The organism is Cupriavidus sp. SZY C1, assembly GCF_032190535.1.
Taxonomy (GTDB): Bacteria; Pseudomonadota; Gammaproteobacteria; order Burkholderiales; family Burkholderiaceae; genus Cupriavidus; species Cupriavidus pauculus_C.
Genome location: NZ_JAUANU010000009.1, coordinates 1 through 57,671, shown reverse-complemented (window position 1 = coordinate 57,671; position 57,671 = coordinate 1). Strand labels below are relative to the sequence as shown.

The 57,671-nt window shown below is 70.0% G+C and carries 37 protein-coding genes (1 of these 37 running past the window's edge); 17 read left to right on the top strand and 20 right to left on the bottom strand.

All coding sequences use genetic code 11. The features are described from left to right. From QTN24_RS15250 to QTN24_RS15225, 6 genes are all read left to right on the top strand, one after another. Positions 1 to 4,719 carry the 3' portion of a filamentous hemagglutinin N-terminal domain-containing protein gene (locus QTN24_RS15250; RefSeq protein ID WP_313837962.1) on the top strand. Its footprint begins 2,865 nt before the window's first position, so 4,719 of the gene's 7,584 nt are visible here — the last part of the coding sequence; the start codon falls outside the window, past its left edge; the stop codon is at positions 4,717 to 4,719. A gap of 924 nt (positions 4,720 to 5,643) precedes the next feature. Further along, entirely contained in the window at positions 5,644 to 5,943 is a 300-nt protein-coding gene (locus QTN24_RS15245) for a hypothetical protein (RefSeq protein WP_313837960.1), read from the top strand. A 138-nt stretch (positions 5,944 to 6,081) separates the two neighbouring features. Then, positions 6,082 to 6,513, top strand: a complete 432-nt coding sequence (locus QTN24_RS15240; protein WP_313837958.1) for a VENN motif pre-toxin domain-containing protein — start codon at positions 6,082 to 6,084, stop codon at positions 6,511 to 6,513. A gap of 166 nt (positions 6,514 to 6,679) precedes the next feature. Beyond that, positions 6,680 to 7,066 carry a hypothetical protein gene (locus QTN24_RS15235; RefSeq protein WP_313837956.1) on the top strand — a complete coding sequence of 129 codons (387 nt, stop codon included), beginning with the start codon at positions 6,680 to 6,682 and terminating at the stop codon, positions 7,064 to 7,066. A gap of 186 nt (positions 7,067 to 7,252) precedes the next feature. Further along, the gene (locus QTN24_RS15230) at positions 7,253 to 7,501 is read left to right on the top strand and encodes a hypothetical protein (protein WP_313837954.1); all 249 of its coding nucleotides are present in this window, start codon (positions 7,253 to 7,255) and stop codon (positions 7,499 to 7,501) included. A 97-nt stretch (positions 7,502 to 7,598) separates the two neighbouring features. After that, on the top strand, positions 7,599 to 7,994 hold the full coding sequence (locus QTN24_RS15225) for a hypothetical protein (protein WP_313837953.1): 396 nt from the start codon (positions 7,599 to 7,601) through the stop codon (positions 7,992 to 7,994). A gap of 188 nt (positions 7,995 to 8,182) precedes the next feature. Here the strand turns inward: QTN24_RS15225 and QTN24_RS15220 are convergent, their stop codons facing one another. After that, positions 8,183 to 8,395: a hypothetical protein gene (locus tag QTN24_RS15220; protein ID WP_124684615.1), complete on the bottom strand. Its 213-nt coding sequence runs from the start codon at positions 8,393 to 8,395 to the stop codon at positions 8,183 to 8,185. A 418-nt stretch (positions 8,396 to 8,813) separates the two neighbouring features. On the opposite strand from QTN24_RS15220, the gene QTN24_RS15215 reads away from it, so the two are divergent. Together QTN24_RS15215 and QTN24_RS15210 are read left to right on the top strand one after the other, a co-directional pair. Next, a complete protein-coding gene (locus QTN24_RS15215; RefSeq protein ID WP_313837950.1) occupies positions 8,814 to 9,482 on the top strand; it encodes a response regulator transcription factor in 669 nt (222 codons plus the stop codon). Continuing rightward, positions 9,469 to 10,887 carry a HAMP domain-containing sensor histidine kinase gene (locus tag QTN24_RS15210; protein WP_313837948.1) on the top strand — a complete coding sequence of 473 codons (1,419 nt, stop codon included), beginning with the start codon at positions 9,469 to 9,471 and terminating at the stop codon, positions 10,885 to 10,887. Before QTN24_RS15215 ends, QTN24_RS15210 begins: the two co-directional genes overlap by 14 nt. A 37-nt stretch (positions 10,888 to 10,924) precedes the next feature. Here the strand turns inward: QTN24_RS15210 and QTN24_RS15205 are convergent, their stop codons facing one another. The 8 genes from QTN24_RS15205 to QTN24_RS15170 form a co-directional block, all read right to left on the bottom strand. Continuing rightward, on the bottom strand, positions 10,925 to 11,419 hold the full coding sequence (locus QTN24_RS15205; RefSeq protein ID WP_313837946.1) for a hypothetical protein: 495 nt from the start codon (positions 11,417 to 11,419) through the stop codon (positions 10,925 to 10,927). A gap of 26 nt (positions 11,420 to 11,445) precedes the next feature. Beyond that, positions 11,446 to 12,240 carry a heme ABC transporter ATP-binding protein gene (locus tag QTN24_RS15200; RefSeq protein WP_313837944.1) on the bottom strand — a complete coding sequence of 265 codons (795 nt, stop codon included), beginning with the start codon at positions 12,238 to 12,240 and terminating at the stop codon, positions 11,446 to 11,448. After that, positions 12,240 to 13,229 (bottom strand): iron ABC transporter permease, encoded by a 990-nt coding sequence (locus tag QTN24_RS15195; protein ID WP_313837942.1) that lies wholly within the window; start codon positions 13,227 to 13,229, stop codon positions 12,240 to 12,242. Before QTN24_RS15195 ends, QTN24_RS15200 begins: the two co-directional genes overlap by 1 nt. After that, complete coding sequence (locus tag QTN24_RS15190) at positions 13,229 to 14,068, bottom strand: hemin ABC transporter substrate-binding protein (RefSeq protein WP_313837940.1); 840 nt, start codon at positions 14,066 to 14,068, stop codon at positions 13,229 to 13,231. Before QTN24_RS15190 ends, QTN24_RS15195 begins: the two co-directional genes overlap by 1 nt. A gap of 18 nt (positions 14,069 to 14,086) precedes the next feature. Beyond that, the gene (locus tag QTN24_RS15185; RefSeq protein WP_409559034.1) at positions 14,087 to 15,127 is read right to left on the bottom strand and encodes a hemin-degrading factor; all 1,041 of its coding nucleotides are present in this window, start codon (positions 15,125 to 15,127) and stop codon (positions 14,087 to 14,089) included. Positions 15,128 to 15,148: 21 nt separating this feature from the next. Beyond that, positions 15,149 to 16,495, bottom strand: coding sequence for an HmuY family protein (locus tag QTN24_RS15180; protein WP_313837936.1), 1,347 nt, complete (start codon positions 16,493 to 16,495; stop codon positions 15,149 to 15,151). A 27-nt stretch (positions 16,496 to 16,522) separates the two neighbouring features. Next, positions 16,523 to 18,508, bottom strand: coding sequence for a TonB-dependent receptor (locus tag QTN24_RS15175; protein ID WP_313837934.1), 1,986 nt, complete (start codon positions 18,506 to 18,508; stop codon positions 16,523 to 16,525). Positions 18,509 to 18,622: 114 nt separating this feature from the next. After that, the gene (locus tag QTN24_RS15170) at positions 18,623 to 19,552 is read right to left on the bottom strand and encodes a LysR family transcriptional regulator (RefSeq protein ID WP_313837932.1); all 930 of its coding nucleotides are present in this window, start codon (positions 19,550 to 19,552) and stop codon (positions 18,623 to 18,625) included. A 154-nt stretch (positions 19,553 to 19,706) separates the two neighbouring features. Here QTN24_RS15170 and QTN24_RS15165 point away from each other — a divergent pair, with 154 nt between their 5' ends. Genes QTN24_RS15165 through QTN24_RS15155 form a run of 3 tightly spaced genes read left to right on the top strand, consistent with a single transcriptional unit; the run spans position 19,707 to position 22,876 of the window. Next, positions 19,707 to 20,675, top strand: coding sequence for a hydroxymethylglutaryl-CoA lyase (locus QTN24_RS15165; RefSeq protein WP_313837930.1), 969 nt, complete (start codon positions 19,707 to 19,709; stop codon positions 20,673 to 20,675). Between the two features lie 19 nt (positions 20,676 to 20,694). Next, positions 20,695 to 21,837 (top strand): CaiB/BaiF CoA transferase family protein, encoded by a 1,143-nt coding sequence (locus tag QTN24_RS15160; protein ID WP_124684604.1) that lies wholly within the window; start codon positions 20,695 to 20,697, stop codon positions 21,835 to 21,837. 49 nt (positions 21,838 to 21,886) lie between these two features. Next, on the top strand, positions 21,887 to 22,876 hold the full coding sequence (locus QTN24_RS15155; RefSeq protein ID WP_313837927.1) for a tripartite tricarboxylate transporter substrate binding protein: 990 nt from the start codon (positions 21,887 to 21,889) through the stop codon (positions 22,874 to 22,876). A gap of 67 nt (positions 22,877 to 22,943) precedes the next feature. Here QTN24_RS15155 and QTN24_RS15150 read toward each other — a convergent pair whose 3' ends face one another. After that, a complete protein-coding gene (locus QTN24_RS15150) occupies positions 22,944 to 23,951 on the bottom strand; it encodes a CHAD domain-containing protein (RefSeq protein ID WP_313837925.1) in 1,008 nt (335 codons plus the stop codon). A 268-nt stretch (positions 23,952 to 24,219) separates the two neighbouring features. On the opposite strand from QTN24_RS15150, the gene QTN24_RS15145 reads away from it, so the two are divergent. After that, positions 24,220 to 26,304: a DNA/RNA non-specific endonuclease gene (locus tag QTN24_RS15145; protein ID WP_313837923.1), complete on the top strand. Its 2,085-nt coding sequence runs from the start codon at positions 24,220 to 24,222 to the stop codon at positions 26,302 to 26,304. Between the two features lie 168 nt (positions 26,305 to 26,472). Here QTN24_RS15145 and QTN24_RS15140 read toward each other — a convergent pair whose 3' ends face one another. Continuing rightward, positions 26,473 to 27,135, bottom strand: a complete 663-nt coding sequence (locus QTN24_RS15140; protein ID WP_124684600.1) for an ABC transporter ATP-binding protein — start codon at positions 27,133 to 27,135, stop codon at positions 26,473 to 26,475. A gap of 149 nt (positions 27,136 to 27,284) precedes the next feature. On the opposite strand from QTN24_RS15140, the gene QTN24_RS15135 reads away from it, so the two are divergent. The 3 genes from QTN24_RS15135 to QTN24_RS15125 are packed head-to-tail and all read left to right on the top strand — an operon-like array spanning position 27,285 to position 30,971. After that, positions 27,285 to 28,475 carry a glycosyltransferase family 1 protein gene (locus tag QTN24_RS15135; RefSeq protein ID WP_313837920.1) on the top strand — a complete coding sequence of 397 codons (1,191 nt, stop codon included), beginning with the start codon at positions 27,285 to 27,287 and terminating at the stop codon, positions 28,473 to 28,475. Positions 28,476 to 28,497: 22 nt separating this feature from the next. Continuing rightward, positions 28,498 to 29,799: a glycosyltransferase family 1 protein gene (locus QTN24_RS15130; protein WP_313837918.1), complete on the top strand. Its 1,302-nt coding sequence runs from the start codon at positions 28,498 to 28,500 to the stop codon at positions 29,797 to 29,799. After that, entirely contained in the window at positions 29,796 to 30,971 is a 1,176-nt protein-coding gene (locus tag QTN24_RS15125; protein WP_313837916.1) for a polysaccharide biosynthesis/export family protein, read from the top strand. Before QTN24_RS15130 ends, QTN24_RS15125 begins: the two co-directional genes overlap by 4 nt. A gap of 34 nt (positions 30,972 to 31,005) precedes the next feature. On the opposite strand, the gene QTN24_RS15120 is transcribed toward QTN24_RS15125, so the two are convergent. The 9 genes from QTN24_RS15120 to QTN24_RS15080 are packed head-to-tail and all read right to left on the bottom strand — an operon-like array spanning position 31,006 to position 43,740. Next, a complete protein-coding gene (locus tag QTN24_RS15120) occupies positions 31,006 to 31,656 on the bottom strand; it encodes a class I SAM-dependent methyltransferase (RefSeq protein WP_124684596.1) in 651 nt (216 codons plus the stop codon). Between the two features lie 41 nt (positions 31,657 to 31,697). After that, on the bottom strand, positions 31,698 to 33,398 hold the full coding sequence (locus QTN24_RS15115) for a glycosyltransferase (protein WP_313837913.1): 1,701 nt from the start codon (positions 33,396 to 33,398) through the stop codon (positions 31,698 to 31,700). Positions 33,399 to 33,400: 2 nt separating this feature from the next. Continuing rightward, complete coding sequence (locus tag QTN24_RS15110; protein ID WP_313837911.1) at positions 33,401 to 34,900, bottom strand: mannose-1-phosphate guanylyltransferase/mannose-6-phosphate isomerase; 1,500 nt, start codon at positions 34,898 to 34,900, stop codon at positions 33,401 to 33,403. Between the two features lie 9 nt (positions 34,901 to 34,909). Further along, positions 34,910 to 37,405 carry a glycosyltransferase gene (locus QTN24_RS15105; RefSeq protein WP_313837909.1) on the bottom strand — a complete coding sequence of 832 codons (2,496 nt, stop codon included), beginning with the start codon at positions 37,403 to 37,405 and terminating at the stop codon, positions 34,910 to 34,912. A gap of 14 nt (positions 37,406 to 37,419) precedes the next feature. After that, positions 37,420 to 38,595 carry a hypothetical protein gene (locus QTN24_RS15100; protein ID WP_313837907.1) on the bottom strand — a complete coding sequence of 392 codons (1,176 nt, stop codon included), beginning with the start codon at positions 38,593 to 38,595 and terminating at the stop codon, positions 37,420 to 37,422. Positions 38,596 to 38,608: 13 nt separating this feature from the next. Next, a complete protein-coding gene (locus QTN24_RS15095) occupies positions 38,609 to 39,403 on the bottom strand; it encodes an ABC transporter permease (RefSeq protein WP_124684591.1) in 795 nt (264 codons plus the stop codon). Next, a complete protein-coding gene (locus QTN24_RS15090; protein WP_313837904.1) occupies positions 39,393 to 40,637 on the bottom strand; it encodes a glycosyltransferase family 1 protein in 1,245 nt (414 codons plus the stop codon). Before QTN24_RS15090 ends, QTN24_RS15095 begins: the two co-directional genes overlap by 11 nt. After that, positions 40,634 to 41,902, bottom strand: a complete 1,269-nt coding sequence (locus QTN24_RS15085; protein WP_313837902.1) for a capsular biosynthesis protein — start codon at positions 41,900 to 41,902, stop codon at positions 40,634 to 40,636. The genes QTN24_RS15090 and QTN24_RS15085 overlap by 4 nt, the downstream gene beginning before the upstream one ends. Further along, complete coding sequence (locus QTN24_RS15080; RefSeq protein WP_313837900.1) at positions 41,893 to 43,740, bottom strand: hypothetical protein; 1,848 nt, start codon at positions 43,738 to 43,740, stop codon at positions 41,893 to 41,895. The genes QTN24_RS15085 and QTN24_RS15080 overlap by 10 nt, the downstream gene beginning before the upstream one ends. A 321-nt stretch (positions 43,741 to 44,061) precedes the next feature. On the opposite strand from QTN24_RS15080, the gene QTN24_RS15075 reads away from it, so the two are divergent. Both QTN24_RS15075 and QTN24_RS15070 read left to right on the top strand, forming a co-directional pair. Then, a complete protein-coding gene (locus tag QTN24_RS15075; protein ID WP_313837898.1) occupies positions 44,062 to 56,094 on the top strand; it encodes a filamentous haemagglutinin family protein in 12,033 nt (4,010 codons plus the stop codon). A 44-nt stretch (positions 56,095 to 56,138) separates the two neighbouring features. Beyond that, on the top strand, positions 56,139 to 57,581 hold the full coding sequence (locus QTN24_RS15070; protein ID WP_313837896.1) for a Hint domain-containing protein: 1,443 nt from the start codon (positions 56,139 to 56,141) through the stop codon (positions 57,579 to 57,581). Positions 57,582 to 57,671 lie beyond the last annotated feature (90 nt).

Below are 57,671 nucleotides of genomic sequence, written 5' to 3'. Positions count from 1 at the left end.
GTCGTGCTCGATGCAAGACAGGGCATCAGCAATAGCGGCACCATCCAGAAAGCCGGCGATCTGTCGCTGGCGACCGGCGGGGCGCTGACCAACACGGGGCAGATCGTGGGCGGGGGCAACGTGTCGCTGTCGGCGGGCAACCTGACCAACACCGGCACGCTGCACGCCAACGCCGACCTGGCGCTGGATGGCAATGTCACGAACCGCGGGGTTGCCGAGGCCCTGGGCAACATCGCGATCACCGGCAGCCACTACGACAACACCGGCGCCAAGACGCAGGCCAACGGCAGCCTGAAGATCGACATCGACGGCACCGTCACCAATACGGGCGGGGTGCTCGGCGCCATCGGTGACCTGCATATTGCCGCGGGCGCCGTGGTCAACGACCGCGCGGGGCCCGTGGATGCGGGAAGCACGACGGGCAAGGTGAACAACGACGCGCTGCTGGCCTCGACGGTCATCGGCAGCTATGCGCCGTGGGTGTTCGGCAACACCTTCTGGCCCAGGCCCGGGGTGCCGGTCAATCTCACGCTCGGCGAGATTCGCAAGACGGCCGACGGCAAGGGCATCGCGCCCGAACTGGGCTGGCAGCCGTACTCATCAGGTGGCGACGCCGGCATCACCTACCTGCAGATGTGGCAGCTCGTCGACGTGACCAGCCGGTACCCGGTGAACGGCGCAGGCACGACGCTGGCGCTGCCGACCGTGGACCGTACGGTGGTCAAGCAGACCGATGGGGCCGCCGGCCAGATCATCGCGGGCGGCAATCTCGACATCGCCGCGTCGACCCTGTCCAACAAGGGTGGCGTCATCGCGGCGGCGCGCGACGTCACGCTCGATGTCGGCAGCCTCGACAACGGCCGCTCGGCGACACTGGTGAATGGCGTGACAGACGCCGTCAACCAGGCGGAGTTTGCTGCGCTGCTGGCCAGCCTGAAGGACCTGGCCCAGAACGTGCCCAACAGTCAGCTCCGCAACGAGAACAACAAGCTGCTGTTCGGCACCATCCCGCCGCCCTGTATGGCCGACAGCTGCGGTGCGGCGCCGATCACCGCGGCACCGGTGAACGTCGGGCTGGACAGCAACAATGCGGCAGTGGCGGCGCCCACGCAGTCGTCGACCACTTACCAGCTCGGCAAGGCCGGGCAGATCACCTCGGGCGGCAACCTGGCGCTGAACGGCACCGGCGATCTGACCAACGCTGGCGATATCGCGGCGGCCGGCAATATCCGGATCACCACGCCGGGCACGTTCACCAACCAGGGCGTGCACGAGGTCAACGTCAGCACGGTGCAGGGCTGCGTGCCCGGTGCAGACTGTCCGGACGACAGCAGTCCCACGGTGCAGTCGGTGGTGTGGAAGCAGACGCCCAGCACGGTGGCTGCCGGCAACGCCCTCACGATCAACGCCGGCGGTGTGCAGAACCTCAGCGCGACGCTGGCGGCGCAGGGCAGGGTGGATATCACGGCGGGTGGCACGGTAACCAACCGGGCGGGCGCCATCCAGTCCGTCGCCGGGGACGTGGCGATCACGGCCGCGTCGCTCGTCAATACGTCGCTGGACCCGGTGCAACTGCACAAGAGCTACGGCGGCCAGAATCCGCCCTATGCCGGCGGCTGCAATCCGGGTGGCACCTATGGCAACAGCCAGTGCGCGGCCAAGGAGGATGCGGCGACGGGCCCAGCCGGCGTCATCAGCGGGGCGCGCGACGTCACCATCGAGACGGAATCGCTGGACAACCACGGCGCATTGATCAGCGGCGGCCGGGACGTCAGCGTCCGCGCCAGCGGCGGCGTGGACAATACGGCCATCACACTGAACGCCGACTGGATCGGCCGCTGGCAGGAAGACCGCAGCGGCGGCGACCGCTGGCACGACACCGGCGGCCGCGCGGCCATCGGCAACATCGCGTCGGGCATCCGGGCGGGCAACACGCTGTCGGTCAGCGCAGGCGGGCAGATCGTCAACACCGGCAACCTGATGGGGGCTGTTGTGGATCTGACCGGCGCCTCGATGGTCAACGGCATCATCAGCCCGGACCAGCCGACGCCTGGCAACGCCGCGCCACGCCAGGTGATTCCGCTCGGGCCCACGCCCGTGCCAGCTGGATCGCTGCCGGCCACGACCCCGGCCGCCGACCCGACCGAACCGTGGCAGTTCACCCCGGTGATCGTCGCCACGCCGGGCGCGCCGACGACCGGCTCCACCCCGACGGTGGACTGGCATTTCAGCGCCAGGCCGGACGGCACACCAATTTCGACGCCAACCGGCCAGGATGATCGCGCCCGGTACGTCAGCCCGAACCCGGCGACGGGCGTCCTGGCGGGCGTGACGCCGGACAGCCTGATCGGGCAGCTCCCGCCGGCACTGCGTCCGGGCAACGTGACGTTCTACTTCGACCCATACACCGAAGGCCAGAAGCTGCAGCAGGCTGCGCTGGCCCAGACCGGGCAGGACAGCTTCATCAATGGCCTGGCGTGGGACAGCCAGAACAACCTGTCGGTCGCGGACCAGGAAAAGCTGGCGCTCTACAAGAACGCGGCGGACTACGCGAAGGCGCACCACATCGCGCTGGGCACGGCCCTGAGCGATGACCAGGTGAAGGCGCTGGACGCGCCGATGCTCTGGTACGTGGAACAGGCCGTGCCGGATCCGCGGTGCACGGCGGCGAGCACGATCTGTCCGCCGGTCAAGGCGCTGGTACCGCAGGTGTACCTGCCGGAAGGCTACGCCCAGGCCCTGGCGGCACCCACGGGCGGCACCATCAGCGGCGAGACCATCAGGCTGACGGTCGACGGCCAGCTACGCAACAGCGGACAGGTCATTGCCACCGACACGCTGGCGGTCAAGGCCGGAAGCCTGGACCTGAGCCCGAACGTGGTGTCGATCGGCACCAATGCCTACAAGGCACAGGGCGGCTGGAACGTTGTTACCGGCACCGTGGTGCAACCGGGCGGCTTCCTGTCGGCGATGCATATGGAGATCGAGGCGGACAGCATCCGCGCGATCAACGACGCGTTCCGCATCACGCGCCCGGACGGGTCGGTGGACGAGGAAGCCAGCGCGGCACTGGTGGCCCAGCTCAAGGAAAGCCTGGGCCTGGACTACATCGAAGGCACGGTGGCCGACGACATCCACACGCGGTTCATCAAGGAAAAGAAGGGCTTCGGCGTCATCGGCCAGATCGTGGCGATGGTGGCGGCGGTGGCGATCTCGATTGTCACGGCGGGTGCGGGGGCTGCCCTGATGGGAGTGGCCGTGGCACAGATGACGGCGATGCAGGCAGCGGCCGTGGCCATGGTGTCGGGCACGTTGTCCAGCATGGTGAGCCAGGTAATTACCACCGGTTCGCTGAACATCGGCGCTGCGTTGAAGGCCGGTGCGATCTCCGGCCTGACGGCTGAACTGACGCATGGCGCGCTAGGCGCGCTGGGGCTCGACAAGGCTGGCATCGGCAGCATTGGCGACAACATCGCGCAGGGAAACTGGACCCAGGCGGCAGGGCAGCTGGGCAGCTATGCCCAGGCAAGCGTTGTCCGCTCGGCGATCAGCGCCGGGATTACGACGGTCGCATACGGCGGCAGCTTCGGGCAAGCATTTGCGGGCGGACTGGTGAGGGACGCCGCAGCGCTCGCGGCGAACGCGGCCGGGGTGAAGTTACCGGGGATCGGGTCGGAGGGGGCGACGACGAACAGCATCATCGCCAACGCGGCAGCCCACGCGTTGATCGGCTGCGCGGCGCAGGGGCTGACGGGTGGGGATTGTGCGGGTGGTGCGGTTGGTGGGGCGGCCAGTGCCATTGCGGCGCCGCTGATTCGCGATGGGCTGTATGACGGGAAGCAGACCATCATCGACAACGGTGATGGCACGCAGACGGTCAGGTATGGAAACATCGGCTACAACGCTACGACCATCGCGTTGGCGACACTCATCGGTGGCTCTGCTGGCGCGTTGCTCGGGACGAACGCCACTGCGGCGGCGCTGGCGGCGCAGAACGAGGCGCTGAATAACTCGCTGAGCGTGAAGATCGTGCCACGGCCGGTCCCGACCCCCTTTGGTGTGGTGATGATGCCGATGCCGGTGGTGACCGATGACCCCATCGGCACACCGAACAACGGGCCGCAGAAATCCGATCCGCTCACAAATCCGCTGGAAGAGCAGAACAGCAAGGGCAATGCAATTGCGACGCCGAACAATGGACCGCAGGGTTCGACGTTGACAGGCACGCCCGCAGGCGGTCCGCAGGGGCCAACGATTCTGGGCAATCCGGGGTGTATGCTGGCGCCGGCGCTCTGCGCGGGCCTGACGGCAATTGCGCAGATCCAGAATGGTGTAGGTCCCGGGGCGGGATCGGATAGCAACTCTCAGCCAGGGTTGGATTGGTCGATTGTCAGCAAGACTGGCGAATCGCGCCCCGATCACATCGTTGCTCAGCATGGCGACCTTAATTTGAACAAGCCAAACCAGGGCGTGTTCTATGGCGATCCGGTTTCGACAGTGAATGACGCATGGAATATTGCTCGGCAGGCTGGTATCCAACCGGTGACCAGCGGCAGCACCGACATTTATGTGGTGCCTCGCCAGAATTCCGGATACGCAGGTGGTTACACTGGGCAGCGCCAGAACTTAGACGCCGTCACCATTATCACGGTGCATGGAACGAACCAAATTATTACCGCATTCCCCGGAAACGGTCTTCCCCTGCCTAAATCAAAATAACTATGACCTATAGACACTATGCCGTTATCAACGAAACCTGCCCGATTTGTGGTCAGGGGCGAGTGCTTGTGGCATCCGAGGGAGACAAGGGCAGCCTCTTTGTTATGTGCGAGGACTGCGAGTCCGAATGGTGTGACCCGCAGGAATCGAACGATGCCGCCCTAGCTACAAGAAATATGCATCCCTTCTCTCGCTATCTTGAGCCCGGAGACTTGGTGGGACACGAGTGGTACGCCTCGGTACTCAATCGGTAGGCAAAAGCTACCGGTTTCGGCAGGTCTGAAGTTCGAAGGGTCTGCAGACGTGACCGAGTGAGGGACACTAAGAGCCTTCTTGCTGCGCAGCCAAATCGGATTGAACGGCCAAAAACCACGTCTGGGCAAATACTTGGGAAGCGCACCCGCGTTGGAGCATTCGATGCTCGCAAAGCCAAGCCGCGTCTAGGGTTGCGGGTCGTTGCCAACGTGGGCCGCGTCGGATGCTGGATATGGGGCGGTTGGTGGGGCGGCATCGGCTATTGCGGCGCCGTTGATTCGGGATGGGATCTACGCCGACAGTCCGGTGGTGAATTACAGCGATGACCCGGTGCGACAGGCGGTAACGGTGGGCCTGGCGACGCTGATCGGCGGGGCGACCGGCGCGCTGCTCGGCCGCGATGCCATTGAGACTGGAAATTCCAGTTCTGGTCTACAGCACATCCTAAAGCGACATGCCGGCGATTTTCGACAACAAGGGTATTGCAGCTGCAGATATTCCCTCTGTCGTGATGCAAGCTGTTACACAAGGGAAAATCGTTGGAACAAACGGTTCCGCCCCGGTCTACGAGATTGCATATCGCGGTAGGCCGCAGTACATTTCCGTCGGGATTGGTTCAAACGGGTACATCGTGCGAGCGAACCCTGTGAGTACGTGGAAGCCCATTAAATGAAGACTATTCGTTTCGGTGCCGTCTATGGTGCCCCTCCGATCTTCTGTGCTGACGTTGATCAAATGGGTTACGTGGAGCCGGAGTCGCTACCGTTGAGCGAATCGCTACTTGCCGATCTAGGAGTTTGGGACCATGAGTATCAGGTAACTTTCCGGGAGGACTATCCTCCTGACTCGCAATTTCCTTCGGATAAGGATCGGATTCACCATAATCAGCGCGGACTAGAGCTTAGCCGGCGGCTTGGAGAGGAACTGGGTCCAGATACCCTCGTCGAGTTCCGCCCGCTGAAGGATTAGGCTGAAACCTCTGCAGTGCATTGGTCGGCGCGGCGCGGATCTGCCAAGGGAGAAAACTGCGCTTAAGGGGCGATTGGTGGGGCAGCGAGTGCGATTGCGGCGCCGTTGATTCGGGACCAAGTCTATGCTGACAGTCCGGTGCTGAACTACCGCGATGAACGGATGCGTCAGGCGCTTACGGTCGGCCTTGCAACGCTGATCGGTACGTCGGCCGGTGCCCTGTTCGGTACGGACGCCGCTTCCGCTGCGCTTGCAGCGCAGAACGAGTCGCTGAACAATGCGACCAGTGGTACGAAGAAGCCGCCCATACCGGACGACGTGCGCAAGATGATGGAGGCTGAACGACGCGCGCTGGGTCAGGTTGGCAATAAGCCGGGGATGGCCAATGCCGTGCCGCCGGTGGTGGGGCCGAGTCCGTTGGTGCTTGGTGGGGCCAAAGCCGGAAGCGGCAATATCGATAGCATTCTGATGCCGGGGGACAGCCAACCGGGTACGTCAATCCTGGCGCGGGCCCCGGTATCAGAACGGTTACAACGGATTAATTCAATCAACTGCAGTTGCAATTGCTGAATGGAGCTACTCCGGTCAATACGCCAGCGGGATATGCTGGTTCTTGGTACCAGAGGCCTGATGACTCTGTCTTCGGCATTAGAACTAGTACCGGTAGTGGTACAACCATTGACGTGGTCAAGAGTACCGATCCTGCTCTGCCACCTGGATTTAAGGTTCACCCGAAATGACATTTGATCTTCAAGCCAGGGACAACTTCTCCGGTCTGACTGTCGCGGAGTACATAGAGACGGTTCCGGGTGAGTTGCCGATAGACGCTGTCGGGCTGTGGCAAATTGTTCAGACCGGACGATATGGCTATGAGCTGGTAGATGTTGATTTGACAGAATTTGTCAGAAGATGTGTGTTCTCCTTGTTGGTGAGCGGTGCAAAGCCAGTTGTGGGTGGCGGGGGAACCGAGTACGACTGGATTCTGGAACCCAAATATGGCGTTGATATCAAGGAGGTCGCAGATGCGGTGGTACAGGAATGGCTTTCTACTGGTGCAGGCGACACAGACCCAGGTGGCTTGTGGTTTGCCTCACCTTCACCGTATGTTGGAAAGCGCAAATAGTGCGTACGTCTTGAGGGCCCACGGGGGCGTGCACCAGCGCGTGACTCTCCCGTACCGAGGCACGGCGGGCCAGCACACCCCAAAACTGGTCGAGTTTTTTCGCAGTAAGCATCGGGAGCCATTGGCGGGGCGGCCAGTGCGATAGCGGCGCCGTTGATTCGGGATGGGATCTACGCCGATAGCCCGGTGCCGAACTACAGTGATGACCCGGTGCGTCAGGCGGTGACGGTTGGCCTGGCGACGCTCATTGGTGGGGCTACCGGGCAGTTGCTGGGGGCGAATGCCACTGCGGCGGCGCTGGCCGCGCAGAACGAGGCGCTAAATAATGCGACCTCGCGCGGTCCAGCGCGAGGCATTGCTGCACGGGAAAATGCGAGGTTGATGACCGAGTGCGGCACGGAGTGCACGCAGGAAGACTTCGTCAACATTGCGTGAATGTAGGAGGATGGGAGTTGAAGTTTGCCCTGCCGCGACAGCCCGGGCAAATGCCAGCCCTTATCCATGCACTTCCCACAGGAGAGTAGTACAAGCCATGGTTATCAATATTGAAAAGCCCTTGCGATTGTGCCTTGACGTTGTCGAGACGGATGAACATGTTCCGTCAATGAGGATGCAGATCGCTGTTGATGTGCAGCAGTTCGGACATAAGCTGGCGTATAGGGGTAATGCATGGTTCGACTGCGCAACGTGGGATACGTTTGTTCAGGGGCTAGCCGGACCTGATACAACGAAGGTCTCTCTTGTTGATATGGGTGATCACTTCACGTTGACGCTCGGCGTGGTGAGCGGGTGCTTGGAGCTAGCGTGGGAAATGAAGAAGCGTGATACCTCTGGAGCCATTACTACTGCCACGTTCCGTTCTCCGATTGATGCCGATACGTTTGCCCATGTAACGCTTCAGTTCAAAGAGTTCGAACGCTGGTGGTAGTTGTTATTAGTGGCGCGGACATGACGAACCCGGCTTCGGCCGGGTTCGTCGTTTCTGTGGCGCTGCTTACGGCTCTAGAGGTGAGTCGGATACCGTTTGCACGTCATCGACGACGACGTGCTCGCCCTGCAGGTCGAAGCGCACGACCCCGAAGGCTGCCATGGCGCGATCCCGCAAGAGCACCACTTTCACACCGGATCTAACCATTTATCTGCACGCTCCAGATCACGACCGAGTATCACCGCCAGAAACCTGATCATGCCGTCCCGATAGGAGAACTCGACTTCAAAGCTACCATCATCGTGGTCTTTGGTAACGTACCCGATATCCCCAAAGCGAACGCCCGGCGTGCGGTCATCCGGACCGATATATCGCACATGATTGAAAGTTGCAATTGTCATTGGCGTCCCCTTTGAAAACCAGCGAGATGTTGACCAGGGGGCCGGCTGGGACCCCCAAACCCTACCTGCGTGACACTACATTTTTGGGGGCTTCAGAGATTTGATGCCAGACAATCCCCGACTACTCGGGCAGACCGACGTCGCGGAGAGCGGTTGGTAGCGGGAGACCACAGGGCACCACCGTCGCCGCGGTACAACGGCCTGCCCCCTGGAAGCGGCGTGGCTGCGCGGGGGTCCGCGCCCAGATGCCGGTTGACAATGCACTGCAACTGAAGATCACCCCATACCTTCGGCTCCCATCCCCTTACAAATGAGAATGCTTCTCATGTAGAATTATGCCCGACCGGCACAGATCACAAAGAGATGCCAGTCAACCGCAGGGTCGATGGACGGGTTTGTTGGGGAAGGGTGAACAGTCATGCGTGTGCTGATCGTCGAGGACGATTCGCGGGTGAGGCAATGGTTGGGGTCCAAGCTGCAGCAGAATGGCCATGATTGCCGGCTGACCGATACGGGCGAGCACGCGCTCGAACTGATCCGGGGCGAGGCGTTCGATGCCGTGTTGCTGGACCGCATGCTGCCCGGAATCGATGGCATCGGCGTGCTGCGTGCGCTGGCCGATCATCCGCATCCGCCCGTCATGGTGCTCTCCGCCGTGGATCAGCCCAGCGACCGCGTAGAAGGGCTGCGGGCCGGTGCCGGGGACTATCTGGGCAAGCCGTTCGATTTCACCGAGTTGCTACTTCGGCTGGAAGGGCTGGCCAAATGGCGTGCGGCGCTCGCTGACGCCGACTGGGTGACCCGGCTGGAAGACCTCTGCATCGACTGGCGCGAGCGCCGCGTCTCGCGCGGCGGCCAGGTCATCGATCTCACCGAAAAGGAATTTGCGTTGCTGCAGGTGCTGGCCGCCCATATCGGCCGGACGGTCACGCGCGCGATGCTGCTGGAGAAGGTCTGGGGTTACCAGTTCGATCCGCAGACGAATCTGATCGACGTCCACGTCTCGAAACTGCGCAGCAAGATCGACCGGAATTTCCCGCGCTCGCTGCTGCGCACCGTGCGCGCAGTGGGCTATGTCCTGGGCTGAGGGCGCCGCCCACCTGCTGGAGACGCGCACGTTCCGGCATGCCTCCGTGGTGGCGTTCCTGTTCCTGCTGGTGGCCATCGGCTCGGTCCTGCTGAGCGCGCATCAGATCGATGTGCTGCTGCACGGCCACGTGCGCGACATGGTGCTGGCCGACGTCCGCGCGCAGGAGCGCGGCCAGCATCTTGCCGATGCCCGGCGGCTGGCCGTGGCGCTGGCGCGCGACGAGGGCCGAGAGCGCGAGGGCAGCCGGTCGCTCGTGCTGTCCCCCGCGGGCGGGCTGCTGTTCGGCGACGCGCGCGTCCATGCCGCGCTGCGATGCGCGCCGCCGTGCGCGCTGGCCTGGCGCAATGTCACGGTCAGCAACCCCAATGCCGGAGAGGCGCGGCTGTTCGGCGTGCTGGTGCCGCTGGCCGACGGCGGCGTGTTTTTCAGCGGCTACGACATCCTGCCGATGCAGGAGCGGCTGCGCGTGATTCCGCTGGTGGCCGGCGCCGGCCTGTTCGCGGTGTTGCTGACGAGCCTGGCGATCGGCCTGCACGCCAGCGTGCAGAGCATGCGCCGCGTCGACCGCATCCGCAATGCGCTGCGCCGCTACGTGACCGGCGAGCGCGACGCCACGGTGCCGTGCCGCCGCAATGGCGACGAGATCGACCTGCTGGCGCAGGACATCAACCACGTGCTCGACCGCGTGAACCGGCTGATGGAAGAGGTCAAGAGCGTCAGCAGCCATCTGGCCCACGAACTCCGCACGCCGCTCACGCGAATGCATAACCGGTTGGCCAACCTAGCGGAGCGTGTGGACGACCCCATGCGCGACGACGTGCTCGGCGCGCTGGAAGAGGGCGAGCGCATCCAGCGGATGGTCCGCGCGGTGCTGCGCATCGGCGAAGTGGAGGCCGGCCGCTGCGCGCATGCCTTCGAATGGTTCGACGCCCGCACGCTGCTCGACGACCTGGCCGAGTACTACGCGCCGCTGGTGTCGATGTCCAACCTCGCCCTGCGGATCGACGCCGAGCCGGGCCGCGCGCTCTACGGCGACCGCGCGCTGCTGTTCCAGGCCCTGTCCAACCTTGTCGAAAACGCGATCAAGTACGCCCCCGACGGCAAGACGCTGCTGTTGCTGGCGCGGCGCCGGGGCGATGCACTGGCGCTGGGCGTTGCCGACCACGGGCCCGGCATTCCGGCGGACCTGCGCGGGCAGGCCGTCGAGCGGTTCCGGCGTCTGGGCGGCGCGTCGCAGTCGGGCAGCGGGTTGGGACTGGCGCTGGTCAACGCCATCGCGCGGCTCCATGGCGCCCAGTTGGTCCTGGAAGAAAACCGCCCCGGCGGCCTGCTGGCGGCGCTGGTGCTGGACCGCCGGCACTGGAGCGACCGCGCCAGTCTCAAGGGCGCGATGAAGACGTAGCAGTCGGCTTGCCAGCCGCCAAGCCCTGCCGATTTTCCTAACCGCGCTGCATGTCCGACGGCCGCGGCTGCGGGTCTTCCACCAGCCGCTGGTACTGGTAGCGGAACGCGTTGCCGCCCACGCCCAGCAGGCGCGGCAGCGGCGTCAGGAAGTCGCGCCGGATCTCCACGGTCACGCGCCAGACCGGCGCGGCGGGGCGGGTGTTCGCCGGGGCGGCGCCAATCGTATCGAGCGACGCGAAGCGCTCTACCGCCACCGTCGGAATGTCGCCGTCGTCGAGATACTGGTGCGACGCCGCCGCCATCCGCGTGCGCAGTTGGCGGGCCACCACGGCGGGCGCCGGCGGCGCGGCGGCGTCCACGTGGAACCGCTCCAGCGCGCGATCCAGCGCCACGCGCCCGACGGCGATGGTCAGGCCGATATGGCCGAGTTCGGCGAACATCATGGCGCCGGCGACGATCACCGGCAGCGCCAGCGCGGCCGGCTTGAGCGCCCCCAGCGCGTGCAGGACGGTTGGCAGGCGGGGCGTCATGACAAGTCTCTGAAGGAGCGCCGCCGTCAGCCGAACACGACGAACGGCACGCCCGCGTGCACCGGCGACGCCATCACCGTGGCCGGCAGGCCGTAGACGTGGGCCAGGTTCGCCGCCGTCAGCACCTCGGCCGGCGTGCCACAGGCGGCCGCATGGCCGTCGGCCAGCAGCAGCAAGCGGTCGCACCAGCGCGCGGCCAGGTTCACGTCATGCAGCACGACCAGTGCGGCCAGCCCGTCGGACCGCGCGAGCGAGCGGACGCTGTCGAGCAGCCGCAACTGATGCCGGGGATCCAGGCTAGAAATCGGCTCGTCCAGCAGCAGCGCCCGATAGCTGTCGGCTGGCTTGCACGCCAGCACCTGCACCAACGTGCGCGCAAACTGCACGCGCTGTTGCTCGCCGCCGGACAGGCTCTGGTAGTCGCGGCGCGCCAGATGCGAGACATCGGCCAGCGCCAGCGCGCGCGCCATCAAACCGTCCAGCCCAGGCCGATCGAGTTCCGGGAACGGGTAGCCGCCCATGGCCACCACCTCGGTCACGTCCAGATCGAAATGCAGTCCCGGCGACTGCGGCAGCACGGCGCGGGTGCGGGCCAGCGCATCGGCCCGCCAGTCCGCCAGCGGACGGCCGTTCAGCGTGAGCATGTCGGCCGGATGCCCCGGCGCGGCAATCTCGCCGGCCAGCATCCCGAGCAGCGTGCTCTTGCCGGCGCCGTTCGCGCCCAGCACGCCCAGCACTTCGCCGGGCGGCAAGCGCAGGTCGATGCCGGACAGCACCTGGCGGCGCCCCCGGTGGCCCTGCAGATTCCGGGCGACTAGCATCAGCGGGCCCTCCGCGTCAGCATCCAGAGCAGGAACGGCCCGCCCACCAGGCTCGTCACGATGCCGATTGGCAGCTCGGCGGGCACCACCACCATGCGTGCCAGCCAGTCGGCAAGCGTCATGGCGATGGCGCCGCCGGCCAGCGTGTTCGGCAGCAGCCAGCGATGGTCGGCGCCAAGCGGCATGCGCACCAGATGCGGCACGACCAGCCCGACGAACGATATCGTCCCGGTCACCGCGACGATGGGGCCCACCAGCAGCGCGGTCAGCACGATCAGCCGGCGCCGCAGCCGCTTCAGGTCGAAGCCCAGGTGCTGGGCCTCGCGCTCGCCCAGCAGCAGCGCGTTCATCGCCCGCCAGTCACGCAGCAGCAGCGCGCTCAGCGCCGCCACCAGCGGCACCAGCCACGCCAGCATTGGCCACGTGGCGCCCGCCAGGCTGCCCATGTTCCAGAACGTCAGGTTGCGCAGTTGCACGTCGCTGGCCTGATACGTAAAGAAGCCGACGATGGCCGCGCAGATCGCGTTGATGGCGATGCCGGCCAGCAGCAGGTTGGCCATGCCGGCGCGGCGCGAGCCAAGCCGGTAGGCCAGCATCGTCGCCGCCAGGCTGCCGGCGAACGCGGCCGGCGCGACCCCGGACAAGCCGTCGGCGCCAAGCACGATGGCCGCCACCGCGCCCGACGCGCCGCCCAGCGAAATCCCGATCAGCCCCGGTTCGGCCAGCGGATTGCGAAACAGCGCCTGCATCACGGCGCCGGACAGCGCCAGCGCGGCGCCCACGGTGACGGCCAGCACGATGCGCGGCAGCCGCACTTCGATCAGCACGTTGCGCCACATCGCGTCGTCGCCCTGGGCTGCGGGCGACCACAGTAGCGGCAGCAGCCGGTCATGCGGGATCGACAGCGCGCCGCTGGCCGCCGTGCCCAGCGCGGCCAGCACGACCATCCCGCACAGCGCGGTGAAGATGGCGGGTCGATGCCGGCGCATCAGCGGCCCGCCGGCTGCGGCGCTGCCAGCCCGGCCTGCAGCAGGCGCAGGGCCTCGGGCAGGCGCGGGCCAAAGCCCAGCAGCAACAGGTCGTCCATCACGACGATGCGGCGCTGGCGCGCGGCCGGCGTGGCGTTCAGGCCGGGCTGCGCCAGGAACGCCTCGGGGCCGCCGCTCGCACTGACAGACATCGCCGTGGTCACGATCACGTCCGGCTTCAGCGCCGCGGCGGCCTCGGCCGAGAACGGCTTGAAGCCGGTCTGGTTGGCCAGCACGTTGGTGCCGCCGGCCAGCATCAGCATCGCGTGGCCCGGCGTGTCCTGGCCCATGCCCTGCATCCTGCCGGTATGGCTGCTGACGATCAGCACGCGCACCGGCTGCGCGGCCGGGCGGATGTCGCGCAGTTCGGCGTGCAGCCGGTCGACCAGCGCGCGGCCCCGCTCCGGTATCTCCAGCGCCGTGGCGGTGCCAAGGATGCGCTGGTCCAGCGCCGCCAGCGTGGACGCCGACGGCAGCGTCACGATCCGCGTGCCGAGCCTGCGGATCTGCTCCAGCGCCTGCGGCGGGCCGGCGTGGTCGGCGGCCAGCACAAGGTCCGGCTTGAGGCTGGCCAGCCCTTCGACCGATACCGACCGGTAGTAGCCAACCTTGGGCAGCTTCAGCGCCGCCGGCGGGTAGATGCTCGACGCATCGGCGCCCACCAGCGACGCCTGCGCGTCCAGCGCGTACACGATCTCGGTCACCGCGCCGCCCAGCCCGACCACACGGGCGGGCGGCGCGGCCTGGGCCAGCCCCGCCGCGCACAGCAGGGACATCAGCGCGGGGCGCAGCAGTGTCATGGTGCAGTGGAACATGGTTCAGGCGGCCAGCGCGACCGGGCACAGCGATTGCAGCAGCGCGCGCCAGGCCGGCAGTTCCGGCTGGCCTGGCTTGCGCTCGCCGAAGAACTGCACCACCAGCCCGCCGTCCGCATCGAACAGTTCCAGCGACGTCACCCAGCCGTCGACGGTGGGCTTGTTGACGATCCAGCTCGACGCCACCGCGCCGGTGTTCAGGTGCAGGTTGAAGGCGGGATCCAGCACGTTGAACCACGGGCCGGTGCGCACCAGCTTGTGCACCCGGCCGCTGTGGATCTGCACGATGCCCCGGTTGGCCACGAAGCACATGATCGGCAGGCCCGCCTCGGCGGCCCGGCCCAGCATGGTCTCCACGGCGATGTTGTCCACCTGCTGGGCCAGGTCGTCGCCCGCCGCGCGCAGGGCGCCCAGGCGCGACACCTTGAACTGGCGCAGCATCGCAAAGAAGTCGTGCGTGTCCTGCAGCCCGCGCCAGTGGGTGCGCAGCGCGGCCGGGTCGGCCGGGGCAGCCGCCTCGGCGACGGCCGCGATCGGCTCCACCGTCACCGGCGCCAGCGCGTCCAGCGCGTGACGGTCGACGTATGCCTGCCATGCTTCGGCGTCGGTCGCGTCGGTGCGGTAGACCTTGTGCACGGCATCGCCGGCCTTGTCGAAGAACTGCAGGCTGTCGCGGCCGTTCTCGGTCACGGCGTAGAAATACCGCCAGCTACCGAAGAACAGGCGCAGGTCGATGTCCGGCCCGAGCACCAGGCCGACGGGGCCGTCGGCTTCGATGCCCTGGTACTGGCCGTGCCGCTCGTGCACGGCATGGTCGTTGCGCGACAGCGCCATGACCGGCCCCAGCGTGCCAAGGTCGCGGACCAGTTGCTGCGGCGTGCCGCCAAGCTGCCGGGCCGTCACGCCGCACCCGGCGGCCACCAGTTCGGCTTCGGTGACGCCCAGTTGCCGGGCGCGATCCCGGATGCGGAGGTTCGGTTGGGCTGCCACCAGCGCCTGGTGGCGCTGGCGCAGCGTGTCGATGTGATGCGGTTCCATGTCCATCGTGTTGGTCGACGCGCCCGGTCAGGGCTGGATGTCGAAGTTGATCGTCCAGGTCTGCTGGCTGGTGTTCAGGGTCGGGTCCGCGTAGGCGATCTTGGTCAGATGGAAGCGCGCATACGTGGTGCCTTCGCCGCCGCGGATCAGGCCGCCCGCGTCGGCATTGGCGGCGATCACGTGCGCCACCGACGGCAGCCCGTTCGCGGCTGCAGCGGCGGCGGTCGGGAAGTACGTGAACCAGCCATAGTTCAGCGGGTTCGGGAAGTTGCCCGTGAAGGCCGGGTTCAGCACCGAAGCCGTCGCGTCCTTGACCCAGGCCGTCGCCGTGGCCGGTACGGCCAGCGTCGCGTCGGCCAGGTCGGCCAGGGTCGCGGTCAGGTTGTTCGTGTCGGTGAACCGGGCCGCCACCGGCTTGTTCGACGCATCGTAGAAACCGGCCGGGGTGCGCCCGACAAAGCCGGCCACCGTGCCCGTGCCCGATTCGCCGCCGTTCAGCTTGACGTTGTAGCGGTTGAACGCGATGTGCCACGTGCCGGTGGCGGTGGTCACGGCGCGGTTCACGAGGTCGTAGTAGACCCAGTCGGCCGATGCATTGACCTGGGCGGTGTGGACGGTGCCCGGCGCGTTGCGGTCGACGAAGCGGAAGCTCGGATAGCCGGACGTCGTGCCGCTGGCGCCGCCGTAGTAGCCCGTGACCTGCAGGGCGAACACCGTGGACGGCGTGGCGCCCGTGGCGTCGGCCACGGCGCTGTTGGTGGTGATGACGAAGGTGCGGAAGGTTGGGTACAGCGAGTGGTCGGTGGCCGCGCCGGTCACGCCGTACTCGAACACGGCCGAGCCGATGGCGTTGGCGCTGGAGAACACGCCGCTGGCCGAATCCTTCAGGAACACGGTGGCGGGCAGGGCGCCGCTGACCGGATCGGTCGTGGCGTTCTTCCAGGCCGACAGCGCGGTCCAGGTGTGGTCGAACGGGCTGCCGAACGCGCCGCCGTTGCCGGTGCCGCTGGTGCCGCTGTTGGTCCACAGCTTGGCCGTGCGGCCGCCGGTCTCGGTCTTGACCTTTAGGTCCCAGGCGGTGCCCGTGCAGGCCGTCTCGGCCTTGGTGTTGAAGTCGTAGCACAGCGACGCACCGGCCGCCGGCAGCTTGAAGCTCCACTCGGCCGTCTGCGTGAACGCCGATGTCGATGCCGGCGGCGTGGTCGTGCCGCCGCCGGTGTTGGTGCCGCCCGTGCTGGTGCCGCCGCCGGTGGCCGGCGTGGTGGTGGTGGCGCCGTCGTCGCCGCCACCGCCGCAGGCGGCAAGGGCCAGCGCCAGCGAGGCGATGCCGAGCGCGCGCAGCGCGCGGCGGTGCAATGCGAGAGTGTCGTTCATGATGAATGCTTCCCCGATGTGTTCTTGTCAGCGGGCGACGTCCACGCGGAACCGTGCGCCCAGGTAGATAAAGCGCCCCGCCACGGGCCCGAAGTCACTGGCATTCGCAAAATCGCGTTGGCGATCGAAAAGGTTGTTGACGCCGACAAAGGCCGTCACCGACTTGCCGATCTTCTGGTTCAGCACCAGGTCCAGCGTGCCCCACCCCGGCGACCGCGCGCCCGTGGCGGCATCGGTCAGCTCGCTGCTCTGGAAGCGCGCGCGGGTGGTCAGCTCGGTGGACGGGAACAGGCGCCAGTCGGCCCCCAGCCGGCCCATGTGGCGCGGCCGCCGGGTCAGCTCGGCGCCGGTGTTCAGGTCCTCGGTGTCGGTGAACGTGTAGGCGGCCGTCAGGTTCAGCGTGTTGCTGGCGCGCCAGCGCAGCGACGTTTCGGCGCCCTGCGTGCGGGCCCGCGCCACGTTGCGGTACGTGTAGACCGCAATGCCGTTGACCATCGTGAAATTGGTCATGTCGGTCTGGATCAGGTCCGTCACGCGGTTGTAGAACAGGTTGGCGTCCACCGTCACGCGGTCGCGCCAGCTCAGTTGCCCGCCAAGCTGGAAGCTGTGCGACGACTCGGGCTTCAGGTCCGGATTGCCCAGCACGATGTAGCCCAGCGAGCTGTGGTCGAACAGGTAGTGCCGCTCCTTCAGGTTGGGCACGCGGTAGCCCTGGCCGTAGTTGGCGCGCAGCACGCCCTTCCAGGTATCGGTGGACAGCAGGTTGGCCCGCACGCCCACCTTGGGCGCGAAGTGGCTGCCGAAGTCCGAGTCGTGCTGGCCGCGCAGGCCGGCAATCACTTCCCAGGTCTCGCTGAGCAGGATGTCGTTCTGCAGGTAGAGCTCGCCCGACTGGCGCGACGCGCTGCCGGCGCCGGCCAGCTCCGACGTGCCGTTGACCGACTGGTCGAGCGTTTCTCGATGGAAGTCGCCGCCAAACTGCCAGAGCTGGCGGTACCACGCCGGCAGGTCGAACTGCGCCGACACGTGGTCGGTCTGCTGGGCCGACTTGCGCTCGGCCGTGCGGAAGTCGTTCGAATACTCGCGCGACGTACTGTCGTAGGTCTCGTGCACGCCCGCCAGCCGCGCCCGCACGCCATTGTCAAAGCGCCACTGGCCGCCGTACGTATAGCGGTTGCGGTCGATGTCCTCGGTCTTGCGCTGTGGCACGTAGCGCGGCGGTACGTAGTACTGGTAGCGCTGCTCGTCGGTCTCGCGGTACGCGCTGGCGTCGAACCAGACGCGGCCGGCCTGGCTCGGCAACCACTCCAGCCGTCCGGCGTACTGCTCGCGGCGGATCTTGTCGCCGCGGCGCGTCCAGCCGTCCGGCTCGACGGCAAAGCCCTTGTTGTCCAGCCCGTCGGCGCTGATGCGCGCGCGGAACTGCTCGGTCCCGCCTTCGAGCCGCACGTTGCCATGCAGCGCGCCCGGCGATCCGTCGGCGTTCTGGCCGCCGTAGCTGCCCGCATCGGCTGTCACCGCGCCGGAGAATCCCTTGTCGATCGGCCGCGTGATGACGTTGATCACGCCGCCCATCGCCGAACTGCCGTACTGGGCCGAACTGGCGCCCTTGACCACCTCCACGCGGTCCACCTCGGTCAGCAGGTACTGCGAGACATCGACCGTGGAGCCGGTGCTGGCCGAGATTGGCAGCCCGTCGATCAGCACCAGCACCTGGTCGCTGGTCATGCCCTGCAGCGTCACCTCGTAGCCGGACTTGCCGTGGATCTCGCGCAGCTGCAGCCCGGGCACGTTTTCCAGCGCGTCCTTGAGCGTGCGCGCGTGGGTCCGCTCGATCTCCTGGCGGTCCACCACTTCGGTACGGACGGGCGTCTCGTCCAGCGTCTTCTCGCTGCGCGTGCCGGTCACCACCACCGTCGGCAGCGGATCGCCGGTGCCGGACGGCTGGGCCCGCAACTGCGGCGCGGCGGAAAGGAGGGTGCCGGCAACGACGGCAAGATATTTGAGGCGCATTCAGGGGCGGATCGGGTCGCGCAAGGGCCCGGGGCGATGGCAGAAGAGGACCAAATGATAATGATTCTCGTCCGCATCTTTCCTTAAGAATGCTTAATGAAGCGTGCCGGGCGTTCACGAACTCCTGGCGATGACCGGCGCGGCTGCGTGAGCGGCGGCGGCCAGGTGTTCCACCAGCAGCCGCGCCGCCGGCGACAGGCTCGACGCGGCCCGGAACACGATGGCAAAGCGACGCTGCGCCCAGTCGTCGGTCAGCGGCACCACGCGTACGCCCAGCGATGCCTCCAGCGTGCCCACCACCTCGCGCGGCACGATGGCCAGCCCCAGGTTGGCGCGCACGCAGCGTAGCGACGCGTCAAACGACGACACCACCACGCGGTACGCCATCGGCTTGCCCAGGATCGCGGCCTGGCGCATCAGCATCGTATGGACCGCGGTCTGGCCCGGCATGCCGACGTGTTCGAAATCCAGCGTCTGCGCGAACGCGCAGCCCGGCTGGTCGGCCAGCGGATGGGACGGATGCACCACGGCCGACAGCGAATCGGTGCGGTACGGGCGGGTCTCGAAGCCTTCCAGGTCGGCGGCGTCCCAGCAGACGCCCAGCGGCGCCGACCCCTCGCGCAGCGCCCGCACCACGTCCTTGCTCAGGTTTTCCTCGATCGACACGCGGATGTCGCGGTGCGCGGGCTGGACCAGGAAGCTGGCGATGTCGTCGGGCAGCGACTCGGCCATCGACGACACCGTCGCCAGCAGCCGCACCTGGCCGCGCACACCGGTGCCGTGGTCGCGCATGTCGCGCGCGGCGCGGTCGGTGGCGGCCAGGATGGCCCGCGCGTGCTCCAGCAGGATCTCGCCGGCCGCGGTCGGAATCACGCCGCGCCGCCGCCGCTCGAACAGCGCGGCGCCCACGGTCTGCTCCAGCTGGGCCAGCCGCTTGCTGATGGCCGACGCGACGATGTGCTCCTGCTCGCCGGCGCGCGCCATGTTCCGCGTCTCGCAGACGGCGACGAACAGGCGCAGGGAGGTGAGGTCGAGATCACGCATGGCGGGTTTGCCTCCGGAAGGGGTGCGGGCATGGTAGCGGCAAGCGCTGAGAGTTTCCAGATTGGAATCGATAGCGTGGCGGATTACCGCTTCAGAGCGATCCTGGCACGTCATATAGTGGCTCCATCGCTTCCGCTCCGCCTCATTCCTACCCATGACATCCCATCCCCAAGCCCGGCCGGCGCCATGGCCGCGCCACGCCGTGATCCGCGAAGTCGGCCTGCGCGACGGGCTGCAGAGCCTCCAGACCATCGTGCCGACCGCGCAGAAAATCGCGTGGATAGCGGCCGCCCATGCCGCCGGCCAGCGCGAAATCGAGGTGGGCTCGTTCGTCCCGGCCCGGCTGCTGCCGCAACTGGCCGACACGGCCGAGCTGGTCGCGTTTGCCCGCACGCTGCCGGGGCTGTTCGTCTCGGTGCTGGTGCCGAACCTGCGCGGCGCCGAAAGCGCCATCGCCAGCGGTGCGAACCTGATGCTGGTGCCGCTGTCGGCCAGCCACGCCCACAGCCTGGCCAACCTGCGCAAGACGCCCGACGACGTGGTGGCCGAGGTGGCCCGCATCCGGGCCGCGCGCGACGCCGCCGGATCGAAGACGCTGATCGAAGGCGGCGTGGGCACGGCCTTCGGCTGCACGATCCAGGGCCATGTCGACGCCGACGAGGTGCTGCGGCTGATGCAGGCGCTGCTGGATGCCGGGGCCGACCGCGTCAGCCTGGCCGACACGGTCGGCTACGCCGATCCGCGCGCGGTGCGAGCGTTGTTCGAGCGGGCGCTGCGGATCGGCGGCGAGCGCTTTCACTGCGGTCACTTCCACGACACGCGCGGCCTGGGCCTGGCCAACGTGCTGGCCGCGCTGGATACCGGCGTCACGCGCTTCGACGCCTGCCTGGCCGGCATCGGCGGCTGCCCGCACGCGCCCGGCGCCAGCGGCAACGTGGCGTCCGAAGACCTGGCCTACATGCTCGCCAGCATGGGCATCGACACCGGCATCGACATCGATGCGCTGCTGGCCCTGCGCCGCGAGGTCGCGCAGATGCTGCCCGGCGAGAGGCTGCACGGCACGCTCTGGCGCGCCGGCCTGCCCCGGACATTCGCTCCGGCCGCCGCCCGCGCCGCCGCCTGACCCTTTCCGCGAGACCACCATGCAACAAGACAACTCCCTTCCGCTGGCCGGCATCCGCGTGGTCGAATTCACGCACATGGTCATGGGGCCGACGTGCGGCATGATCCTGGCCGACCTTGGCGCCGAAGTGATCAAGGTGGAGCCGCCCGGCGGCGACAAGACGCGCAACCTGCCCGGCCTGGGCATCGGCTTCTTCCGCGCCTTCAACCGCAACAAGAAGAGCGTGATCCTGGACATCACGACCGACGAAGGCCGCGCTGCCGCCGCCGAACTGGCCGGCCAGAGCGACGTGCTGCTGGAGAACTTCCGCCCCGGGCTGATGGAGAAACTCGGGCTCGACTACGCCACGCTGTCCAGCCGGTATCGCCACCTGATCTACGTCTCGCACAAGGGCTTCCTGCCCGGCCCGTACGAAAAACGGCTGGCGCTGGACGAGGTGGTGCAGATGATGGGCGGGCTGTCGTACATGACCGGGCCCAGGGGCCGGCCGTTGCGCGCGGGGACGTCGGTCAACGACATCATGGGCGGCATGTTCGGCGCCATCGGCGTGCTGGCCGCGCTGCGCGAGCGCGACCGTACCGGCCAGGGGCAGGAGATCCAGAGCGCGCTGTTCGAGAACTGCGTGTTCCTGGCGTCGCAGCACATGCAGCAGTTCGCGATGACCGGCGAGGCGCCGCCGCCGATGCCGTCGCGCGTGTCGGCCTGGAGCGTCTACGACGTCTTCACGCTGGCCGACGACGCCCAGCTTTTCATCGGCGCCGTCAGCGACAAGCAGTTCGTCACGCTCTGCCACGTGCTCGGCCACCCGGCGCTGCTGGAGCGACCCGAATACCGCGACAACGCCTCGCGCGTGGCGGTGCGCCCGCAACTGCTGCAGGAACTGGGCGCGATCCTCGCCACCCGCCGCGCCGACGAACTGTCGCCGCAGCTCGAAGCCGCCGGCATCCCGTATGCGCCAATCGTCCGGCCCGACCAGCTGCTCGACGACCCGCACCTGAAGGCCAGCGGCGGGCTGGTGCCGATGCAGGCCGACGACGGCTCGATGGCGCCCACCGTGCTGCTGCCGCTGCTGATGGGCGGGCGCCGTCCCGGCGTGCAGCGGCCGCTGCCAAGGCCGGGCGAGCACACCGAGGAAATCCTCGGGCGCCTGCGCGGGCGCTGACCCGCTGCCGCCGTACCGCTTCACTACAAAAAACATGACGGAGACAACGATGTACCCATCCCCCGCATTGCGGGCCGGCCGGCGGTCGGCTCTGAAACTGCTGCTGGCCGCGGCCACGGTATCGGTGCTGCCGCCGGCCCTGGCCCAGGGCGGCAAGCCGCTGCGGCTGGTGCTGCCGATCAGCGCCGGCTCCGGCGTCGATGCCATCGTGCGCGCGGCCGGCCCCGCACTGGGCAAGTCGCTGGGCCAGCCCGTGGTGATCGAGAACCTGCCCGGCGCCGGCGGCATCAGCGGCGCGGCCGCCGTGGTCAAGGCCGCGCCGGACGGCAACACGCTGGGCGTGGTGTCGAACAACCACGTCATCAACCCCAGCGTGTTCAAGTCGATGCCGTTCGACGCCATCAAGGACATCACGCCGATCAGCGTGATCGGCGCCACGCAACTGGTGCTGGTGGCCAATCCAAAGCTGCCGGCGCGCTCGGTCAGGGAGCTGACGGCGCTGCTCAAGTCCAGGCCGGACGGCTACAACATGGCGTCGTCGGGCAACGGCACGATCATCCACCTGGCCGGCGAACTGTTCCTGAGCGAAGCCGGCGTGCGCGCCAACCATATCCCGTACAAGGGCACCGGCCCGATGATCACCGACCTGATCGGCGGCCAGGTCGACTTTGGCGTGGTGGCGCTGAACGCCGCGCTGCCGCACATCAAGGCCGGCACGCTGCGCGCCATCGGCCTGTGCGGCGACGAGCGGTCGGCCGTGGCGCCGGACATCCCGACCATCGCCGAGCAGGGGCTGTCGCACTACGACGTGGAAGGCTGGTTCGCCGTGGTGGGCCCGGCCGGGATGAAGCCGGCCGACGTCAAGCGCCTGCACGACGCCTTCGCCACCGCGTTCGCCAGTCCCGAGGTGGTCGAGGCGCTCCGGAAGCAGGCCACCGTGGTCAAGCCCACCACGCCGGAGGCAGCCGCCCAGTTCTTCCGCAGCGAGGCCAGCCGCTACGCGGCGCTGGTCAGGAAGGCCAACGTCAAGGTCGAATAACTCACCCACAACCGATTGCCAGGCAGCAACCTAACCCTCTACAGGCTGGGCGATTACGCGTCCGTCATCAACCCCTGACCGCCACGGGCCGCCCGGTGGCGCGGAACCGCTTCCACAGCTTGCGCTGGTTGTCGCGGTCGTCCTGCACGCGGGCGGCCAGGAAGCCGCGCGCGTAGCTGGCGCCAGCGGAGGCCTTGCGGTGGTGCAGTTCCAGGTGGCTGAGCAGGCCGTCGGCCACGGCCATGTCGTTGCCCCAGCCCAGGTCGTCCTGCAGCTTCGACAGCACGCGCCGGTAGGGCTTCAGCGTCTTCGGCCGGAACAGGCCGGCGAAGAACTCGGTGGCGTAGCGCAGCTTCTTGGCCGCGATCCGGGCGCGGTGGCGGCGGTGCGCGTCGAGCTTGTGCAGCCCGCGTCCGCGCTGGACCAGCTTGCGGTGGCGCTTGCGCATCACCTTGTCCGCATGGTCGATGGCGTTGGCATCGAGCTGCTTCGCGCGGGCCGAGTCAGTGCCGTCGCGCCACGGGGCGGTCGTGAGCCACTGGTCGAGCGCCTGCATCAACTCGCCGTAGCGCGGCGAGGTGACCGCCTGGGCGGCATCGGCCTGGCGCGCTTGCTCGATCGACAGTGCGGCGGCGCTGGTTTCGCGCAGCGCGTCGCGCTGGTCGTCGCCGGCATCCACCTGGCGCAGCGTGGCATTCGCCAGCACGTGCCAGTCGCGCGCGCGGCCCAGTTCGTCGGCCAGCCACTTCACTTCCTCCTCCATGCCGTCCGGCAGCGTCACCACACCCTCGAACAGGTCCAGCGCGGAGCGGAAGCGGCGCAGCCCCACGCGCATCTGGTGCACGCCTTCCGGTGAATCGCCGGCCGCCACCAGCGGCGCGTTGGCGTGCACCTGGTCCAGGCAGTTGTGCAGGATCTTGCAGAACGCCGATTCCACGGTGTCGCGCCGCTTCAGCGTCAGCCGGGCCGCCGTGGTGGCCGAGCGGGTGTCGGTGTGCGGGTCGGGCCGCGCCGTCGGGTCGCCGGCGTTCGGCCGCTGTGCCAGGTCGGTCGGCAGCTTCAGTTCGTTCTCCATGGTCGCCTTTCCTTGTGCAGCGCGCGTCCCGCCGGGGAACGACCATGCCGTTCGTACAAGCGGTGCGCGAGAATTACATGCCCTGGTGCGCCCGGACCGTTGCGGACGGGCGCCGTCAGGGCGCTGCGGGAATGGCTGCAAGAGCCATGCCTTTGCCGGGCGCAGGCCGGTTCTCTGTCATGAAATTGACATATTCGGCGCCGCTGTCACAAAACCGTCGCAGCGGTGCGCCAAGCTCGTCGGCCACACCCACAGCGGGAGAGGCACGATGCGCTGGCTGAACGACCTATCCACGAGTCAGATGAAGGCGCTGGTCGAGGCCACCGCCGCCGAGCGGCGGCGCGTGCGCCAGTTGCTGAAGGAGGGCCGGCCCGAGCAGGCCGAGCAGGACCCGGTGCGCCGGCGCGCGTTCTCGGTCAAGAGCGGGATGTCGATGGGCATGCCCGAGTCGGTGTCGGGCACCAACGACTTCCAGCCGGTCAGCTTCCTGGTCGATGGCGCCACGGCGCGGCGTTGCGTCTGCCGTGTGCAGATCGAGCTCGACGGCGCCACCGAGAGCGCCACCGCGTTCCTGATCAGCCCCTCGCTGATCATGACCAACCAGCATGTGATCCGCAGCGTGGACCACGCGCGCGCCGCCGAGCTGGTGTTCGACGACGAGATCAACGGCGCCGGCCAGCCCGTGGCGCCCACCGTGTTCGTGCTGGACCCCGACCGGCTGGCGGTGTTCTCGCCCGAGGCCGAACTGGACTACGCCATCGTGGCCGTGGGCCACCGCGTGCAGGGCGCCGGCGCGCTGGCCGATTTTGGCTACGTGCCGCTCAGTGACGCCAAGGACAAGCACCGCAAGGGCATGGCCGTCAACATCATCCAGCACCCGCGCGGGCGCAAGAAGACCATTGCCATCCGCAACAACTTCCTGCTGGACCGGCGCGACCAGTACCTGATCTACGATACCGACACGCTGCCGGGCACGTCGGGCTCGCCCGCGTTCAACGACGACTGGGAAGTGATCGCGCTGCATCACTACGGCCAGGGCGACAACGAGGAAGACGCGGCGGGCACGCGCCAGGCCGTGGTCAACGTCGGTATCCGGATCAGCGCGATCTACACCGATCTCAAGCAACGCACCGAGACCCTGGCGGCTGGCCCGCAGAAAGACCTGCTGGTCGATGCGCTGAGCCGCTACGCCGCGGCGCGGCCCGCCACGCGGCAGCAACTGGAACGCCGTCCGCCGCCGTCTGCGGCCGTGGTGCCGGTCCGCACCGGCGGCCAGGCGGAATCGACGCGGCTGGCGCGCGGCACGTCGGCGCCAGTGTTATCGGCCGATGGCGGCGCCTCGCTGGTCGTGCCGCTGCAGATCAGCATCCGTCTGGCCGATACCGCCGCCCCGGCGCCCGCGCCGCCGGTTCTGGCGCCGACCCCGGCGCTGCGGCTCAGCGGCCAGCCGGAGCGCGCGCGGCTGGATCGAGACTACGCCAATCGCAGCGGCTTCGACGGCGGCTTCATCAAGGGGCTCGACATCGATCTCGGCCAGCTTGTGCGCGGCATCCAGGCCCGGACGCTGCCGCTGCTGGACGGCACCACGCCCGGCTTGCTGCACTACCAGAATTTCAGCGCCATCGTCCATGCCGCGCGCCGGCTGGCCCTGTTCACGGCGACCAATATCGACGGCCCGACCTACATCGAGCTGAAGCGCAGCCCGGCGCCGCGCGAGCCCGAGCGCGAAGCGTGGTACCGCGACCCGCGCGTGGACCCGGCCAGCGTCATCGACGATACGTTCTACGCGGCCTGGAGCGCGCTGTTCGACCGGGGACACCTGACCCGCCGCGCCGATGCCACCTGGGGCGATTTCGCCGCGCGTGCCGAGACCGATACCTTCCACTTTCCGAACTGCACGCCGCAGCACTTCCTGTTCAACCAGGGCGACAACCTCTGGCAGGGCATCGAGCAATACGTGCTGGAGCGCGGCGTGCGGACCATTGAGGGCGCCCGGCTGTCGGTGCTGCAGGGACCGGTCTTCAACGACGAGACCGACCTCTGGGCCGACGACGTGCAGATCCCGTCCGCCTACTGGAAGCTCGTGGCGTGGCACGGCGCCAGCGGGCTCAAGGCCGTGGCGCTGCTGGCCGACCAGCGCGACGTGCTGGACATCAACCGCGGCGACGCGCACCCGGCCAAGGGCGTGGACGCCGGCATCCGCAAGTTCGTGGTGCCGGTGCCGCAACTGGAGACGATGACCGGGCTCGACCTGTCCGCGTTCCGCGCCATCGACACGGCCGGCGGCCAGGTGCCCACGCCGGGAGAGCGCTTCCGCGAAGTGCGCGACCTCGACGACATCCCGCTGCGCTAGCAGTCCCGCCCGCCCCGCCTGCCCCAATGACCCGCGCGCCCGTCGGGGCGGGGCGGGGTCTGCCGCGCCCGGCCCGAATATGGCGCCCCCGTTTCAAAATCTGCCCAATCCGTGACGCAAGTGCGTCATCGCGCAAGGTCACGCTTTCGCCCGTGTCGTGCCGTCCGTTCAGGCTGGCGCCCGTTGCAGGTCATGGTGGGCGTGCAGCGCGTCGTCGATGGTGTCGAAGCGGCGCAGCGTGCCGTTGTGCAGGACGGCCCCAGTGTTACAGAAATCGGTCAGCGTGGACGGGTCGTGCGAAACCATGATCAGCGCCGCGTTGGCCAGCCGGGCGCGCAGCGCATCGTGGCAACGCTGGCGGAAGCGGGCGTCGCCGGCTGCCGTCACCTCGTCGATCAGGTAGCAGTCGAAATCCACGGCCAGCGAGATCGCGAACGCCAGCCGCGCCGACATGCCGGCCGAGTAGGCGTGCACCGGCATGCGGAAGTAGCGGCCCAGCTCGGCAAAGTCGTTGACGAACGCGAGCGTGTCGTCGATCGGCTTGCCGTACACGCGCGCGATGAAGCGTGCATTGTCGGCCCCGGTCAGGCTGCTCTGGAACGCGCTGCTGTAGCCCAGCGGCCACGACACGGAGAACGTACGTTGCACCTGGCCGCTGGTGGGCAGCTCCACGCCCGCGGCCAGGCGCATCAGCGTGGACTTTCCAGCGCCATTGGCACCGCAGATGCCAAGCGCGGTGCCACGGCCGATGGTGAAGGAAACGTTTTGAAGGACGGTGGTCGGAACATGCCCCACGAGATAGCGCTTGCTGACGTTCTGGAAGGAAATCATTGGCGTGGCCCGATGCGGTGCGCGGAGGTTTTCGGTGCCGCATTATGAGCACGATCCTTCGGACCGATCAATCGCGGCCGGCGCGCGATGCGGTGGCGCCACGCCACGCGCCCGTGGTCATTCCTGCATTACCCTGCGCGCAACCGCCCGTGGACCTGGGTGTTGGCATCGATGCCCGCACGTGGAGCCTCGGCGCCGGCACCGGGGTGGCCACCTATGCGCGCTCGCTCGGCGCGAGCCTGGCGCGTGCCGGCGTGGCGGTGCACTGGCTCGGTGGCGGCCGGTCTGCGCGTACGCCGGGGGGCGCGGCACGCGAGTCCGCGCCCGCGCGATGGCTGGCCGCGCTGCGCACCGGCACGCGAGAGGCCGTCTTCGAGCGTCACGCGGGCCTGGCCGAACCCCAGCATCGCGTGCACGATGGGGGCCGTCTGTTCCGCGAGGCCCAGAGCTACTTCAACCTTCACCAGCGTCTGATGCGCGTGCGCTGCGCCGCGCCGCCGGCCATCATGCACTGGACTTATCCGCTGCCGCTGTACCTGGAAGGCGCGCGTAACGTCTACACCGTCCATGACCTGATCCCGCTCACGCATCCGCGCCTGACGTCGGTCGGTGCCGCGCGGCACCTGCGGCTGCTGCGCGAGATCGTCGCGCAGGCGGACCATCTGGTGACCGTCTCCGACGCCTCGCGCGCCGAGATCATCGACGTACTCGGTTGCCCGCCCGCGTTCGTCACCAATACGTCGCAGGCCGTGCACGCGGCGCTGCAGCGCGATCCGGGCCTGCCGGCCGGCCTGCGGCCAGGTGGCTACTTCATCTGCTGCGGCATGCCCGAAGCGCGCAAGAACCTGCCGCGCCTGGTGGCGGCCCATCGCACCGCGCAGACGTCCCGCGCGCTGGTGGTGGCCGGCCCCATCGCGCGCGACATCCCGCAGATCGAGTCGATGCTCGCGCGCTCGCCGGGCGTGATCCGGCTGCCCTGGCTGCCGCAGGCGGAGCTGATGGCGCTGATCCGCCAGGCGCGCGCGATGCTGTTCCCGTCGCTGGCCGAGGGCTTTGGCCTGCCCGTCGCGGAGGCCATGGCGCTGGGCACGCCGGTGATGACCAGCAATGCTGGCGCGCTGCGCGAAGTGGGGGGCGGCCACGCGCTGCACGTTGACCCGCGCGACACGCATGCCATGGCCCGCGCCATCCGGGCGCTGGACCGCGACGACCAGTTGTGCCGCCGCCTGCGTGCCGCCGGCTTCGAGCAGGTGGCCGCGTTTGCCCCGCGCGGTTACGCGCAGCGGCTGCTGGCGCTCTATGCCGATGTCTGCGGCGCCACCGCGCGCGGCGTCGCCTGACTCCCATATCGACAGGACAGCCATGCGCATCGGTGTGGATGGATTCAATCTGGCGCTGCCGAATGGCTCCGGCGTGGCCACCTACGCCCGCACGCTGGCGTGGTCGCTCGCGCGGATGGGGCACGACGTGGACCTGGTCTACGGCCTCGCGGTCGGGGCACGCACCGCCGTGCCGCTGCGCGAGGTGTTGTTCTTCGATGCGCTGGACCGGCCGCGCCGCGCGTCGCGCAACCGGCTGGCGGCCATCGGCACGGCCTGCGCCGACGTCCTGGGGCGCACGGCGGTACACGTGCCGCGCACGGACAGCGTTATCGCCCGTGGCCTGGAAGCGCGCGTGCCCGACAGCAGCCGGCTCTTCACGAGCCCCGACCTGTTCGACGCGGCGGCGCGGCATTTCCGGCGCCACGGCAGGTTTCTACGGCTGCGCGTGCCCGATCCGCCGGACATCATGCACTGGACCTATCCGCTGCCCGTGCGGATCGAAGGCGCGCGCAACATCTACACGATCCACGACCTGGTGCCGCTGCGCCTGCCGTACACGTCGCTGGAGAACAAGCGCTACCACTACCGGCTGGTGCGCGCGTGCCTGCGCGACGGCGACCACGTCTGCACCGTCTCCGAAGCCAGCCGGGCCGACCTGCTGCGGATGTTTCCCGCCGCCGACCCCGCGCGCATCACGAACACCTGGCAGGCCGTCATGCCCGTGCCGCTGGCCGATGCCGACGATGGCGCGCGGCTGGCAACCGCGTTCGAACTGGCGCCGCGCGGATACTTCCTGTATTTCGGCGCCATCGAGCCGAAGAAGAACATTGGCCGGCTCGTGGAGGGCTACCTGGCCGCGCAGGTCGACACGCCGCTCGTCATCGTCGGCGCGCGGGCCTGGAAGAGCGCGGCCGAGACGCGGCTGCTGCACGGTGACGGCGGCCACCCGCTGCGCGGCGTCAGTGAACGCATCCGCCGCTATGACTACCTGCCGCGTCCATGGCTGATGACGCTGGTGCGCCAGGCGCGCGCCGTGGCCTTCCCGTCGATCTACGAAGGCTTTGGCCTGCCGGTGCTGGAGGCCATGGCGGTGGGCACGCCGGTGCTGACGTCGAACGTCGCGTCGCTGCCCGAGGTGGCCGGCGACGCGGCGCTGATGGTCGATCCGTACAGCGTGTCCGACATCGCGGCCGGCTTCCGGCGGCTCGATGCCGACGCCGATCTCCGCGCGCAACTGTCCGCCCTGGGCCCGCGCCAGGCGCAGCGGTTTGCGCCCGAACCTTATCAAGCCAGGCTGCGCGCGATGTACGCGCGCGTGCTGTCCCTTCCCGATTCACCATGAAACGACCGTCCGCTTCCCTCGCTTCCCTTGCTCACCTTGCGCCGCGCGCCGTGGCGCTGGCCTGCGCCGCCGTGCTGGGCGGCTGTGCCTACCTGCCCAGCAGCGGCCCCACGGCGCGCGACATCCTGGACGCGCAGGCCAGCGCCGCCAACGCGCTGGGCTATCGCATCGCCGACGTCGACGCCGACCTGATCGGCAAGCTCGACGCCATGCCCGCCGCGCCCGCGAGCGTACCCGTCGATGTGCCGGTGTCGCGCGGCGGTGGCACCGTCTTCGAGCGCATCGGGGCCGGCGATACGCTGGGCATCTCGATCTTCGAAGTCGGCACCACGCTGTTTGGCCCGGCCTCCACGCTCGGGGCGATGGGCGGCGGCATGACGGCGGCCCCGCAGCCCACCGCGGCCGGGCAGGCCATGCCGACGCTCACGGTGGCCGCCGACGGCACGATTCCGGTGCCCTACGCGGGCCGCATTCGGGCCGCCGGCCGCACGCCGCGCGAACTGGAAGACGCCATCCGCGCCGCGCTGCGGGGCAAGTCGCAAGACCCCCAGGTGGTGGTCAGCGTGCGCGACAACCTGGCCAACAGCGTGATGGTGATGGGCGAGGTCCGCAAGCCGGGCCGGGTGCCGCTGACGCCCGGCGGCGAGCGTGTGCTGGACATGGTGGCGCTGGCCGGCGGCGCGGCCTATCCGATGACCGACGTCGCCGCGCGCCTGACACGCGGACAGACCACGCTGGAACTGCCGCTGGCCGACCTGTCGCCCGAGAGCGACGCCAACCTGCCGCTGCGGCCGCAGGACCGCCTGATGATCGAGCGCCGGCCGCGCAGCTTCTCGGTCATGGGCGCGGCCGGCAAGGTATCGCAGGTACCGTTCGACGCCCCGCGCGTGAACCTGGCGGAAGCCGTGGCCAAGGTGGGCGGCCCCGGCGACCTGCAGGCCGACCCGCGCGCGATCTTCGTGTTCCGCTACCAGCCCGATACCGCGCCCGTGATCTACCGGCTCGACCTGATGAACCCGTCCAGCTACTTCCTGGCGCAGCGCTTCGCCATGCGCGACAAGGACGTGGTCTACATCGCCAACGCCGAATCCAACGGCCTTACCAAGTTCGTGTCGATCCTGAACCTGCTGTTCTCGCCGGTCTATACCGGGAATCAGTTCTTCAAGCGGTGAGGGAAGGGGGCCGGCCCGCGCCCCGCCGCCGCTGTCATGGCCACTGCAGCCGGCTACGGATCTCCTGGACCGGCCAGATGGCGAGGCTCTTGTCGGCAAAGTGCCCGTCGTGCTCGTCGCAGCCCTCGATGATGTACCGGCGTGGGGCGGGCCAGTGAAACGGCGCCAGCTCGAAGTTCAGCCGGCGCCACTGTCCAAAGTCGATCTCTTCGTTGGCCGATGGCGTGCGGAACGAGAAGTGCGTGGTCAGCAGATACAGCGCACCACTGCTGCAGATGTTGCGCAGCGCCGCCGCGATGCTGGCATGCGGAAAGTGCACCAGGCCATCGCGGCACAGCACTGCATCGACCTTCGGCAAAGGCGAGGCGATCACGTCCAGGTGCTCGAACTGTATGCGGGGGCCCCGGTAAGTCCGCCGGTTGTGCTCGACGAGTTCCGGCACGATGTCGGCGCCGATGTAGTGGACGCCGCCCAGGTCGACGTGCCGCATCCAGTTGAAGTCGCCGCAAGGGATGTCCAGCACCGATCGGATGTTGAATTCCCGAAGCAGATGCGGCAACTCCGCCCGCAGATGGCGCGTGCGCGTCATTTCGGAGCCGGACCCCGAGACGGATTCGGGGCTGCCCCATTGGTTCCGGTGATAGATCTCGGTGAAGACGGCCTGCGCTTCGTTTGCCTGGTTCATGGGGGTTTCCTGCTCTGTTTTCGTGGGGAGGATAGAAGGGCTCAGGGGGCGGCGCGGTCCGAAAGCCGCCAGTTGCCCTGGGTCGATTGCTTGTAGGCCATGGTGTCGCGTTCCTCCGAGAAGCTCTCGTACTGCCCCTTGGTCAGCAGCAGCACGCGTGCGCAGGCGTCGGGCTCGCTCATGAGCAGATGGCTGACCGCACGGGTCAGAATGCCGGGGCCCGTCGCGTGCCAGATATCCAGCCGGACGCCGGCCCGTCGGGCGCGCGCCAGTTGGGCAAGCAACTGTTCCAGGACGCGCCTGACGATGTCCGAGCGGGGCCTCGCTGCGAGGAATGCGTTGTAGAGGTACGGCGCCACGTCGGCGGAGCGCGCGGCAACCAGCTCGACCGAGGCAAGCGCATGCAGGATGGGCGCCAACGGCCTGCGGCAGTACTCGTCGGCGTCCACATAGATGCCCCCGTCACTGGCCAGATAGGCGATGCGGAACACATCGGACTTCATGGCCGGATGGTGGCACCAGTCGTAGCTTGCCGCCGCCTCCTCGCCATACCGGTCGAGGATGTAGGCCCTGGCCGATGCATCGTCGAAGACGATATGGCGCAGCCCTGGGTTCATGGCCGACCAGGTCGACATGGCATCCATGACTTCCGGGGGCGGGCTGGGGGTGTCCCAGAACTGGACCAGCGTCGTCGCGGCAGGCACGCCGCCGTCCGCATGCGGCGCGCCCGTGCCTTCCCGAAAGGTCTGCAGCCGGCCACTGGCGTGCTGGGCCGCCAGGGCGAACATGAAGGGCGCGGTGTCGTCGGGGGCGTCGTGCATCCATTCCCGGCAGTGTTCGAGCAGCAACTCGCCTTCGTTCAACGCCAGAAGTACCGAGCTTGCCAGCGCGCGGGATTCCTGTGATACGCGCCGCAGTGCGGGGGTCAGCAGACGCCACGCGACGTCGTTCTCGCCCACTTCATACCGCAGGCGGGCCGTCGCGATCTCGAACGCGGGTTGGCCGCCGAACAGCCAGCGGATGCTGTCGAGGAAAGCGACCGCTGCCGCCGGCCCGGTATCCCGGGCGAGCACGTCGGCGTGGATGGCAAACGCCTCCCAGGTGTGGGGATGCTGGCGCATGACTGTCCGGGCAATGGACCCGGCGGCACGGTGCTTGCCAATCTGGCCGAGCAGGCCGGCCAGCCGCAGCGTGTCGGGCAGGGTCGAGCGCTCGCCGTCGGCGTGGCGGCGGGCCGCCAGCCTCTGGCGCGTCTCGTGGCGGGCCGCGCGCCAGGCCGCGATCGCGTTGTCGCGCGCCGCCGCCCACCAGCTTGGTAGCGACGCGGGCAGCGGGGCGAGGATGTGCGCGGCGCGTCCCAGCATCTGCATCGATGCCAGCGCGTTGCCGAGGTTGAGCCGAAACTCCGCGCAGTGAGGATCGAGTTCGAATGCCGACTTGAACAGCCGCAGCGCTTCCCAGCGCCGGGCGATGCCGGTGGACCAGAGCATCTGCGCCAGCTGGAATCGCGGCCACGGGTCGGTCGTGGATAGCGAGATGCAGCGCCGCAATGCCACCATGGCAAGCCGCGTCTCACCGTTGTGCCGGTGCAGCAGCCCCTTGCGGTACCACGCCAGCGTACAGCTTTCGTCGGTGTCGAGGATCCTGCGGTAGGCGTCCAGCGCGGCGTCGAAGCGGCCCGCTTCCGCCAGCGACTGCGCTTCCGCCAGATCGGCCTGTAGGGTTGCGTTGGCTTCCGGCATGCCTATCCCCGCCCGTACACGTCATCGAACCGCACGATGTCGTCCTCGCCCAGATAGCTCCCCGACTGCACCTCGATGATCTCCAGCGTGGTCTTGCCCGGGTTTTCCAGGCGGTGCGCCACGCCCAGCGGGATGTAGGTCGACTGGTTCTCGCTGACCAGGAACGATTCCTCGCCGCGCGTCACGCGCGCCGTACCGCGCACGACGATCCAGTGTTCGGCGCGGTGGTGGTGCATCTGCAGCGACAGGCGGCCGCCGGGTTCGACGACAAGGCGTTTCACCTGGAAGCGCTCGCCCTGGTCGATCGACTCGAAGCGGCCCCAGGGGCGTTCCACGCGGCGGTGCGTGCTGGCCTCGGTGCGGCGCTGGGCGCGGATCTTCTCCACGGCCGTCTTGACGTGCTGTACATGGGCCATGTCCGCCACCAGCACGGCGTCAGGGGTTTCCACCACGGCCAGGTTGCGGGTGCCGACGCAGACCACCAGCCGGCTGGCCGCGTGCGCCAGCGTGGTGTGCGCGCCTTCCAGCAGCACCTGGCCCCGCACGGCATTGTCGGCGGCGTCGCGCGGCATGCGCTGCCAGATGGCGTCCCAGGCGCCCAGGTCGCACCAGCCGGCGTCCAGCGGCACCACGGCCGCCGGCGTGTCGCCCAGGCGCTCCATCACGGCGTAGTCGATGGAATCGGCGTGGCAGGCGGCAAACGCGGGCTCGTCCAGCAGCAGGCCGTCGGGCAGCGGCGTTGCCGAGGCGTGGGCCTGCCGGCACGCCAGCAGGGTCTGTGGATGCAGTTGGGCCACCAGGCCCAGCCACACGTCGGCGCGCACCACGAAGATGCCGCTGTTCCACCAGTGCTGGCCGGCGGCGACGTACCGCGCGGCCACGTCGTGCGACGGCTTCTCGACAAAGCGCGCCAGCCGCCGCGTGCCGCGGTCGTCCAGCGCGGTACCGATTTCGATGTAGCCGTAGCCGGTCTGCGCCGCATCCGGCACCACGCCCAGCGTGACGACGGCGCCGTCTGCGGCATGGCCGGCTGCCGTGGCAATGGCCTGCCGGAACGCGGCGGTATCGCCCATGGCATGGTCGGCCGGCATCGCCACCATCACGGTGTCGGGGCGCGTGGCGGCGATGTCGAGCGCGGCCGCGGTCAGCGCGGGCGCGGTGTTGCGCGGGCACGGCTCCAGCAGCAGCCGGGGCCGATGGCCGCTGCCGCGCAGCTGGCGCGCCGTGGCCTCGGCATGGGCGTGGCCGCAGACCACCATGACCTGCGGCGCCGCCTGCAGCCCCGGCGCGTCGATGCCGGCAAGCCGCCCGGCCGTGGCGCACAGCAGCGTGGTATCGCCAAGCAGCCCCGGGATCAGCGGCTTTGGCATCTGCTCCCGCGATAGCGGCCAGAGCCGCGTGCCGGCGCCACCGGCCAGGATCACGGGCTGCAGCAGGATCGCCGTGGCGGCGGCAGCCGTGGCGTCGGCGGCCCGCGCCACGGGCATGTCGATGACGTCCATCACGGCCCCCTAGAGTCCAGCCAGCAGTTGCGAGGTCTGGCGCGCCGCCAGCAGAAAGCGGTCCGTCTCGGCCGGTACCGCCAGAGCGTCAAGGCTGCCCAGCGTCACGGCTTCCACCAGACGCAGGCGCGCGGCCGTATCGTCGGCCGCGCAGACGTACACCCCCAGCACGGCCGGCCCGATCACGCGCGCGTCGGCGCCCTGGGTGGTCTCGCCGAGCGATTCGTGCACGTCGGCGTGCAGCGACAGTTCCAGCGGCTGGCCAGGCGGCGGGGCATCCACGTCGATGGCAATCCAGCGCTCGCGCCCGGCGTCGAGCCGGCCTTCGCTGCGCGGCCCGTCGCCACATTCCAGCCGGTACTGCGTGGCGCGCGACGGCAGCCCGCGCACGCACAGGTAGACCCGCACCCTGGCGTCGGCCAGATCGTCCGCCAGCCGCATTGCCAGCCGGCTGTCGCCCGGCCGGCTCCAGCAGCCCCAGTCCTCCACGCCGTGCCAGCCGTCGCCGGCGCGCAGGCTCTCGGTGACCACCGTGCCCTGGGCCAGCGGCAGCCGCCTCGGCGCGGCCATCGGGTAGAAGCGGCCGGCGGCGAGCGTCGGGGCCGGCGCGGCAGGCTGCGCATCGCCGATGCCGCCCTGCCAGCGGTGCACGGCCTGCGCGATTTGGTCGCCCAGTTGCTGCCAGGTGCGCGGCCGGAACTCCGCCGCGATGCGCTGCTCGCGCGACCGGCGGTACGGCACGTCGAAGATCAGCTTTTCCACCACGCGCAGCAGTTCACCCGGCGACTGCGGATCGAAGTAGTCGGCCAGCAGCCCACCGGCTTCCGGCAGCGACGCCACGTCGGACACCGCCGGCACCTTGCCGTGGCACAGCGATTCGGTCACGGGCAGCCCCCAGCCTTCGTACAGGCTTGGATACAGCGTGAACAGGCAGCGCTCCAGCAGCAGCGCCACCTGCGGGTCGGCCAGCCCGGACAGGATCGTCACGCGGCTCGCCAGCACGGGATCGTTGTCGAGCATCGCCAGGGCCGCCTCGTTCTTCCAGCCCCGGGCGCCCACGCAGACGAGCTGCGGTACGTGCCGCGCGCCATGGTGGTCGATCAGGCTGCGCCACGCGCGAAACGCGGCCAGGTGGTTCTTGCGCGGCTCCACCGTCGACAGCATCAGCACGAACGGCTGCCGGCTCCAGCCCCAGCCCTGCATGTTGGCGGCCTCTGGCGCGCGCAGGCCGGGCTTGCGGATGTCGGCATCCAGCCGCACCACTTCCACGTGGCCCGCCGGCAGCGGCTGGCCCAGCCGCGCGGCGGCGGCTTCCAGGTCGCGCCGTGTCGATTCCGAGTTCACGAGGAAGCGGTCGGCGTGCGCAAACGCGCCCAGCAGCCACGCGGCAAAGCGGTCGACCAGGTCGTCCACGCAATGCTCGGGCATGACCACGGGGATCAGGTCGTGGACGAACGGCACGTAGCGGATGCCGTATCGCTGCCTGGCCAGCCGCACGTGCAGCAGGTACTCCGGAAACCACGACGTGCCCAGGCTGACCAGCCACGCGCCGCGCGGGAACGCCATCGGCGCGCTGCCCAGCATCAGCGTGTCCAGTTGCATCAGCGTCTGCTGCCAGGCTGCCGGCGGCGCGTCGCCGTGGCCCAGGCAGATCCGGCAGAGTTGCGCGAACAGCGCGCCGGGCACTTCCAGCCAGCCCTGGTCGCCGAGGTAGCACACCATCGGCGCGGGATGCGCGGGATCGGTGGCGCGGCAGGCGGCGGAGATCAGTTCGAGCTGCACGCGCTGGATGCCGGTGGGCAGGCGCGAACCGCGAAAGTGGTGGATCAGGTCGGTGGCGTCGAAGACGATGGTGGCGCCCTGGCCGGCGGGCCGGGTCGCCTGCAGCGCGTCGCGGTCGATCCGGCGCAGGATCTCGACGGCGCTGGCCAGTTGCTCGCGGGCCAGCCGGGCCGCTTCGGCATGGGCCGCGTTGGTCGGGTGGGCCGGGTGGGCCGCGGCGGCGCGTGCGGCGTCAAGCATCGCGGACAGCGCGGCGACCGGGTCGTCGGCCGGCACCATGGCCGGTGCACGGTTCCACGCGCCGCGCAAGGGGTGCATGTCCACGCGGATGCCGCGCAGCGCCAGCGCGTGAAGCTCGCGCAGCGCGTCGTCATGGCCCGGCGCCAGCGTCAGCGCCTGCGCGTAGCAGGCGGCGGCTTCCTCCAGTTCGCCGGCCAGCTTGGCGGCGTGGCCCATCTGCAGATGGGTATCGGCCACGTCGGGCGCCAGCCCCAGTGCCCGCCGATAGGCGGCGCGCGCTTCCACGAGGTTGCCGCTTTCCTTGAGCGCGTGGCCGTACTGCACCCAGATCGGCGCCAGTTCGGGGCGCGCGTCCAGGGCCTGGCGATAGTGCGCGGCGGCGGTGCCCCAGTCGCGCGCGTCGCGCGCGGCGTCGGCGGTGGCCACCAGCGCGGCGGCCTGGCCGCCGGCCTGGTCGGCCCACATCTTCTTGAACAGTTTCACAACGGGTCTCCGGGTCAGGCCGCGTGCTCGCGCACGCCGGCCACGATCAGCCAGCCGATGCCATAGGCCACCAGCAGGCTGACGAACAGGCTGGTCACGATCAGTGCGCTGCGCGGGTAAAGCGCCCGCACGGGCAGGTTTGGCTCCACCACGCGCACGATGTAGAGCTGCTGCTTGAGCGCGTTCTCGCGCGCGGTTTCCAGCGCGGTGGCCACGCCCGCGTAGCGCTTGGCGGCAAAGTCCTGCTTCATCAGCAGGCGCTGGTAATCGGCCATGCGCGGCGCGGTGCCCTGCGCATCGGTCAGCCGGGCCTGCTGGGCGGCCAGTTGCTGTGCCAGGCCGGCCACGCGGTCGCGCAGCGCCACGGCCTGCGGGCTACCTGCGTCCACGGCCGCCAGCACGGTGGCCAGTTGCGCGCGCGACTGGGCCAGCGATTCCTCCAGCCGGCCCACCAGCGTCTGCTGGCCCACGCCGGTCTTTTCCGGGTCGATGTCGCGCTGCTGCAGCCGGAACGTGGTCAGCGCGCGCTGGGCTTCGATCACCTGGGCCTCGGCCTCCCTGAGTTCGGCCGTGGCCACGCGCACCGCGTCTTCCACGGCACGCTGGTTGAAGGCGTTGACGCGCGACTCGCCCAGCGTCAGCAGCCAGCTTGCCAGCGCCCGCGCGTCGTCCGGGCGGAACGCATGCACGCGCAGCGTCGTGATGCCGGTGTCCTGGCTGAAAGCCACGGTCACCTGGCGCCGGTAGTAGCGCAGCAGCGTCTCCGGGCTCGGATCGGCCCACCAGAGCCGCGACACCACGTCTGCCTCCGGGCGGCGGAACAGCGACACGAGATCCACCTTGTCGTGAAGCGCGCGCACGGCGTCGTGCGACTCCAGGTAATCGCCCACGCTGAACGATTGCGCCTGCGCGTCGTTGAGCACGCCGGCCAGCCCCAGCATCTGGCCCAGGCCGCCCGTGCCCTGCGGCAGCTGCGACTGCGTGGACCGCACCACAAAGCGCGCCTCGGACTCGTACTGGCTGGCGGCTATGCCGAAGTAGTAGAGCGCGGCCAGCAGCGTCGGGAGTACCACCACGGCCAGGAACACGCGGTGTCGGTGCCAGAACGCCGCGAGGCGTGGCGCCTGGGCGTGGGATGCCGGATGGGCGGGTATCTCGGCGGCGGGGGCGGTCGATGCATCGGCGGTCATGGCGTGGCGTGGTTCAGTGGTGGACGTGGCGGCGCAGGACCCGCAGGCTGGCCAGCCCGGCCAGCGTCAGCGCCAGGCACCACGCCACGATGTAGAAGGGGTCGATGTAGGGGCTCTCGAAGCTCTGGAACTGACCCTCGCGCAGCAGCTCGAAGATCTGCGTCAGCGGCACCCACGACAGCCAGGTGCGGTACGGGTCGGGAATCCACTTGAGCAGGAAGAACGCCCCCGACATGGGCATGGCCAGGTACACCACCGGGTGGATCAGGCGGTGCGCCATCTTGCTGAGGTAGGTGGCCGTGCAGACCAGCATCGACACGCCGAACGAGAACCACGTCATCAGCGCCAGCGCTGCCAGCATGACCAGCGGCCGGGCCGGTGGCTGGGCCACGCCCAGCGCGCAGGCGCCGGCCAGCAGCAACAGCAGCGCCACGACGCTGGATGCGGCCTCCAGCACCGCGCGCGCCACCAGCATGTCGAAGATCGTGACCATGCGGTGGTACAGCAGCGGCTGGTTGGCGTGCAGCGCGCCCTCGGCCCGCGTGACGATCGAGCGGAAGATGATGAACGCGCAGTAGCCGCCCAGCGCGAACGGCACCGGCAGGATGCCGCCGCGATGGTGGCTGTCGCCGATGTGGATCAGCGATACCGACCCGGCCAGCAGCATTGGCTCGGCAATCAGCCACAGGTAGCCGATGTTCTCGCGGCCGTAGCGCGTATGCAGTTCGCGCAGGATCAGCGCGCCGATCACGCGGCATTGCACGCGCAGGCCGTGGCGCAGCGGCGAGGCGATCGAATCAGTTGGCAAGGTTGGCCTCCGTCGGTGGGCGGGCGGTGTCCGGCAGCCGGTCGATGGCGTCGAGCACCATGCGGCAGTGGTCGTCCCAGCCCGGCGCGCGCCAGGCGGCGATGCGGGCAAGCTGGGCGCGGCGGCGCGGCGCGGCCGCGTCGGTGTAGTCGTGGATCGCGCGCAGCCACGCGGGGCCGTCCAGCGGGTCCAGGTACTCGGGCGCGTCGCCGCCGGCCTCGCGCAGGGCGGGCAGGTCGCTGGCGATCACGGGCACGCCCAGTGCCAGCGCCTCGGCCACGGGCAGGCCGAAGCCTTCAGCCAGCGACGGCATCAGCAGCGCCCGCGCGCCGCGCAGCAGCGTGGCGACGTCGCGATCGGCCATGCCGTGGGCCAGTGTCACCACGCCGCGCAGCGCCGGCGACCGTGCCAGCAGGTTCAGGATGTGTGCGTTCTCCCAGCCGCTGCGGCCCACGATCCGCAGGCGCGGCGCCCCCGCCGGCCCGGCCTGTGCCACCAGCCGCTGCCAGAGCTGCAGCAGCAGCATGTGGTTCTTGCGCGGCTCGATCGTGCCGATCATCACGAAACAGGGCGCACCGGGTGACGGCCCGGCGTCGGCGCCCGGCGCGCGCGGGGGCGCCACACCCAGCGGCGCGACCATGAGCCGGGCGCCGTGCGGGCCCCGCGGCAGCCGCCCGGCAATGGCCTGGAGCGTCGCCCGCGAGTTGCAGACGACCAGGTCGGCCAGCGCGTCGACGGTCTCCATGCGCCGCCGGTGCACGTCGGCCATGCCGGCACGCGCGAATTCGGGATGCGTGAGCGGAATCGCGTCGTGGACCAGGCAGGCCAGCCGCGCCTGTTCCGCCGCCAGCGCGCGCGCCACGGCGGCGGGACGTTCCAGGTTCGTGTGCGACAGCAGCAGGTAGACGGCCCGCCGCGCCGACGGCCACGGGCGCGGCAGCCGCGGCCACGACAGGCACAGCGCCGCCCAGAGCCGCCATGCCGCCAGGCGCGGGCCCGTGCGGTCGCCGCGCCAGCGGCGCGCGGTGTCGTCGAGAAAGCGGCGCGTGGCCGCGGCGGGCAGGCGCACGTGCCAGCCGCACGGGTGCATGGCGGTATAGACCAGCCGCCCGGCAGCGTGGCGGCCCAGATAGTCGGCATGGGCCATCTCCACGCGGTCGATGCCGGTGGGCGTGGCATGGCGCGCGCGGCGCATCAGCCGCGTGATGTCCAGCAGCAGTTCGGGGTGGCTCATGCGACGGCTCCAGCAAGCGCCGCAGGCGCCGGCGCAGCGGTATCGGCCGGCTCGGCGGCGCCCAGCAGCCGCCGGCATACCGGTCCGATCAACAGGCCGATGGCCGCCGCGTTGTGAAAGCCGCCGTGCAGCAGGCAGCGGTGGCCCAGCACGCGGCGGAACGCATCGAACAGCGCCGCGTCGGGCGCGCACGGCGCCTGCCAGAACGTGGCCAGCGGCTGCGGGTCGGTCAGGCCGGGCAGGTCGTAGACTGCCGTGCCCAGCACGCGCACGGGCACGCCGGCGGCCAGCGCCAGCGTGCCGCTGGTGCTGTTGACGGTGACCATGCCGCACGCGTGGCGCGCCAGCAGGTCGAGGTCGCCGCCGTCGATCCAGACCAGCCGCCCATCCATGCCGGCGCGCCGGGCCTGGCGCGTTGCCACGACGTGCCAGTCGGTCACGCCATTGTCGAGCGGATGCGACTTGATCGCCAGCAGGCAGCCGGCCGGCGCGTGGCGCGCGAAGTCGTCGATGACGCGCGCCAGCGCATCGGCCAGCCCGCCGAACGGCGAATGCACGCGCAACTGGAAATCGGAGTCGAGCTGCAGCGGAAACAGGAAGTACGGCTGCCCCGCCAGCCGCGCGGTGGCTTGTGCCGCCTGCCGTGCCGCGCGCCGGCGCCGGGTCAGGCGCAGCGCCCAGCCGGCCAGTTCGCGCGCCGGATGGCAGCCGCGATGCGTGGTGTAGTGCGGATACGCGGGCCAGGAACAGTACGCGGCCAGGTAGTACCCCAGCGCCGCCCGTGCGCGCGCGCCGAAGTTGCCGGGGATCGGCGCATGCGGCGGCGGCGCGGGCAGGCCGCGTGCCTGGGCCAGATACCAGGCCGCGTCGCGCGGCAGCGTGGAATGGCCGTTCACGCCGTCGCGCTCCAGCGTGATCCAGTCCGGACGCAGGTAGCCTTCCTCGAACACATGCACGCGCGCGCCATGGCGGTGCGCCACGCCAATGGCCGCGCGATGCAACGGACGGCAGTCGCCGAACAGCACCAGATCGGTCACGCCCAGCCGTGCCAGTTGCGCCGCCAGCCAGTCCGGCCAGCGATGGTCGCGGCCGCGCCACGCCAGCGCGGGGCCGGCGCGCCAGTCCAGCGCGTCGCCGCCATGGAAGTTGATGCGGTGCACGCCATGCCGCGCGGCCCGCAGCGCGGCGCCCAAGCGGCTGAAGAACGCCCCGGGCGGCCCCTGCAGGAACAGGAAGGTGCGCGGCGCGCCGGCGGTCACGACCACGCCCCCAGCAGGCGCCCCTGCATGGCCCATATGGCGCGCCGCAGCCGGCCCTGCCACTGGCGCAGGCGCGACAGCACGGGCGCGTGCTTGCGGCGGCCCCGCTCGGCAAAGCGCTGCACCAGCACCTCGGGCGGGCAGGGCAGGCCGGTCTCGGGGTCGAGGTAGCGCGGGTACAGCAGCAGCGTGCCGGCCACCAGTTCGTCGAGCGTCAGCGTGCGCCGGCGCCACGCCATCGGCGCCATGTCGCGCGTCAGGCCCCAGCCTGCGTAGAACGGCTGGCCGTGCACGATGACCTCGCGGCCGCGCAGCAGCGCCTCGAAGCCGGCCAGCGACGTCAACGCGTGCACGGCGTCGGCCGCATCGAGCCAGCGTGCCAGGGACGTGCCACGCGCGACCATATCGGCATGGCGCAGCGCGTCCTCGTCGCTGACCACGCCGGGGCGGTGGCCGGCCTCCACGTCGGGGTGGGGCTTGAAGACGATGTAGGCGTCAGGCTCCACCGCGCGCACGCGGCGCAGCAGTTCCAGGTTGCTGGCGATGCCGGCGCCGCCGAGCCGCAGCGACGCGTCGTCGGTCACCTGGCCCGGCACCAGCACGCAACGCCGCCCCGCCGGCAGCGGCGGCAGCGGGGCGTCGGCATGGCCGCTGCCGTACTTGGTGATGCGGTGCGTGACCAGCATGCGCCGCAGGTTGCGCGCGCGGCGCAGCAGCGCCGGCGTGAACGTGGTGTCGGCCAGCAGCACTTCAAGGTCGCTGCCGCTGGTGGGGTCGTAGTACATGCCGCGCCGGTCCACCACGATCGACATCGGCGGATACAGGTCGCTGCCCAGGCCGCGCGAGCGGATGAAGCCGTCTTCCACGCGATACAGCGGCACGCGCGCCTCGCTGGCTTCCACGGCCAGTTCCAGCGTCTCGCGCGTGGCCCACACGGCCACCGCGCCGCGCTGCCGCCGGGCAAACTGCGCGGGCCGGCGCGATCCGGCAAAGAAGGGCACCGGGCGCGCACCATTGTGGAAGAAGCGCGTGATGTCGCGCCGCTTCCAGAGCGCCATGCCGGTGCAGCAGGCCACCTCGCGGTTCTGGTGGCAGAACGCGCGCCAGAAGTGCAGCAGCTCGATGACCGCGTCGCAGTCGCACGGCTTGCCGGTGAATGGGTCGATGTAGCGCGTGCCGTCGCGCAGCACCGCCTCGGCCAGTTGCGCCAGAGACCGCGGCGCCTTGCGCTCGGTGAGTCCCACGTCATGCGTGAGCCCGCGTCCGGACAGGTAGCCGGTCTGCACGCAGGTCACGGGCTTGCCGGCCAGCAGCGCCAGGAAGCCGACCGTGTCGTTGCCGTCGACGATCACGCGCGCGCAGCGGTCGAGCAGCGGCCACGGGTCCACGGGATCGTGCAGCAGGATGCCGCCCTGCGCCTGCAACTGCGCGTGCAGCGTGCTCTTCCAGTGCGCCGTGGTGGGCATCACCAGGCACGGCAGCAGGTTCCAGCCCTGCGCCAGCGCCAGCATCTGCGCGGCCTGGCGCAGGTTGCCGGGGCGCAGCAGCGCCAGCGGACGGTCCCCCGCTTCGGCCAGCGCCGCGGCGGGGTCCGTGCCCCAGAACGTGCCGCCCACGCGCGCCTTGACCACGGCCTGGATCAGCGCGTGGCCGCCGTGGCCGTTGGCTTCGGGCATGGCGTCGAGTGCCGTGTCGATCCAGCCGGGCGCGCCCGCGTCGCGCGCCAGCCGCGTCTCGCTGAGCGGGGGGCCGCGCCACTCGAAGTCCGGCGCCGTCAGCACGCCCGGGGCACGGCGCAGCCCGTTGGACTGGGCGACTGGGTGGTGTGCTTCAGGCAGTGGCAACGGGCGCGATGACATGGAGACGAAGTGAGTTGTGCGGGGCCCCGACCTTGGGGCGAGGTCGGATGCTAGGCACGCTTCGCGTCTCGGATATGGCGAAATCTCCGTAGATCGCGCGTCACCCGGCCCGCTGCGCCTGCATGAATCGATTGCGACAGAATCTACGCAGGCCGGCGTGGCCGGCGCGCCACGGCCGCGCGCCCAGGCGCGTGCCGCCAGCCCTTGCGGCGCGCGGCTTCCGGCAAATCTGCCTATTTCCGTTCACGAACGCGTCACCGGTGGTCTGCAAGCTGCCGCGATTTTGAAGCGACCCCGTACCCGGCGATGAATCCCCTGCTCAAGCCCACCCCGCAAGTCCGCGCCCGCGCGCGCGCCACCGCATGGCGAGGCGTGCCGCGTCCGCTGGCGCAGGCGATGGCCGTCGTGCTGGCCGCGTGGTCCGCGCAGGCCACGGCCGCGGGCCCGGCCTTCAACGGCGCGTGGATCCGCCAGCAGGCCGGCCAGCAGGCAGCGGCCGACGCCGCGCTCATCGGCACGATGACGCAATGGGGCGCCACGCTCACGCCGCAGCAGATCCAGCAGATCAACGCGCAGACGCGGCTGTCGATCGCCAACCTGGGGCAGGTGGCGCAGGCCGCCGCGGCGGCGGCCGAGGCCCAGCGCAAGGCGCGCGAGGCGGCGCTGCGCGCGGCCGGCGGCGTGCCGGACGGCCTGGGCGAAGGCGGGCTCAAGGTCGATACCAACGCGGCCACGGCCGGCTGGAGCGGCGCCGACGGCCCCACGCAGACCATCGATCCCGCCACCGGCCGCGTGCTGGTGGGCGTGCGGCAGACCAGCGACCGGGCGATCCTGAACTGGGAGACGTTCAACGTCGGGCGTAACACATCGCTGCATTTCGACCAGCAGGCGAGCTGGGCCGTGCTGAACCGCGTCAACGACCCGCAGGCGCGTCCCAGCCAGATCCAGGGGCAGATCAGCGGCGCCGGCACGGTCATGGTGCTGAACCGCAATGGGGTGATCTTCTCGGGATCGAGCCAGGTCGATACGGGCAACCTCGTGGCCGCCGCGGCGCGCATGAGCGACGCGCAGTTTCGCGGCAACGGCCTGTACAGCACGAACGCGGGCAGCACGTTCGCGCCAAGCTTTACCGACGCCAGCGGCAAGCTGATCGTCGAGGCCGGCGCGCAACTGAACACGCGCGCGCCGGCATCGGTCACGCAGGGCGGCGGGTACGCGCTGCTGCTGGGCGGCGAGGTGCGCAACGACGGCACGATCGCCACGCCGCGCGGCCAGGCGCAACTGGCCGCTGGCGACAGCTTCATCCTGCGCCCCGGCTACAGCTCGGACAGCAACCAGGTGTCCACCACGCGCGGCAATGAGGTGGCGGTGCTGCGCGCGGCGGACAGCGTGGCGGGGACGGTGGTCAACCGCGGCGTGATCCAGGCCGAACGGGGCGACATCACGCTGGCCGGGCACGACGTCCGGCAGGACGGCGTGGCGCTGTCCACCACGTCGGTCAGCCAGCGCGGCACGATTCACCTGCTGAACTCGGCCGCCGATACCAGGGGCCGCGTGACGCTGGGCAAGGGCAGCGTGACGGCCGTGCTGATCGAGGACAGCACCGACACGGCGCTCGACAGCCAGCGCGACGCGCTGATCGCCGAATCGAAGACCCAGGACGAGGCGCGCATCGCGGGCACGGCGATTCCAGCAGCGTTCGACAACCTGTCGCGGGCGCCGGACCGCCGCGACCAGTCGCGCGTGGAGGTGGTCTCGGGCGGCAACGTCACGTTCGACAACCAGTCGCTGACGCTGGCCACGGGCGGCCAGATCGCGGTCAGCGCGGCGGGCCGGGCCTTCGTGGCCGACGGTGCGCGGCTGGACGTGGCCGGGGCGCCGTCCGTCAAGGTGGCGATGGATGGCAACAACGTCAAGGTCAGCGTGCAGGGCAACGAGCAGCGCGACGCGCCGGGCAGCCGCGACAGCGGCAAGCTGACCAGCCAGGACGTATGGGTCGACGTGCGCGATCTCGTGCTGCTGCCGGCCGGCACCGGCGGCTACGCCACCGACCGCTACTACACGCCGGGCGGGCTGCTCGAAGTGGGCGGCTACCTGGGGACCACGGGCCACACGATCGGCGAATGGGCGGCCGTGGGGGGCTCGGTCCGGCTGGCAGGCAAGGAGGTGGTCACGCAGCGTGGATCGAGCGTGAACCTGGCGGGCGGCACCGTGGTGACCGCCGACGGCTTCATGCGCACGAGCTGGGTGCGCGGCAGCGATGGCGGCTTCTACGACGCCAACACGGCGCCGGGCGACCTGCTCTACGAAGGGCTCTACAACGGTTTCCAGGTGGACTACGCGCGCTGGGGCGTGACCGACCGCTTCTACAACACCGCGCTGGCGCCGACGTACCGGTGGCAGCGCGGCTACGTGACCGGGCGCGACGCGGGCAGGCTCGTCGTCGATGCGCCCACGGCCGTGCTGGAAGGCGACATCCACGCCAACGTGCTGCAGGGCGAGCGCCAGGTGGCCCGGCGCGATGCGGCCGTCACCGACGGCTACAAGGCCGCCCAGAACACGGCGGCGCAGGCCGGCCAGTTCGTGCTTGGCCACTTCCAGAACGACGCGCCGCTGCGCACGCAGCCGGCCGTGGACGTGCGTTTCACGGCCGGCGGCGCCGCGGCCACCGACGGCATGACCGCCGACGATGCGCTGGCGCCCGGGCGCACCGGCACCGCGTGGCTGGACGCCGCGCGCTTCTCGGGCTTCGGGCTCGGCGGCATCGAGGTCTATACGGGTGCGACGTTCCGCGTGGACGGTGCGCTCACGCTGGCCGATGGCGGCGCGCTGAAGGTGGTGGCGCCCCATATCGACGTCAACGCCAGCGTCACGGCCCGCGCGGGCAGCATCCGGCTGGGCAACGTGCTGGCGCGCAGCGGCACGTTTGCGGAGACGCCGCTGGGCATCGACGGCAAGGCGTACGCGACGATCGGGCCGGACGTGACGCTGGATGTACGCGGCAAGTGGGTCAACGCGCTGCGCGATGGGTCGGACGCGGCGGCGCTGGCGTTCGCCGATGGCGGCACGGTCGACATCGGCTCCACCCACGACGTGACCGTGGCGCGTGGCGCGGTGGTCGACGCATCGGGCGGCGGCGCGGTGCTGGCCGATGGATCGCTGCACGGCGGCAGGGGCGGGTCGGTCACGCTGGCCGCCAACGCGCCCGGCGCCAGCGCGGCGGGCATGACGCCCGACCCGGCGTCGACGCTGCATCTGGATGGCGACGTACGCGGCTACGCAGCCGGCGCGGGCGGCACGCTGGCGGTGTCGGCGGGCACCGTCCGCATCGGCGGTGCGTCAGCGGCCGGGCCCGGCGAACTGCTGCTGCCGGCATCGCTGTTCGCCAGCGGCTTCGGCGCGTACGACGTCAACGGCTTCAACGCGCTGACCGTGGCGGACGGCACGCGGCTCGATGTCACGCGACCGGTCTACCGGCTGACCGACGCGGCGCGCCAGGCGCCCACCGGCACCGATCCGGCCAGTGCGATGGCGCGCTGGCTGCCGCCGGCATACCTGGAAGATGCCGCCAGGGGCGTGCTGACGCAACGTGCCGGGGCCGACCTGACGCTGCGCTCGGCCGCGTACTACGACAACGCGGGCGGCTACCTGTCGGGCGGCAGGATCGACATCGGCACGGGCAGCGTGCTGCAGGTGGACGCGGGCCACGCGATCCGCGTGGACGGCAAGGACCGCATCCGCGTGGATGGCACGCTGGTGGCGCCGGGCGGCAGCATCGCCGTGCTCAATACGCGGGTGCCGGGCGGCGGCAAGGCCGATCCGTCCCCGGGCGACCTTGCCATCGTGATTGACGACCATGCGCGGCTCGATGTGGCCGCCCGCGCGGCCACGGCGCGCGACCAGTATGGCCGCGCCTACGGCGTGGTGCCCGATGGCGGCGCCATCGTGCTGGGCAGCGAGGGCGGCGTGGTGGACGACACCCGGGCGCCGGTGTCGTCCGATGCGTTCGTGATCGTGCGGGCCGGCGCGGTGCTCGATGCATCGGGCACGTCGGCAAGCCTGGCAACGGGCGCGGTATCGAACCGGCTCGATCCGATGTTCCAGGCCGTGTACGACGCCGCGAGCGGCGGCGGCCGCATCGCCGTGCGCAGCTTCAGCGGCTTCACGCTGGGCGGCCGGATGACCGCGGCGGCCGGCGGCGCCACCGCGCGCGGCGGCGCGCTGACGCTCGAACTGCAATCGCCGCTGTACCGCGACACGGCGCTGCCCGACGCCGCGCGTGTGCCGCGCGAGCTGCTGGTCAGCCAGCATGACCAGGCGTCCACCCCGTACGCGCTGGGGCGCGGCGCGATCAGCGTCGACCGCATTGCGGCCGGGCGCTTCGACGACCTGTCGCTGGTATCGGTGGACGCGGTGGGATTCGTGGGCAGCGTCGACCTTGCGATGCGGCAGAGCCTGCATGTCGGCGCTGGCTGGATCGACGCGGCGTCGCTGGCGGGCGCGGCCGTGCCGGACACCCACGTGACGCTGTCGGCCCCGTACGTGGCGCTGGATGCGGCACAGCGCGCGTCGACCGTCACGGACAGCCGGGCCTATCCGGTGGTGAAGCCACAGCTCCAGCGCGCGCGGGCAGAGACCGACGCGTCGCTGTCGGTGCGGGCCAGCCTGATCGACCTGGGCACGATCGACCTCGCCGGCATGACGGGCGACGTCCAGCTGGCCAACGGCAGGCAGATGGCCGTGGCGCGTGCCGGCTTCGGCAGCGTGGACTTCACGAGCCAGGGCGATATCCGGCTGGCCGGCGCGCTGCGCGCATCGCGCGTGCTGACGCTGGATGCGGCACAGATCTACCCGGTGTCCTCGGCCACGGCATCGCTGTTCGCCACCGAGCGCATCGCGCTGGGCCGGACCACGGCCGACGCGCCGGCGCAACCGTTGTCAGTGTTCGGCAGCCTGACGATCCAGGCGCCCGAGGTGCGGCAGGGCGCCGTGCTGCGCGCACCGCTGGGCAAGCTCCAGATCGGCGTGGGCAACGTCAGCGAGGCCATCGGCGACAAGCCGTTTGTCACCGACACGGTGGCGTTCCTGCCGGGCAGCATCACCTCGGTCAGCGGCGCCGGCCTGAGCCTGCCGTACGGGGGCACCACGGACGGCATCACGTACACGTACCGCAAGGCCGATGGCACCACGCAGGAGGTCAGGCTGGCCGACAGCGCCATCAACGTCATCGGGCAGCATATCGACGTGCAACAGGGCGCGCTGCTCGACCTCTCGGGCGGCGGCGACCTGCGCGGCGTGGCGTTCGTGAGCGGGCGCGGCGGATCGGTGGACGTGCTGAACACGGCGCTGGCCAATGCCAGCCCGGCCAATACGTTCAGCGATGCCGGCAACGCGGTCTATGCGATCGTGCCGTCCATGCAGGCCGCCTACGCGCCGGTGGATGCCGCCGCGCGCAACGCTCCCGGCGTGGGGCGCCAGATCACGGTGCCGTCCGGCGTGCCGGGCCTGCCGGCGGGCACCTATACGCTGATGCCGGCCAGCTATGCGCTGATGCCCGGCGCGTTCCGCGTGGAACTGGGCGGCACGGCCAGCCTGGCCCAGCAGGGCGTGCTGGCCCTGCGCAACGGGTCGTACGCGGTGTCGGCGGTGCAGGGCGTGGCCAATGGCGCCGTGCGCGACGCCCAGCCCACGCGCGTGATCGTCACGGGGGCCGATACGGTGCGCAAGTACGCGCAGTACAACGAGACCGGCTATGCCGACTTTGCGCGCGAGCAGGCCAGCACGCTGGGCAACCCGCTGGCGGCCCTGCCTGCCGACGGCCACGCGCTGAACCTGAAGCTGGGCGTGCCGGCGACGCCCGGCGACGCGCTCACGTTCGATGGCCGCGCGGTGTTCGACGCCGCCAGCGGGGGGCGGAATCCCGGCTACGTGACGGTCGACGCCACGCTGGCCACGACCCCGGTCGAGGTGCGTCCGGCGGGCACGGCGGCGACCGACGGCATGGCGTCGGTCACGGACCGCAGCCTGAACGCGCTGCAGGCGCCGCGGCTGGTGCTGGGCGGCACGATCGTCGCCGATGCCGCGAACCCGGGCAGTTTCTCGATCAACGCGATGACGCGGGCGCTGAACGTCCGCGAGGGCAGCGTCGTGCGCGCGCCGGAGATCATCGCCACCGCCGGCGTCGGCGGCATCACGATCGAGTCGGGCGCGCGGCTGGACACGCTCGGCATGGGCACCGCCACGCCGTTCCGATCGGCGGACGGCTATGTCTATCGCGCGGGCCAGGCCAACGGCGTCAATGCGCTGCCCGTGCTGGCGCTGTCCAACAACTGGCTGGACCTGCGCACGGAAAGTGTCTCGGCCCAGAGCGGCGGCATCCGCATCGGCGCGGCGCGCCTCTACACCGAAGGGTCGCTGGCGCTGATGCTGCAGGGCGCCGGCACGCTGACGATGGACGATGCGCTGCGTTTCGGCGCGCGCGAGCTGAGCCTGTCCGGGTCCAGTATCAATATCGGCAGCGAGGGCGCGCTGGCCGCCGCGGCGCGGGACAACGTGCTGCCGGCCGGGCTGCAGTTCAACCAGGCGCTGCTGGACCGCCTGCTGGCCGGCAACGACGAGCCCGGCGTGCCCGCGCTGGCGTCGCTGCGGCTGGGCGCCAGCAGCGCGATCAACTTCTTCGGCACGGTGGACGTGAGCGCCATCGACCCCGCCACCGGCAAATCGCGCCTGGGCGAGCTGATCCTGACCACGCCGGCGATCTACGGCCGGGGCGAGGCGGGCGACGTGGCCACGCTGACGGCCGGCAAGCTGATCTGGAGCGGCGTGAGCGACGGCGTGGCCTACAACACGACCACGCAGCCGTCGAGCGCACGGCCGGGCGCGGTGCTGGACGGCGGCGCGGGCACGGGACGCGGCACGCTGAACCTCGTGGCCGACGACATCGTGCTGGGCTATGCCAGCTTTGCGGCGCCCGATTCCCGGCTGAATCTCGATCACCTGATCCTCGGGTTCTCCACCGCCAACCTGACAGCGGCCCGCAGTATCTCGGCCAACCACCGCAACACGCTGTCCGCGTGGCAGGCGCAGGGCAGCTACGTGCCGGGGCAGGGCTACCAGTACAGCGGCGGCAACCTGAACCTGAACACCCCGCTGCTGATGGGCGACGCCGGGTCGGTCACGCAGTACGTGGCGGGTGGGGCGCTGACCGTGGCACAGCAGCCCGGCCAGCAGGACGCGGCGGCCGGCGCCGGCGCGCGCGGCGTGGAGATCGGCCTGCGCGGCGGCACCGTCACGCTGGCGTCGCGCGTGGCGCTGCCGAGTGGCAAGCTCGTGGCGACGGCCACCGGCGACATCACGCTGACCGACGCGGCGCAGATCGACCTGGCGGGCCGCGACAAGACGTACTTCGAGCAGACCCGCGCCACAACGGGCGGCGACCTGGTGCTGGAGAGCGCCAGCGGCAACGTCACGCAGGCGGCCGGGTCGCGCATCGACGTGTCCGCGCCGCTGGGCGCGGCGGCCGGCACCATCCAGGTCACGGCGCTGGGCGAAGGTGCCGGGCGCGTCGACCTGGCGGGCCGCATCGACGGCGGCGCCGGTAACGGGGCGGACCCAGCCGCCAGCGGCGCGATCGACATCCGCGCGCGCGTGCTGGCGGACTTTGGTGGCCTGAACCGGCGCCTGAACGACGGCGTCGTGTTTGGCGCGCGCAGCTTCGTGGTGAAGCAGGGCGACCTCGTGATTGGCGACGAACTGCGCGCCCATGCGGTGACGGTGTCGGCGGACGGCGGCAGCCTGACCGTGAACGGCAAGGTCGACGCCAGCGGCACGTCGCCGGGCAGCATCCGGCTGGCCGCGCGCGACAACCTGACGATTGCCGGCGGCGGGCTGCTGGACGCCCACGCGACGACGCTGGACGTGGACGGCTACGGCCAGCCCATCGACGCGACGAACCGCGCCACCGTGGCGCTGTCAGCGGCCGGCGGCACGCTGACGCTGGCGCCCGGCGCGCACGTCGACCTGCGCTCGGCCGATGCCGTGGCGCGCGGCCGGCTGGTGCTCGATGCCGGCCGGGCCGGATCGGCCACGGCCAACGACATGCGCATCGAAGCGTCGGGGCCGATCACCGTGGATGGCGCGGCCAGCATCGCGGTGCAGGGCTTCTGGCGCTACGACAACGCGCCGGCGGACCCCGTGCCGACGCTTGACGGCCGGACCAACCAGATCGTCACGCAGGCGTACCTCGATTCGCTGCACCAGGACAGCCTGGCGTTCATCGATGGCGCCCAGCGCAACGCCGGCCTGCAGGCGCGGCTGGCTGGCCTGCGCAGCTATGGCGCGGCCTATCACCTGCGGCCCGGCGTGGAGATCGCCAGCCGCACGGCCAACGGCAACCTGACCGTCAGCGGCGACGTGGACCTATCCGGCTACCGCTACGGCCCCAACGCCACCAGCGTGCGCGGCAGCGGCGAGCCGGGTGCCCTTGTGCTGCGCGCGGGCGGCGACCTGAACATCTTCGGCAGCATCACCGACGGCTTTGCGCCGCCCGTTGCCACGCCCGACGATGCCAACTGGAAGCTTGCGGCCGGCATTGAGCCGTCGCGCGGCGAGCTGGTGCTGCCGGTGGCCGTGACGCTGCGCGGCGCCACGTCGGGCGTGGTGACATCGTTCACCAACGTCAATGGCGCGCTCGGCTTCGACATCCCGGTGCGGGCCACGGGGTTGAAGGCCGGCGTGGAAGTGCCCACGCGCGTGGCGCTGAACGCGGCCGCGACGATTCCGGCCGGCACCACGCTGCGCGCCGCCGTGCGCAATCCGGACGGCAGCGTGCGCTTTGCGGCCGGCACGGTGATCGCACAGGCCACCAGCCTGGCGCGCGGCAGCCAGCTCGACGCCGGCACGGTGCTGCCCGTGCTGCTGCAGGTGCAGGCGTTCACGGTGCCCGCCGGCACGCCGCTGTCGATCTTCTCCGGCGCGGCCAGCCTGGCGGCCAACGTGCAGGTGCCGTCCGGCACCAAGCTGCCGCCGGGCATCAACCTGCAATTCGCCAATGCGGCGGGTACCGGCACAGTGGCCAGCATCGACCTGCGGCCGACGGTGGCGGGCAGCCAGGGGCGGCTGTGGGCGGTGGCGCCGATGCTGGCGGCGGGTTCGGACTCGTGGTCGATGCGGCTGGCGGGCGGCGCGGATACGGCTTCGGCCGATACGCGCACGCTGCAGGCCGCCAGCGGGCTGGGCGGCGCGGGCAGCATCCGGCTGTCGGACTATCACTACACATCGATCCGCAGCACGGTCAGGCAGCCCGTGTTTAGCGTGATCCGTACCGGCACCGGCGACCTGGACATGCTGGCCGGCGGCGACGTCTTCCAGGCCACGCCCTACGGCGTCTATACCGCGGGCACGCAGGCAGCCGGCATCGGCGCCAATGGCAGCGACCCGTTCAACCTGGCGCGGGGCGCCAGCAACGGGTCGGTGCTGGGCGCGGGGGTGGCGGCGGGCTACGAGGCGCTGGTCGGCAACGGCAACTACCAGGCGTGGTATCCGCAGCGCGGCGGCGACGTGCGGGTCGCCGCGCAGGGCGACCTGCGGGGCGACCTGATCGGGACGCAGAATGCCGGTCCGCTTGCCGGCATGGTGGCGAGCAACCTGATCGGCAACTGGCTGTGGCGGCAGGGCGGCGACGAGATCGGCCAGCGCACGGCCTGGTGGATCAACTTCGGCACGTATGCGCAACCGTATGGCGTCGATGCGCCGGGCAGGAACGCGCAGGTCATCGGCTTTACCGGCATCGGCGCGCTGGGCGGCGGCAATGTGCGGGTCGATGTCGGCGGCAATGCCGGCGTGCTGTCCGACCGCGGGAACAGCGAGGTCCTGCGCAGCAGCGGGCTCAACATCGTATCGGGCGGCAGCGGACGGGTGGTCGACGGCGCGCTCGTGCAGACCGGCGGCGGCCGTCTCGACGTCCGCATCGGCGGGGCCTGGAACCCGGGGCAGACGCTGTCGCAGGGTGCTGGCGACCTGACGAATGCGCCGGACCTGTCTGGCTCGGTGGTCAATCTGCGCGGCAACACCGTGCTGGCGGCGGCGTCGGTGGGGTATGTGTCGGGGACGGGCGGCACGGATCCCTCCGACCCGCGCTGGCAGGGTACCGCCCCCAGGCTGATCGATCCGACGATTGGCGGCGGCATCTACGTCGCACCGGGCGATGGAGAGGTCGCCGTGACGACGCGCGGCGACCTGGTGCTGACCGGTGCCCTGGACCCGGGACGCGCCCGGCTGGCGAGCACCACACCGTTCCAGGCGCAGGGCCGGGCCTTTGCGGGCGGCGGCTATAGCTGGTTCTCGCTGTGGACCGACCGCAGCGGCCTGTCGCTGGCGTCCAGCGGCGGGAACGTATCGCCCATCCAGATGCAGCGGGGCCCGGCCTCGCTGTCGGGCGGCTTCGATACCGACGGCGGCTATCTCTATCCGGGCGCCCTGCGTGTGGAGGCCGCGAGCGGCAGCATCTTCTATGGCAAGAGCGACGCTTCGGAAACCCGCGCGTTGCTGCTGGCGCCCACGCGCTCGGGCACCCTGGAAATGCTGGCCGCCGGCGATATCCGCGCGCGGGACTTTCCGGTCAACGTGTCGGGGGCCGACCCCGCCATGCTGCCGACGCCGTTCCATCCGGCCTTCGAGGCACGGTCCGGCGACAGTACGGTCGGGATCGTGACCAACGTGGCGTCGTCGGGCGGCGCCTCGGTCAATGCCCGCCGCAACTGGCTCTTCACGTACCAGCCGAACACCTACAAGGACCCCGGCGACGATGGCGCGCGCGACCCGCTGCGCTTCTATGCCGTCGATGGCGACGTGGTGGGGCTGCGCACGGGGCAGATCGTGTCCTTCGGCGGCAATGCGGTGACGCCCGGCGACACCTGGTATGTCGGCAGCCGTCCGGTGTGGGTGCAGGCCGGCCGCGACGTCGTGGGCGCTGGCACCCGGCCGGGGCAGATGGCGGGGTCCGGACTGCCGGGCAGCACGTACACCGGCAACCTGTTCGTCCACGCCGCACCGCACGACATCTCGGTGGTGTCGGCGGGCCGCGACATCGTGCAGTCGAGCTTCAACGTGGCGGGGCCCGGCCTGCTGGAGGTGCGCGCCGGGCGCAACCTGTACCAGGCGGACAAGGGATCGATCGAAAGCCTGGGCGCCATCGTCAACGTCGATCCGGCCAACCGCTCGGGCGGGGCGTCGATCGTCGCCATGGCCGGCGTGGGCGCCAGCGGCCCGGACTACGGCGCGTTCGCGCGTCGCTATTTCTCGGCCGGCAACGCGGCCGACGCCGCCTACGGGCTCGACGATCCGGCCAACGCGGGCAGGGTGGCCCGGACCTACGAGAAGGAACTGGCCGCATGGCTGGCGGCCCGCTACGGCGAGGGCGGCACCGGCGGGGCGGTCGAGCGCTTCCTGGCGCTGTCGCCGGCCGAGCAGGGCATCTTCGTGCGCGAGATCTACTTCAACGAACTGCGCGCGAGCGGCCGCGAGTACACGGATGCGTCGGGCCGGCGCGCGGGCAGCTACCTGCGCGGGCGCCAGGCCATCGCCACGCTGTTCCCGGCCCAGGACGCCCGGGGCAATGCCATTGCCTACGACGGCGACATCACGCTGTTCGGCGGCTCGGGCATCCGCACGGACTTCGGCGGCCATGTCGAGACGCTAACGCCAGGCGGCCGGACCGTGATCGGCGTGGAAGGCGTGGTGCCGCCGGCATCGTCGGGGCTGCTGACGCAGGGCACCGGCGATATCCGGATGTACTCGCGCGACAGCATCCTGCTGGGCCTGTCGCGCATCTTCACCACGTTCGGCGGCGACATCACGGCGTGGTCGGCCACGGGCGACATCAACGCCGGGCGCGGGGCCAAGACGACGGTGGTGTTCTCGCCGCCGCGGCGCCTCTATGACGACGTGGGCAATGTCACGCTGTCGCCCACGGTGCCCAGCACCGGCGCCGGCATCGCCACGCTCAATCCGATTCCGGAGATCGCGCCCGGCGACATCGACCTGATCGCGCCGCTGGGCACCATCGACGCGGGCGAGGCAGGCATCCGCGTCTCGGGCAACGTCAACCTGGCGGCGCTGCAAGTGGTGAACGCGGCAAACATCCAGGTACAGGGCAAGGCAACCGGGCTGCCGGCCATGGCCAGCGTCAACGTCGGTGCGCTGACGTCGGCCAGTGCCGCGGCAAGCGCGGTGAACCAGGCGGCCGAAGACCTGGCCCGCCAGCAGACGGCCAATGCGAAGGAACGCATGCCGTCGGTGGTGTCGGTCCAGGTGCTCGGTTTCGGGGAGGGCGGGCAATAGCGCGCACGCGATTCAATCATTCATGAACGGACGAGGAGTTTGAAGTGGCGATCGATTTGATGCAGTACAACGGTGTCGAGATTCAGGCGGGAAACTACGCCTACCTGTTCAGCCCGCCCGTTGACAACGGCGACGGGACATGGACCTTGCCGGCCCAGAGCAATGACTACAGTGCCGACATTCCGCGCGAGATGGCCGGTGGCATCGAGCGGGGGCCCATCACGCTCACCATCACTGACGCGGGGAACGGAACCTACAACTTCAGCATCGATACCACCTATCTGAACGGCCCCATGGCCGGGCCGCAACACTACCTGCAGATGACCGGCGTTCGCGTGGTGGCGACCAGCGCCGATGCCATCGTGCTCGTCAACAACTTTGGCGAGTACATCCTGCTGACGACCGATGACATGTACGTCAATGAGGAAAACGGGCTGGGTTACATGCCGGCCAACACCGTGCTGGACAATGCAGGCCAGCCGGCTTTCGAGCCGCCTGCTCCCTGCTTTGCGGCGGGCACCCGGCTTGCGACGGTGGGTGGCACGATTGCAGTCGAAGCGCTGAAGGAAGGAGACGTCGTGCTGACGGCTGCCGGGCAGGCGCGCGAAGTTCGGTGGATCGGCCACAGCCACGTGAACTGCGCCCGTCACCCGCGCCCCTGGGAAGTCCTGCCGATCCGCATCAAGGCGCATGCGTTTGGCGACGGCCGCCCGGCGCGTGACCTGGTCGTGTCGCCCGGCCATGCGATCTATGTCGAAGGCGTGCTGATCCCGGCGGGCTTCCTGCTCAACGGCGCCACCATCGTGCAGGAAAGCGTGCAGACGGTGGACTACTACCACGTCGAGCTCGATGCCCACGACGTGCTGCTGGCCGAAGACCTGCCGTGCGAAAGCTACCTCGATGACGGCAACCGCAACGCCTTTGCCAATGCCGGCCAGCACGCCGCGCTGCACGGCCGCCTGGATCCGCAAAGCTGGGAGAACGCCTGCGCCCCGTGCGTGATGGCGGGCCCGCAACTGGTGGAGGTGCGCCACATGCTGCTGGACCGCGCCATCGCGCTTGGCTACCGGCGCGAGACCGATGCGGACCTGCACCTGACGGTGGAAGGCGCCCGCATGCAGGCACTGCACGGCCATGGCCAGCGCCAGTGGTTCGTCGTCCCGGCCGGCAGCGGCGAGGTGGCGCTGGCCTCGCGCAGCGGCGTGCTGGCACAGTTGTTCGCCGACGCGCAGGACGGGCGCGAGCTGGGCGTGTGCATCAGCGAGGTACGTGTGAACGGCCAACCGCTGCCGCTGGACGGCGATGCGTTCGCGCAGGGGTTCTATCCGCTGGAGACGCAGGGCGCCACGCCGTGGCGCTGGACGAACGGCAACGCCCGGCTGGCGCTGCCGGCCAGCGATGCACCGGCCATGATCGAGATCACCACCGTCATGCAGATGGTGTCGTGGCAGGCGCCGGCGCTGCACGTCGCGCGCATGGCCGCCTGACGGTTGGCTGCCCTCTCCCGCACGGCGGGGGAGGGCGGGGGTAGCACCAAAACGGACGGCAAGACAGACAGTAACGGGACTGCTTCGTGC

Excerpts from the sequence above, each read along its gene's own strand:
- QTN24_RS15190 (WP_313837940.1), bottom strand. The coding sequence starts at position 14,068 with ATGACACTGCTGCGCCCCGCGCTGATGTCCCTGCTGTGCGCGGCGGGG.
- QTN24_RS15215 (WP_313837950.1), top strand. The coding sequence starts at position 8,814 with ATGCGTGTGCTGATCGTCGAGGACGATTCGCGGGTGAGGCAATGGTTG.
- QTN24_RS15130 (WP_313837918.1), top strand. The coding sequence starts at position 28,498 with ATGCGCATCGGTGTGGATGGATTCAATCTGGCGCTGCCGAATGGCTCC.
- QTN24_RS15125 (WP_313837916.1), top strand. The coding sequence starts at position 29,796 with ATGAAACGACCGTCCGCTTCCCTCGCTTCCCTTGCTCACCTTGCGCCG.
- QTN24_RS15210 (WP_313837948.1), top strand. The coding sequence starts at position 9,469 with ATGTCCTGGGCTGAGGGCGCCGCCCACCTGCTGGAGACGCGCACGTTC.
- QTN24_RS15200 (WP_313837944.1), bottom strand. The coding sequence starts at position 12,240 with ATGCTAGTCGCCCGGAATCTGCAGGGCCACCGGGGGCGCCGCCAGGTG.
- QTN24_RS15185 (WP_409559034.1), bottom strand. The coding sequence starts at position 15,127 with ATGGACATGGAACCGCATCACATCGACACGCTGCGCCAGCGCCACCAG.
- QTN24_RS15205 (WP_313837946.1), bottom strand. The coding sequence starts at position 11,419 with ATGACGCCCCGCCTGCCAACCGTCCTGCACGCGCTGGGGGCGCTCAAG.
- QTN24_RS15245 (WP_313837960.1), top strand. The coding sequence starts at position 5,644 with ATGAAGACTATTCGTTTCGGTGCCGTCTATGGTGCCCCTCCGATCTTC.
- QTN24_RS15150 (WP_313837925.1), bottom strand. The coding sequence starts at position 23,951 with ATGGAGAACGAACTGAAGCTGCCGACCGACCTGGCACAGCGGCCGAAC.
- QTN24_RS15175 (WP_313837934.1), bottom strand. The coding sequence starts at position 18,508 with ATGCGCCTCAAATATCTTGCCGTCGTTGCCGGCACCCTCCTTTCCGCC.
- QTN24_RS15115 (WP_313837913.1), bottom strand. The coding sequence starts at position 33,398 with ATGCCGGAAGCCAACGCAACCCTACAGGCCGATCTGGCGGAAGCGCAG.
- QTN24_RS15235 (WP_313837956.1), top strand. The coding sequence starts at position 6,680 with ATGACATTTGATCTTCAAGCCAGGGACAACTTCTCCGGTCTGACTGTC.
- QTN24_RS15120 (WP_124684596.1), bottom strand. The coding sequence starts at position 31,656 with ATGAACCAGGCAAACGAAGCGCAGGCCGTCTTCACCGAGATCTATCAC.
- QTN24_RS15110 (WP_313837911.1), bottom strand. The coding sequence starts at position 34,900 with ATGGACGTCATCGACATGCCCGTGGCGCGGGCCGCCGACGCCACGGCT.
- QTN24_RS15225 (WP_313837953.1), top strand. The coding sequence starts at position 7,599 with ATGGTTATCAATATTGAAAAGCCCTTGCGATTGTGCCTTGACGTTGTC.
- QTN24_RS15145 (WP_313837923.1), top strand. The coding sequence starts at position 24,220 with ATGCGCTGGCTGAACGACCTATCCACGAGTCAGATGAAGGCGCTGGTC.
- QTN24_RS15160 (WP_124684604.1), top strand. The coding sequence starts at position 20,695 with ATGCAACAAGACAACTCCCTTCCGCTGGCCGGCATCCGCGTGGTCGAA.
- QTN24_RS15075 (WP_313837898.1), top strand. The coding sequence starts at position 44,062 with ATGAATCCCCTGCTCAAGCCCACCCCGCAAGTCCGCGCCCGCGCGCGC.
- QTN24_RS15220 (WP_124684615.1), bottom strand. The coding sequence starts at position 8,395 with ATGACAATTGCAACTTTCAATCATGTGCGATATATCGGTCCGGATGAC.
- QTN24_RS15155 (WP_313837927.1), top strand. The coding sequence starts at position 21,887 with ATGTACCCATCCCCCGCATTGCGGGCCGGCCGGCGGTCGGCTCTGAAA.
- QTN24_RS15195 (WP_313837942.1), bottom strand. The coding sequence starts at position 13,229 with ATGCGCCGGCATCGACCCGCCATCTTCACCGCGCTGTGCGGGATGGTC.
- QTN24_RS15100 (WP_313837907.1), bottom strand. The coding sequence starts at position 38,595 with ATGACCGCCGATGCATCGACCGCCCCCGCCGCCGAGATACCCGCCCAT.
- QTN24_RS15165 (WP_313837930.1), top strand. The coding sequence starts at position 19,707 with ATGACATCCCATCCCCAAGCCCGGCCGGCGCCATGGCCGCGCCACGCC.
- QTN24_RS15090 (WP_313837904.1), bottom strand. The coding sequence starts at position 40,637 with ATGAGCCACCCCGAACTGCTGCTGGACATCACGCGGCTGATGCGCCGC.
- QTN24_RS15170 (WP_313837932.1), bottom strand. The coding sequence starts at position 19,552 with ATGCGTGATCTCGACCTCACCTCCCTGCGCCTGTTCGTCGCCGTCTGC.
- QTN24_RS15180 (WP_313837936.1), bottom strand. The coding sequence starts at position 16,495 with ATGAACGACACTCTCGCATTGCACCGCCGCGCGCTGCGCGCGCTCGGC.
- QTN24_RS15140 (WP_124684600.1), bottom strand. The coding sequence starts at position 27,135 with ATGATTTCCTTCCAGAACGTCAGCAAGCGCTATCTCGTGGGGCATGTT.